Here is a 57,671-nt window from a genome sequence, read left to right as displayed (position 1 = left end):
AGCAATTTATCTTTCCGGCTATGCTGCTTTCCCGGATATACGAGACCGGCGGTTACGGAATAGAAGCTGACCCCGGACAGGCAAAAAAATACCGCTATATGGCCTTTTCACAAATAAGCTCGCTCAGTGAAGAAGATTTTATGCCAAAAGCGTTATCACTCTACGGCTCGGAAACGCCGGATAAAATAACTGCCCGTCTGGCGAAACTGGAAAAAATGGCAGAAAACGGCAATATTCATGCCCGTTACGCTCTCTATGATGTCTATATGCAGGGTATGGGAGTCATCAAAAATAAAGAAAAAGCCCTCTCCTATTTGCTGCCGTTGATTGATAAAAAAGATCCGAAAGCCCTTTACACCTGGTATCTTGATACCAAAACAGAGCCGGATTATCTGAAAGCTTCTGCTGAAGCCGGATATCCTGATGCACTTTATCTGCTTTATCAAATCCACCGCAATATCCGTTATGACGATGCATTCAATTATGACCGGGATCTCTCGGATGAATACCTGAAACGGGCAGCGGATGCCGGTCACCGGGATGCATTAATCGACATAATCCGCAATATTACAAATAGTTACCAATTTCCGGATAATGAAACTAACGCAATAGTATCCGCTTATTTAACGGTATTACTGGAAAAATATCCGAATGATGCTGAAGTGCTGATGCTCGCTTCACAGCGTTACAGTGACAAGGACGGGAATATTTATGATCCGGTTCGTGCCTTTGAGTTAAATAAAAAAGCAGCTGAATTATCAGCGCTGGCAGATTACCGGGATGAACTGGCCTATAAATACGCCATGGGATTTGGTGTTGAGCAGGATATGAAAAAGGCAGTCGGGATCTATAAATCTCTGCTGAAAAATACCGCTTATCAGGATCAGGTTTACCGCCGGTTAACCGCTCTCTATTTTTCTTTTGATACCGGCGGTGAGATTGATGAAAAAGAGATTATCGCATTCCTGAAAAAAGACATTGAAGAGAATGAAAACTACCGTCAGGCACATTTTTACGCAAGTTATCTGCTGCGGGAAGATCCGGTAAAAAACCGTGAACAGGCAATGGCGCTGTATAAACAGGCCCGCGAATATACCCTGAGTTCCGATGTTCATCTGGCCAAAACACTTATTTCCCTTAACAGCGGCGATAATCAGCTGGCGCTGAAGCTGATGATGGATATGCTGAAAAACAGCGATCCCCGTACTCAGCTTCCGCCGGAAGAGTGGAATGATGTAATGCAGGTTTTACTCACGGCCGGAAAAGAAAACGTCCTTGCCAGACAGTATTGGGTGCAGTTCGCATTACATGATAATAATGCCGAGGCGCAAAAACAGATTGAGCCGCTGATTGGTCACGACCCCGATGTTACCTATTACTACGCGCTGCTGAAACTGGAAGAAACAGAGAAAAAACCGGATTTCACTGATGATATGCTGCGCCCGGATATTGAACTGATGCAGAAAGCGGCGGAAGCGGGTAATCAGCACGCCGGTGAATACATCGTGAACCGCCTGCAGAGCGCAGCGGGTTCCGGAACGCAGAGCAACCGGAATCAGGCCTTTTTGCGGATCACCGGACTGACGGAGCGCGATATAGTGCCGCGCCTGAAGCAATGTGCTGACACCGGAAGCCAGGCCTGTATGTATGAACTGGGTGAGATCTATTACGAAGGTAAATATGGCGAAAAAGCCAATATGGATACCTCCATTGCCTGGTATAAAAAGATCCCCGATCGCGATTACCGTTTTACAGAATCACGCCTGAAAAAAGCGGAAAAAAGCAAAAAAACGCTTATTGATCTGAACGCCCTTGTACAGAAAGGGGATGCTGACGCCGCTTACGAATTAGCTTACGCATGGAAGAGCGGCGATTACGGCCTGGTACAGGACCGGGAAAAATGGCGCTATTATCTGAAAATCGCGGCCGATGGTGGTAATGGCAACGCAATTACCACACTGATTGATGACTACAAAAACGCTGACCCGCTCAGTCCGGAAGATAAAAAACGGCTTCTGTCGCTGTATGACAAACTCCCGGGAACCGGTAATAACAGCTATCTGCGCAACCTGGGTACACAGTACCTGGAAGGCAGCAGACTGGTCAGTCCGGATCGTCAGAAAGCCCGTGAATACTTTACCAAAGCCGGTGATTACGCTGAAAATGAGCTGAAGGCGATGGATAAGTTTGAAATGAACGTGAAACTGACGGATGAAAGCCCGAATGCGGCCTATGAAACCGGTTATGCCTATTTGTACGGCAACGGTACCCGGGCAGATCCGCAAAAAGCAATTTTATATCTGCAAAAAGCGTCAGATACCGGCCATGAACGTGCCACGATCCTGCTGGCAGATACGTATGCCAAAGGTGAATTCGATAAAAATACACAGCGCTGGATTATCGAACCTGACTGGGATAAAGCCATTATTCCGATGCGGGCCTACAAAGGGCGGCGTGATGTATCTGATGATATCGCATTCTACGAAGAAACGATAAAACCGGCACAGGCCGGGGACAGTCAAGCCATGCTTGCCACCGGTATGCACTATAAAAATCGCGGTAATTATGATACTGCCCGCTACTGGTTTGCAAAAAGCGCGGAGAGCGACCACCTGCCCGCATTCTGTGTTCTGGCCGATATAACGGACACCCCCGGCGATAAAATGGCTGTATTACGCCGCGGAGCTGAAAAAGGTGACAGTTGTTCGGATATACAGCTGGCTGTCATGCAGCTCAGAGAGAGCAGCCTGATACCTGATTCACCAGAGTGGTCCGGCATTATCACCCGGCTGGAAAACGGGCTGGACAACAGCGACGCCGCCGTTTCCGGTATTGCCTTTGCCACACTGGCTGATCTGTATAACGGCACGCTCCGTGATAACGAAGGTCACTACCGGTATCACGCGGATAACAAAAAATATCTCGCGTTAGCGGAACCGGCAGCAGAGAAACGGGCTGATGCGCAGAGAGCACTGTTCTATTATTACCGGCAGAATAATGACATGGATAAGGCCCTGTCTTATCTGCAAAAAGCACATGACAGCGGTGATTTTTCCGCTACAGAAATACTCGCCGGATATTATATATCGTCAGAATACTGCCGTCGTGACGATGCGGATCCCGCTAAAGCGGAACAGTATCTGAACGAATGGCTGCAAAAATCGGCACTCCCGGAAAATACAAACAACCACACAGTGATGCTGCCGGAAGCCGGGACCAAAGATATGGGTGATGCATGGCTTGAAGGCTTCTGCAACAAAGCACCGGACCCGGATAAAGCCATCGCATGGTATACCCGTTCGCTGGAATATAACGACACTCACGCCCTGAAAGGAATGTATAACGCTTATATCAGAAAAAAAGATGCCGCAGAAGTTTATTACTACGGCTCGCTTGCCGGTACCAGCACCCATGAGGGTGACAAACTGACCGGGACACTGACGGATGCAGAACGTGAAGCGGTATTGCAGCGGATTAAGAAAAAGCAGGAGTATGAACAATACGGCCGCTATGAACAGGAAATTGAAGCAAACCGGCAGAAAGCGGAAAGTGGCGATGCGCTGGCCGCATTCTCACTGGGCGTCAATTATGCCCGTGGTGAACGCGTTCCGGAAGATACAGAAAAAATGCTCTATTACTATGAACTGGCCGGTAAAAACGGCTACGCCAGAGCGTATAACGTACTGGGTAATCTCCACCGCAGACCAAATGAGCGCGGTATTCCGGTGGACGGCAAAAAAGCCCTCGCCTATTTTGATGCGGGTGCAAAACTGGGGGACAGTAATACCGCTCATCTCGCCGGTGATATGCTCTATTTCGGTCAGGCCGGGCTGGAAAAAGATTACCCGCAGGCAGCCCGTTATTATGAAATGACGTCACTCGAACAGGGCAGTCATCATGAACTGGCTAAATACAAAGTCGCATGGATTTATTATCACAAACTGGCAAGCACCGGCAGTGATGATGATCTGCGCAAAGCGCGGGACAACCTGATTCTCTCAGAAAAATACGGTAATAAAGATGCCACGAAAGCGTTAAAAGAATGGGATTTCTCGCGTATCAGCGATAAAAATAAATAAGCGGTTTTATTATCAGCGCCCTCCCGGAATGTGGCCTGTTCCGGGAGGGCGATTGTATTACCTGCCGGATGATTTTTCCTCCCGGAACGCAATAAAAAGGCCGGAAATAATAAACAGCATACCAGCCAGCATACTCAGCGTGACAGATTCACCCAGAAAAAAACAAGAAATAAAAACACTGATAACCGGTGACAATAAAATTGCACAGGATGTCAGTTCTGCTCCGCCCTTCTCAATCATATAAAACCATAAAATATAAACAAAAACACCTCCGGTTATTCCTGTATACAAGACCGGTAACAACACACCAGGCTGACTTATCACAGATAATGGTAACCGGATATCATCAGACATAAATTGCATCGTCAGTACGACCAGCAGCAGTGAAACACAGTTCTGATAGAAAACTCTGAGTAATAAATTTGATTTAACCAGTATTTTTTCTGACAGAACTGTTCCTGTAGCCCAGCAAAAAGCACTGATTAATATAATTAACTCCCCTGTTCCGATTTTATCTACAGCAATGAAAAACAATACCCCTGTAACGCCCATGATCGCTGTCACTACATATTTTATATTTATACTTCTGTTGATAGCCATATAAATTAATGACGTAAAAACCGGCATGGTATAAATCAGCACTGATGATTTTACCGCATCAGTATAAAACAGAGAAATATTGTTCAGTAACGGAACCAAAAATAGATTAAACACCCCCAGAGGGATACATAGCAGAATATCTTTGAACGCTATTTCCTTTCGGAAGAAGAATAAAACAACAATTAGTAAGATAACAACAGAAATAGCATTACAATAAAACCTGAATGGCCACGCACCTATTTGTTCAATTGCGGCTTTAGACACAGGGAAATTACTTCCCCATATCAGGGCAATGACCAATGTTATACCTGGAAGCAACTTTTTTTCAGTCATAGCGGGTAACTAATACCGTATGTTTATCAATATACTCAGTATTTTCATTGCCATTTCTTTGTCAATCGGTAATAAAGATATTCACCGAAAGTGGGAGTCCCGCTGAGTTTTTTACTTTGCCATCTGAATTGAAATGAAAAACAAATCATTCAGAGTCATATATTTGCAAATAATACCACCGGTTTAATATATCAACTCACTTCTCCCTCACGCCCAGAATATCCACCTGAATCATCCGTGAATCTGCCCGGCCGTGGTCATCCACGGCGCGGATGCGGTAACGCCCTGCGGCTTCCGGTTTCCATTCCAGCTGACGGCGGCTGGTACTGTTGCCGAGATAAACATCACCGGCAAACCAGTAAATCACACTGCTGTCATTATCGGCGGTGGCGGTGAAAAACAGGGAGGAGGACTGGTTTTCCGTCCGCCGCAGGGTGTAGGTGGTGTTGCGCAGCGGTGCGGTAATACGCGGTGGCGTACCGCCGATCAGGCTGTTGCCGCCCTTGCAGTGTGCGGCAGACGGCGGGGTTTTCTTCGGCAGCCCGGCCATGGCAAATACCCGTGCCAGGTCAGACGGCCAGTATTCATAGATATCAATGTTGACCCGCGCGGGATCATAAGGCGGACACACCACGTCACCGGTGATTTTATCCGTTGCCACCGGCCGGTAAATGGTATCAACCGCAATCGGGGATTTACCGGGGATAAACCAGGTTTTGCCCCGCCGCTGACACCACTGCGTCGGCAGGTTACCGCTGGCCAGACAAACCTCCACCTGACGGAGATTTTCCGGTTGCGGAAAGTCCGGCTCCCGCAGCGCCGGGTACTCCGCCATAATATTATCGATAATATTAAAAAACAGCGGTGCGGCAGCTTCCGCGCCAATCAGCGCACTGTTCCCCGTACCGTCAAAATTACCGAGCCAGACCACCAGTACATACGGCCCGGTAATGCCGCTGCTCCACGCATCACGGAATCCCCAGGACGTGCCGGTTTTCCAGTACACAGGCAGTGTCATCGGTTTTTGTGCGAGGGTGTTACCGGGACGGCGGTGCTGCCCCAGCATATCCAGGGTGATGAATGCCGCTTCATCACTCAGCAGGCGGATCGGTGCGGCGGGCTGTTCGGATTCGGTCATCCGCAGCGGACGTAAAACGCCCCGGTTTGCGAGGATCGCATAGAGTTTTGCCAGCTCCTGCGCCGTCACTTCACCGCCGCCCAGAACCAGCGACAGCCCGTAGTGTTTTTCCCCCGCCATCCCGGAGAGTCCGGCCAGCCGGAGAAACTGGTAGAGATTCGGTTTGCTGAGTTTTGCTGCAATATCCACCGCCGGAATATTACGGCTGTAATTCAGTGCCTGTGTCGCCGGCAGCGGCCCCATAAAACGCAGATCAAAGTTCTCAGGCGCATAGCTGCCGAACGAAGACGGCACATCTTTAAGAATGGTCAGCGGATGCAGCACGCCCTGTTCCAGCCCGAGCGCGTAAATAAAGGGTTTCAGCGCCGAGCCGGGAGAGCGTTTGGCGTTGGTGCCGTTCACCTGTCCGTGGATCTCCGTATTGTAATAATCCGCCGATCCCACCAGCGCCCGCACGCCCATATCACGGGTATCGACGAGGAGCACTGCCGCATTATGTAATCCCGCCTGCTGACGGCGGGAAATAAACGCAGCGACCTGTTTTTCGGCAATACGCTGAAGATTAATATCCAGCGTGGTGACCACTGTCTGTGATTTTTCAGCACTGAACCGGTTCTGCCGCGCTATCTGTTCAATCAGATGCGGAGCGATGTAAGGCATCTGCTCCGGCTGGCGCAGTATCAGCGGCAGTTCAAACAGCGCGGCCATGTTCTCATCATCAGGATGTTCTTCCCGCCAGCGCTGCCAGAGCCGGTTACGAGCCTGCATCAGCGGCTGGCTGATATCCGCCGCTCCGGGTGTCACACGATATCCCGGCGATTGCGGCAGTACCGCCAGCGTGAGCGCTTCCGGCAGCGTTAAATCCGCCGGTTTTTTATTAAAATAGATAAGCGAGGCCGCGCCGGCACTTTCAATATTCCGGCCATAGGGGGCATAGTTGAGATAGGCTTCCAGGATATCGTGTTTGGAGTAGCTCAGTTCCAGCTGTACCGCCCGCAGGATCTGTTCTGTTTTCCCCCGCAGGGTGCGGGTGTTGAGATGCCAGCGCATCCGCGCCAGTTGCATGGTGATGGTCGAACCGCCCTGAAGCCGTTCCCCGCTGATATAGCTGACAAAAAAACCGCGCGTGAGACTGTACGGATTAAACCCGGGATGCAGATAAAACCAGCGATCCTCATAACGCAGCGTGCCTTGTGTCAGCAGCGGTGACATCTCTTCCAGCGGCGTCCACAGCCGGTAACGGTCGTCATTTGCCAGTGTCAGGCGCAGCAGTGTGCCGTTGCGGTCATAATAAGCGACCGACAACGGCAGTCCCTCCGAGAGCGGCGGATGCGGCCAGAGGCGGAACCCAATCAGAAACAGTGCCAGCAGGATAACCACTGCCGCCAGGTTCTGTATAACGCGCCGGATACCGCTCATTCTGACCTGTACCGCCTGTGCATTCAGGGTTTGTCACCGGCAGGCGGCAGAACCGTAAATACCCCGGCTGCCGCAGACTGCGCCTGAATCTCCCGGTCATACATAGCTTCGCCAAAGGCCGGAGGAATGATAAAGCGCCCTGTATTCACCGGTTTTATCTGATAGATAAATTCCTGTATCTCCGCCGCGGCACTGCCGTAGATCAGCACTCTGTCCTCGCGGGCATCACTGAAGTCCGGCACCCAGCTGCGGCCGGTGCTGAACGGAAGTTGTGACAGTTGCAGACTGTCCGCCGCTTCCGGGTCCTGACGCACCACTTCAAACCCGCCCGGCAGCAGATCCGCCACCACAATATTATTCAGCCCCTGTTTTGCATTGGCGCGGATATACAGGCGGACATAGACTTTTTCGCCCTGTGCGGCACTGTTTATCACCTCACCTTTTTCATTCAGGTAATCGCGGCTGATTTCCAGCCCTTTCGCTACCGCGGCTTCCGGCGGTGTGCGGTCAAAACCGGATTCTGTCACCACATACCAGGCCGGGTTATCCGACGGATTATCAAAGCGGATTTCACTGACACCGTCACTGAATTTTCCGGTAGCAGTGGCATCTTTCATCACCGAAATCACTTCCGGCGGCTCTGTGCCTTTCAGAACACTGACAGAAAGCTCACCGGCATCCGCCCCGCTTTGCTGCATATAGCGGCTGTAATGTTCCATTGCCAGAATGCTCATGGCCGCTGAATAGGTGGTGTAACGTTCCTCTTTAAAGCGCAGCACCATATTTTCCAGCAGTTGCGGCGGGATAGCAGACACTTTTTCCGGGAAATGACGGACAATCAGGTAGAGCCGTGTGCTGTCCTGCACCAGCGGATCGAGATAGCTCCGTGTCCACCATGCTTTGTTATAAGCCGTGTTCAGGGCTTTCCACACCGGCGCCAGCATCATATCCGCCTGTTTATCCATCTTCAGCATTTTGTAGGATGCCGCAAGATACAGCGCGCCCGGATCATCCTGCCACGAATCCGGATAACTGCTCTGCATCCGTGTCTGTACTTCAGCCAGCAGCCCGGTGGTGACTTCTCCCTGACGGGTCAGCAGGTAAACAGCAAAGGCACGCATCCGCAGATCATCCTGCGTATTCAGCATCGGGTTCGCCGCCAGTTTTTTCAGGTAAATATTGGCAGATGCGAGCAGTGATTCCTGTACCGGATAACCGGCCTCCTGTGCTTCCAGCAGGAACTGCACCACATACAGTGTGACAAACGGGTCGGTTTCCGGCCCGGCCTGCCATGCACCGATGCCACCCTGCCCGTTCTGCCGTGTCAGCAGTGTGGTCATGGTTTGTTGCAGTTGCTGACGGATCTCCGCCTGTGACTGCAATGCGCTGAGTTCCGGATGACGCTGGCGGAACAGCAGCGGAACGGCGCGGCTGGTGATCTGTTCCGAGCAGTTGTACGGATAGTTATCCAGATACTGCGACAGTGCGTCACTCATCACCATCGGTGAGTAAGAGACACGGGCATCCCGTTTGGCATAGTTATCAAACATCTGCCGCAGGGCAGTTACGCGCTGCTGTTTACCGTCCATCCGTCCGAGAGACGAGCGGGTACGGTAAGCTGAGGCCGGACGAACCGACAGATTTTGCGTGCGGACAGCTGATTTATCCCCCGATGTGACACGGAAAGTGATATCCGCCGTGCCCGGCAGCGCATTGGCTTTCAGACGGAACGACAGCACCGTCTCTTTCTTCTCACCAAGCGTAATCTGTTCACGGTTGCTGCCGGTAATTTCCAGTGCCGGGCCGGCGCTGACAGTGATATCCAGCGGCATCGCTTCACCGTTCAGTCCGGTCAGGTTATTGGCGATACCGAGTGAGACATCAAACTCATCCCCCGGCGAAACCATAGCCGGAATATTCGGTGTCAGTACAAAGTCATCCCGCACGGTTGTGCTGCTCTGCGTGTGGCCGATACGGTCAGGTGAAACCGATACCGCCATTACACGGATCTTACCGTTAAAGTAATCCGGCACCTGATAATTAAAGACCGCATCACCATCAACGGCGGTGATCCCCGACCAGTACACCACCGGCTCATCCCGCTTGCGTTTGAACGGATTAAGATGCAGATCGATACCCTCTCCGGCATCCCCGCCCGGTGCGGCGGTCAGCGCCATCATCTTGCTGAACTCCGGCAGGATCAGATCGAGGATCTGGGTGCTTTTCACTTCCAGCGCCCGTTTGCGGAAGAAATAATCCAGCGGATCTTTCAGGCGGTAACGCGCAACCTGCAAGATGCCCTCATCGACAGCAAAGACCACCACATTCTGCGGTGAGGCAGTTTTTACATGAACCGCCAGGTTTTCGCCCGGTTTCATGACATCCGGTGATGTCAGCGAGATCCCCGCGTTAAATGCCTCATGGCTGACGCGGAATGGCTGCACGCCGAAACTCAGCGGGCTCATAAAGATTTCATCGGAGTTGATATCACGGACAAACTGCACATTCACATAGCCGTTGCCGGTCAGTTCTGCCGGTACGCGGATTTTCTGCACCGAGTTGGTGGTGTCCGCACGGAACCACACCCACTGATACACTTTGTCGCGCTCAATAGTGATAATGCCGCTGCCGGTGTACGGCGCACTGACGGCGATTTCAATCTCTTCGCCCGGTTTGTATTCTTCTTTATCCAGTGTCAGCTGCAATTCTGCATTGCGATCCAGCGAGCGGGTAATATTTGCGTTACCGGCCACGGTATAGTCTGTTCTGTTCAGCACAACACCGTCCGCGTCTTCCACCTGTAAGATAAAATGACCGGGTTTCGAGGTATTCAGCGTGAGATCCGTTCCGGTACTGCTGATAGTCAGCGGCTGCTCATCAATCCGGGTCTCTTTCAGTTTTGACTGATATTTAAAGATCCCTGACGGCTGACGCATCAGCACCGAAATGTACTTCCGCTCCAGAAGCACCTGTTTCAGATCGGTTTTTTCAATCCGGGTCAGTGACGGATCCACCGCAATCAGATTCAGCATCCGGAGTGCATCTTTACTGATGTAATCCGTATCACCGTCCGCTTTGACGCCCACCAGTGAATCATGCGGAGAAACCAGCACCCGCGCCGCTGCGGTGACCGAACGCCCGCTTCCCGGTTCAAAGGCTTCAGTGAACAACTGTAACTGATAGGTCGCTTCCGCGTAGTTTTCCAGCCCTAATGCCAGCGGTGCAGCGCCATTTTCATCGCTGGTACGCTCTTCAAGCTGCGTTTCGAAGTTATCCGTACTGCGGCTGCCTTCATAGAAACGGTAATCCGGATACTGCGTGAAGGACGGATAAACCGGCCGCATGGTCATTTTTGTGGCGATACGGCGGTTCTGTGCCGGGGTGCCGAACAGGTTCTGCACATCAACCGCTGCCTGCAATTCATCCGGTTTTACCCAACCCTGCTGACGATCCGGTGCCAGTTTCAGTGCCACTTTCATGGTGTCCGGTTCAAACTCTTTCACCACGACTGTCGTAGTGCCGAGCAGGCGCAGATCATTCTCATCTTTGCCCTCCAGGTAGAGATAGATATTCCAGTCGCCGGTCGGGGCGTTTTCCGGTGTGGTATAGCTCAGTTCACTGAAACCGGTGGTATCCAGCGTGATCTTCTGTGAATGCATCAGAGTGTCGCGCGGGTCGCGGATCTCCGCCCGCAGCGGGATACCGGTCAGCGGGGTTTTCCAGTCATAGGTACGGGTGATAAGCCCGGCATGAAAGGTTTCCCCCGGCCGGTAAATACCGCGATCTGAGAAGAGATAGCTGCTGAGAGTGCGCGGATCTTCCGGTGTTTCATCGCCGTACACATCAAAGCGTGAGAAGTCCGGCTGGCGGTCATACCAGGCATTGACCGGCAGGAAGGAGACATCCCCCTCTTTTTCGGCCAGGAACATCACCGCCATCTGCTCATTACGGAAATCATGCAGGGGCGGGAACGCGGCGTGGCCGTCACTGCCGGTGACACGGCTCAGCAGTGTGGTGCCGTTTTTGGCCACCACCGAGATTTTCGCTCCGCTCACCGGTTCGCCGGTATACACGGACTGCACAAAGACATCACGCGAGCCGTCACGGGATGATTTCGCGATAATCCCCATATCGGTGACCACCACAAAGCGCGAGTCGAGAACCGTATCCCCTTCGTACTCCTCATCCCCTTCGTCATACCCTTCCGTTTCCGGGGTTTCCGCCGGTTTAGCCGGGTCCCACGCCCGCAGGCTCAGCAGGAATATACCGCGTTTTGCGGACGGATCAGCAGAGAGGTATTTGCTCAGGTCGATACCTTTGTACTGAATATCGCCGGGAGCGGCGGCAGACAGCGCCGTCTGATAAGTAAAGTGCTCCGTGAAATATTCATCACTCAGGCGGTTAAAATCCGTTGAGGTGAAGTTTTTATCCTTGAAAGAGACGATATGCTGTAACTGGCCGGGGATCACCCGCTTCACATCCAGTTGCAGACCCGGGAAGTTACGTGCCGCGACGGTGATCTGTTTTTCACCTTTCATCGACAACAGCGCCCCGTCTGACATAAAACGCAGTGTTTTCGGGTAATCCGGGACACGCACCGGCAGATAACGTGATGTTTTCAGGTAATAGCCGCCTGCCGAACTCATGCCGCCGGTGATTTCAACCAGAAGCCAGCGGTTGGCCGGTGCCTGATAACTGAAGCTGAATGCCGCCTGGTTTTCCTGCTCATTATCATCCGGGATCAGTGACACCGGCTGTGATAATGCCAGGACTTTGTCGCTGATATCATCTGATTTCCAGTCGTCGTAAATCCCCTCAGAATGATAATCCGGGTGTTTTTCCGGCAGCAACCGGGCGCGGACCGCTTTTCCGGCCTGTTTTTCATTCACCGGGTCAGAGAATGACACAATCAGAACACGGCGATCTTTTCCGTCCTCTGATTCCGCCAGCTGGCTTTCAATACCGGTGACATCCAGGCTGTAGCGGTTTGGTACGATCACCCGGAACGTTTCATCTTTCGCCGTGGTATTGGCCGGAACCGCCGCACCAACACCGGCTCTGACTGTCAGCAGCACTTCACTGTCAGTATCATTGAGAGCCAGCTGACCGGAGTGGATCCAGGCTTTGAGTTTTTTATCATCATAACTGACGGTGTATGGCACCGGCTTTCCGTCACGGGTCAGGGACAGGCGCGATTCCATATTTTTGACATCTGCCGGCGCATTAAATGTCAGGCCGATAATGGCGTGTTTTTTCATCGGATCCTGCGGGTCCTGATAAAATTCCGCCTGACCGCCGCGATAATAGAATTCAGGTGTGGTAAAGGTTTTTTGTTTCTCTGTTAACGCCACCTGCGGTGCCAGCAGGGTTTTGGTATCCATATCGACGGTGTAGGTTTTGCCCATCGGGAAGATTTTTTTCGCCGTGAATACCAGAGTACGATCATTGCGCCAGCGCCATTCTCCGTCCATTGCCGGTGTGAGGGTAATCCCCGTCGTCACCGGCTTGCCGATCAGCGTTACCGGCGCGGCAGAGCGGGAGAATCTCACCGTCACAATCTGCGGTGAATTATCATCACGGTTATAATTGACCGCCGAAGGACGTGTCACCGAGGCGGAAATATCCTGTACCACCAGCGGTGCGACATCCACCGGCTTTGGCTTATTCTGATACCAGTGCCAGGTGTAATAGCTGCCGGCAGCCGCTGCGGCGATCAGCAGTAATAACCCAAAAATGGTTTTCGGATAGCGGTTTGCCCCCTGCTCCAGCCGGGTAAGCTGATTCCCTGCAAACGTCACCCAGCCCGGCACCGCCCAGCGGATACGTCCGGTAAACGGGCGCAGCAGAAAACCCAGCAGTGTAAAGAGAGAAACAAGAACACGTGCCGCCAGACGCAGCACGATAAAAGGTAAGCGGAGGATAAAACGCAAAACGTCCATGACAACATTTTCCTCTGTGTGTTGAACCTGACATCAGTTTGACGCAGCACACAGTGAAATCCGGTCCGGCCGGAAGCTGTCAGTGCCCGATACTCTCATCCTCCATAAAACAGCCCATAAAGCAAATTATTGCATAAGGAATAATCTTAAAGTGCGGCCCCGGCGTGTCCGCTGAGGCCGCAGCACCGGAAAAATTATTCCAGCGCACTCAAAATAGCCTGTGCGGCTTTGACTCTTTCGGTATTCGGGTAGTTTTTATTTGCCAGAATCACAATCGCCACCTGTTTTTCCGGAATAAAGGCCACATAAGCACCGAAACCGGTTGTTGCCCCTGTTTTATGTACCCAGGAAGCGCGGTTATACGGCTGAACCTGATTATCCGTTACCGGATGCGGCTGCAATGCCACTTCATTGGTCACGCCGTTAATGATCATGTCTTTCTGCTGCGGCCAGTCATACATCTCCCAGCCCAGTCCCTGGTTGATTGCCGCCGTTTTATAGTAACGGGTCTGTGCGAGATACATCGCCATTTCCAGATCCGCATTGCCCGCCCGTGACGGCGACATATTGATTTCTGCCCAGCGCAGCATATCTTTTGAGGCGGATTTTACCCCGTAAGACTCCGCATCGAGCGGTCCCCCTGTCACCCGTACCGGCTGATTGTTTTTATAACCGTATGCATACTGACTTTGTGCACTTTCCGGTACAGTAATAAAGGTATGTGATAACCCCAGCGGCGCCAGGATACGTGCGGTCAGCAGCTGCTCATAAGGCATTCCCGCCGCTGTCGCGGTCAGCGCGCCGAACAGGCCGATACTGCTGTTCGCATACAGACGCATCTTTCCCGGTTGCCATGACGGCTGCCACTGCTGATAGAAATGCAGCAGATCCTCACTGCTTTTCACCGCTTCCGGCACCTGTAACGGCAGCCCGCCTGCGGTATAGGTGGCCAGATCCAGTAAGGTGATCCCTTTCCACTGCGGCTGTGTCAATTCAGGCTGGTATTTGACTGCCGGGTCATTCAGCGACGTCTCTTTTTTCGCCACGGAAACCGCACCCAGCACACCTGTGAAAGTTTTACTTACAGATCCGAGTTCAAATAGTGTATTTTCAGTGACCGGCTGTTTTGCCTGCACATCCGCAAAACCATAGTTGAAGTAATACGGTTTTCCCTTTACGGAGACAGCAACTGCCATCCCGGGGATATCCTGCTGTGCCATCAGCGGTTTAATGGTGCTGTCGACGACTGCCGCGACATTATCAGCGGCAGAGAACCCCGGGGCAGAAAAGGCCAGCAGGGCGGAAACCAGTGTTGCAGATAAAGATTTTGTCATCAGAATTAACCTTCCGTGTGTGGGTAACGGCGGCAAGTATCGTCAGATTCGCGGAGCAGAACAAACGGTTAATTATAACAAGAGCCTAAAGAAAAACTTACAGGTGAATTATGGTCAGACGCTATCTCCCTCTTAATCCGCTGCGTGCCTTTGAGGCCGCCGCCCGTCATCTCAGCTTTACCCGTGCGGCCATTGAGCTGAACGTCACCCATGCCGCGGTCAGCCAGCAGGTTAAAGTGCTGGAGGAGCAGCTGGGTTGCGCACTGTTTACCCGCGTATCCCGCGGGCTGGTGCTGACTCATGAGGGCGAGGGATTACTGCCGGTGCTCAATGAGGCATTTGACCGGATTGCGGATACCCTGGAGTGTTTCTCTCACGGACAGTTCCGTGAGCGGGTAAACGTGGGCGTGGTCGGGACATTTGCCGCAGGCTGGCTGCTGCCGCGTCTGGCCGGATTTTATGACAGCCATCCGCATATTGATCTGCATATCTCGACACATAATAACCATGTGGACCCGGCAGCCGAGGGGCATGATTATACTATCCGTTTCGGTAACGGCGCGTGGCATGAATCGGATGCGGAACTGATTTTCAGTGCACCGCACTCTCCGATGTGCTCACCGGCTGTGGCAGAACAGTTACAGCAGCCGGATGATGTCCATCGTTTTACACTGCTGCGCTCGTTCCGCCGGGATGAATGGAGCCGCTGGCTGGCTTGTACGGGCGGTACTCCGCCCTCCCCGTCACAACCGGTGATGGTGTTTGATACCTCACTGGCGATGGCGGAAGCCGCGCAACTGGGGGCCGGGATCGCGATTGCACCGGTAAGTATGTTCAGCCACCTGTTGCAGTCGGGCGCTCTGATTCAGCCGTTTACTGCGGAGATCACCCTCGGCGGCTACTGGCTGACCCGGTTACAGTCCCGCACGGAAACCCCGGCCATGCAGCAGTTTGCCCGCTGGCTGCTGAATGCAGCGGCAGAGTGATACTCACTCTCCTTCCAGGCTTTTTACCCGCAGAGAGTCCCCCTCACTGATGCGCAGCCGTTCGCTGCCGCAGTGCGGACAGCACCCGGCGTGCTGCATGATTTCGGCCTCACGGCTGCAATCCCAGCACCAGGCCTGCGCCGGGATAACATCAATATGCAGTGTGCAGCCCTGAGCCACGGTATCGCGGCAGGCGATATCAAAACTGAAATGCAGTGCGCTCTCTTCCACATCCGCCAGAGCACCGACTTCCAGCCAGACATCCGTCACCCGCGTGATACCGTGCCGCGCGGCCTGTTCGCGGATAATATCCGCCGCACTCATACACAGGGACAACTCATGCATACCGGGGCACCCGTTTACCGGTGAACAGCGCTCTCCGCCCGGCCATTGCCGGTACATCCGGGTCCGTGACCGGCAGCGAGAGCAGCATCCGCGCGCAGTCATCCGCCAGCCGTAATCCCTCCTGCGGTGAGAGCGTATGCGGCAGCGGCGACAACAGCGAGCACGCCAGATACTGAGATACGCCCTCCAGCTCACCGACAGTGAATGTCATGGTGCCGTACGGCAGCCGCAGGCCGATTTTTTCACTGACTTTGCGCTGCGGCCAGAGCTGATCCGGCCCCGGAAAAATCACCGCGCTGCACATCCACGGCGTGATCACACAGCCCGTCCACTGCCCTTCAAACAATGTCAGTTCCGTCACATACACCGGCACCGACGGATGCAGAAAAGGAAGGTCGTGCATGGTATCTGCAGCAATCCGTTCAAACGCAGCGCGGATCTGCTCTGCCGGACTGTGCATAAACCCCTGAATCTCCTCAGACATGCGCGGCCTCCTTTTTCACGGCCTCAACACCCGATTCGCGGAGTATCGCCAGCACCTGCTGTAATGCCGGTTCAACCACCGTTTCCAGCAGCGGGGTCATGCCGATCCCCGGCTCCAGCGACGCCGGAACCACGCCCACCAGCGTCAGTTTAGCGGGAAATTCCCCGGTAAAACGCAGTGCGGACAGGACATCAGACAATCCCAGCTGATGCGGGGAGATTTTATTGGTGAACAGCGCCGGAACCTCTTCATCCCGCAGAATCCGGATCGTGCCCGGCACACTTTTCATTGTCACAATCGCATCAGTGATAATCAGATGATCACACCCGGCCATGCTGCCGAGCAGTTCCATCCCCGCCGTACCACCGTCCATCACATCCACATAGTCCGGCAGGATATAGCGATCCGCCAGCGCTTGCGCGATATGCACGCCGATGGCTTCGTCAGTCAGCAGAATATTGCCGGTACCTAATACCAGTATCCGCATCACAGCACCTTCACTGATACCGTTTCACGGCCATCAATATCAACAATATGAACCGCACATGCCATACACGGGTCAAATGAATGGATAGTGCGCACCACTTCCAGCGGTTTTTCCGGATCGGCAATTTTCAGCCCGACCAGCGACTGCTCATACGGCCCCGCCACATTATCGTGATTGCGCGGCCCGCAGTTCCAGGTGGACGGCACCACTGCCTGATAGTTTTCAATCACACCGTCTTTGATAACCACCCAGTGCGATAACATACCGCGCGGTGCTTCCAGGAAACCCGCGCCTTTTATCACGCCGGTGGCCGGGAATTCCGGCTTCACATACGTGATGTGATCGCCGGTGCCGATATTGGCGATCAGCGCGGCATACTGATGCTGCAACACCGCCTGTAATTCACAGCAGTGCACCGTGCGGCCGATAATCCGGCCGAGCGTGGAATGCAGCTGTCTGACTTCCAGCGGATTACCGGTCAGCGTCTGATAAACCGCGATAATTTCATTCAGTTTTTCAGCTGTACCGGGGTGTTTCGCCGCCAGTTTGCAGAACATATTGGCCAGCGGGCCGACTTCGACGGTTTTGCCGTACAACGTCGGCGATTTCACCCACGAGTATTTGCCGTCAGCATCCCAGCCGGTGTATTTCGGCTCGGTTGTGCCTTCCCACGGTTTCTGCGGCGCTTCATCCTGATACCAGGAGTGCGGCGAGCTTTCCTGAATACCGTCCAGCAGGAAAGCATCGGTCTGAGAATCTATCGGCCGGAACGTCGTTAAATCGGAATCCTCAATGTAGCCGCCCGGAAACAGGAAACTGCCGTTTTTGCCGTCTGTCGGGAATTCCGGGGTGCTCAGGTAGTTCACCGCGCCCTGCCCGGTTTCAAACCACTGCGGATAAAACGCAGCAATAACCGCGGTATCAATCTTATAAACCTGTTCAACAAAATCATTCAGCTTGTCGATAAATGATTTGATATACATCAGGCGTTCCAGATTCAGCACACCAATACCGTCGAGGTTAATCGGGTTCGCAACCCCGCCGACCGCCAGGTTCTGGATATGCGGCGTTTTTCCGCCCAGCAGCGCCACGATACGGTTGGCATCGCGCTGGCATTCAAGCGCCTGCAAATAGTGCGCGACCGCAATCAGGTTCACTTCCGGCGGCAACTGCATCGCCGGATGTCCCCAGTAGCCGTTGGCAAAAATCCCCAGCTGGCCGCTCTCCACCAGTGCTTTGATTTTATCCTGTACTTTGATGAATTCCTGCGTGCTGTTCAGCGGCCAGTCAGACACACCGTTCAGCATGGCAGAGGCTTTTGCCGGGTCCGCGTTCAGCGCGGAGGTAATATCCACCCAGTCCAGCGCGGAAAGCTGATAAAAATGGACGATATGGTCATGGGTGGTGTGCGCCGCCAGAATGATATTGCGGATATACTGCGCATTCACCGGCACATCCAGATTCAGGGCGTTTTCCACGGCACGTACCGATGCCAGGGCATGTGTGGTGGTACAGACGCCGCAGATACGCTGGAGGATCATCCACGCATCGCGCGGGTCCTTACCTTTGACGATTTTTTCCATTCCGCGCCACATCGTGCCTGACGCCCAGGCTTTGGTCACCACACCATCATCAATTTCACAGTCGATGCGTAAATGTCCTTCGATACGGGTAACCGGATCAATCGTAATTCTCTGGCTCATGACTTGCTTGCCTCATGATAAGGGTGAGCTGCGGTTTTATTGACTGCAGGGAGTATCGGTAACAGGCGGATCAGGAAAAGGTAAGCGCAGATCTCAACAGCCACGAAACCAATGGAAATTAACAGTTCTTCCGCTGACGGAAAGTAGTGATAGCCATTGCCGGGATCAAACGCCAGCAATGAATAGGCAAGACGCCAGGCCGCACAGCCGAGCAGCATACTCACCGCACCGGTGTAGAGCAGACGGGAATCGCGGCGGAACGCCGGGATACTGAAGACCGCCAGTGCAAACACCATCAGCAGGATCTCAAACCAGAACAGGACGGCGTAGTAATCCCCGGCGAAAGCAAGCCCGAGCTTGCCGCGGTAAATCAGTTCCCCGAAGCGCAGGATCAGAAACAGCGCCATCAGCACACTGACGGTCAGTGCCAGTTTACCAAACAGGCGTTTTTCATCCGGGCCGTTGCCTTTCAGGCCGCTCTGCACCAGCGAGCCCTCAAAGACCACAATGGAGAATCCCATAATAAAGGCGGTGAGCAGGGAGAACAGCGGCAGCATTTCATAGCTTTGCCACAGCGGATAGACCTTGTGACCGGCTGCAATCATCAGTGACCCCATCGAGGACTGATGCATCGCCGGTAACAGCGCACCGAGCGCTATCACAAAAAACATGATTTTGTTCAGCCGTTTAAGCGAGACTTTCCAGCCCATACGCTCACAGAATGCCGGTGCCAGTTCCAGCGCCATCACGCCGATATAAATCGTCATACAGACCGCCGTTTCCAGCAGAACAGAGTTGACGTTAAAAATCCCCGGAATAAAAAAGTTCGGCATATTCCAGTAACGGCCGAGGTCGATGGTGATGGATAATCCGCCCAGTGAATACCCCAGCAGGCTCGCCAGCAATGCCGGACGTACCAGCGGGTGGTATTCCCCTTTGTTAAATACATACACCGCCCACGCCAGTGCCCAGCCGCCACAGGCAAAACCGGTGCCGATCAGCAGGTCAAAGGCAATCCAGATCCCCCAGGGGTAGCCGCCGTTCAGATCAGAGACAGACCCCAGTCCGAAAATCAGACGTTTGACGATAAGCAGCACACAGAGGATAACAAGCGGTCCGAAAATGATGATCGGCTTACTGAATAATTTTCCGCCGAGGGGTTTGGGATCATGATTCATGATCATCACCTCCGTCGTGAGAGTCATTTTTACTGTTGCGGCGCACCAGCACGGTAAGCCCGGCCAGTACTGCCAGCGGCAGGATCATCCCTTTGTACAAGGTGTGCTGGATATTTTCAGAGCGGGCTCCGGTGGAGAGTTCAGCCAGTTCCGGCAGTTGCAGATTTTGGTACGGCACGCCGGTCAGCACCATCACCTGCGTTCCGCCGCCCTCTTTTTCACCGTACAGATGCGGGTAATAAGACGGTACGGGATGGTTGTAGTTGTCGCCGGTTTTCAGTGTCTGACGCGGATAGGCATATTCCTCTCCGGCTGTCAGCCCGAGGCGTTTTTTTGCCTCACTCATCAGATCTTCGCGGGAGCCGAAAATGATAGCGCCGGTCGGACAAACCTCCACACAGCCGGGCAAACCGCCTTTATCGAGCAGTTCAACGCCTTTCTGGTTACAGAGTTCGCATTTGCTGATCGCACCGAACGGGTTGTTATAGTCATATTTCGGCACGTCATACGGGCAGCCCACCATGCAGTAACGGCAGCCGGTACAGATATCTTTGTCATAATGCACAATACCGGTCACCAGATGCTTTTTCAGCGCACCGACCGGGCAGACAGAGACACAGTTCGGATCAACACAATGCATGCATTGCTTTTTGATATAGGCGTAGCCGTCTTTTTCCTGATCTTTGTGTTCACCGCTGCCGCTCGTCCACACCTGGATAATGTTATTGGTGTACGGGGATAATTTGTCATTGTTGGACCAGGTCTGCGCGCCCTCCGGATTACGGACGGGGAAGTTGATATCCTGACATTTGGTCACACACGCCTGACAGCCGATACACAGAGTGGAGTCATACAGCATGCCCGATGCACCGGGGATCGGCGGACGGTTTTCCGCCGCCGCCCGGCTCACAGATGTATTACCTAACAGCAGTGCCCCGCCGGACGCCGCTTTAATAAAGTCACGCCTGTTCACAGTTACTCTCCCCGCGGATCGCCGTTCCGGTTTTTCTTCTGCTGACGCCCCAGCTCACGGACAGCCATCACACTGACACCGGCCACCAGACCAACCACGCCGCCGAGCAGACCGATAGCGCCGCCCGATACCGAACCGCCCTCTTTCAGATCCACATCCGGTTTTTCGGCGCGTGGTGTCTGGTTCTGCACGCCCGCAAGCTGATGAATGCCTTTATGAAAGCCGACACCGGCCTCATTACAGCCGTAACACGGATGCCCGATCGCCACCGGCCACACACCACCGACATCACAGAACTGCAATGTGGAGCAGTTACCGTACGTTTCCGGTCCTTTGCAGCCGAGATGATAGAGGCACCAGCCCTCACGGTGTCCGTGATCACCAAACGCTTTGGCAAAACGTCCTGCGTCAAAGTGAGCGCGGCGTTCACAGTGTTCGTGGATCAGACGACCGTACGCAAACAGCGGCCGGTTTTTGTTATCCAGCCCCGGCGCTTTGCCGTAAGTAATGATATGTGCCACGGTGGCCAGGAAGTTATGCGGGTTAGGCGGGCAGCCCGGAATATTGATAACGGTTTTACCCGGCAGAACCGTTTCCAGCGACGCCGCACCGGTCGGGTTATCACCTGCGGCAGCCACCCCGCCCCAGGCAGCGCAGGAACCGATAGCAATAATCGCGGCAGCACCCTCCGCCGCACGGCGGATATGATCCGCAATCGGCTCACCGGCGATCATGCAGTAAATACCGTTATCCTTCAGCGGTACGGAGCCGTCCACCACCAGCACATATTTGCCTTTGTATTTCTCAATCGCATTGTGCTTGTTGGCTTCCGCCTGATGACCGAATGCCGCCGAGAGTACCTCGTGGTACTCCAGTGAGATCATATCAAGGATGAGATTTTCGATGGTCGGGTGCGTCGCCCGGAGCAGGGACTCAGTGCAACCGGTACACTCCTGTGCAGATATCCAGATAACGGGGGGACAATCCTTACGGCTGACGGACGCCGCGATTTCGGCAGATGCATTTGCACTGAGACCCATGGTGGCCGCTAAGGCCGCGCAGAGTTTCAGAAAGCTTCGCCGGTCAATACCCTCAGAAGTCATATCAGAAGTAATTAACGTATTATCGTCGATCATTCTCTGTAATTCCGTTGTGTTAATTTAATATTAACATAATACGATTATTATTAAATTACTGAGACACGGAACATAATTAATAAACAAAAAGATAATAACAAAAATATTATTTTACAGATAATGAGAATTTTTTCTATTTTTAACATTTAATCTATTTATCGGTTTTATTAATTTATATCAATTTAAAATATAACTCACCGACGACCTGCAATAAGAATAGCGGAATTTTCCACTGCCGTCAGGAAAACGGACAACATTTACCATCTGCATTTTACTGGCTTTTCAGATACAACCCCGGGTGTTTTCAGAATTAACTGAGCCAACAAAAATAATAAATTTCACACCCACTTGTTGTTAAAAACAAAAATGAAATACATTCTCATCCGGTATTATTTAATCGGTTAAGCACAAATAAATACCGTTTTTAATAAAATTATCTGCCTGTTTGTCACGTAAAAATCAATTACTATAATATGGTAAATTATTTATTTTGATTTAAATCAATTAATATTAAGTTTCTTATTTTCCTTCCGGAATAAATCAAATCCAACGAACCAGCTGCTATCACCACATAAAGGAGTTAAAATAGTGAATAACACCAGAAAATTCATAATAAGACGATTATCCCTATAAAATAGTCAACTATTTATACGTAGGCGGACAATTTATATTCTGTTTATTATTCGTTTTAATAGTGATGATCACCTGAAACAATCATTTCATTTTCATCCTTCTTACTCTTTTTTGTGCAAAAAAGCAGCATCGCAGACATTCTTAAATTTCCCGAAATCCCCTGCATTGACTCATCTTATCTAAAATCCTAGGATCACGTTATTCTCTTTCCGCCCCCGCATAAATTTTTTTTCTTTTATTTATTAAATAAATAACACGAATTTTGACGTCTTATTACAAAATCACCACGGGCAAAAAAATGAAACTCAATAAACTCTCCTTTCTGATACTTTCCGCAATGGGGATATCGTATGCCTCTGCCGGTTATGCTGTAACACCTGAGCCGATTCCTGAATTTACCTTCAGCGATGAATCAACGCGTATTAATGACATTAAAAAAAGCGGTAACTATACCAATGCGGATGCTGATGTACTGGCGGACGTCAGTGCCGGAGCCGGATTCACGGTTGAAGGTTATAAATACCTGACCGGAATAGATATCAATTACTCAGCAGCAAAAAAGCCGAATGTTATATTTAAGGATGACACCCACCTGATCGGCACAACCATCGGGCACTCAACGACCGAACTGGGTGATTCGCTCAGAAGAACTCCCTTTGATAACAGCAGTGTTATCGGTATTACGCTGAAAGGCATTGATGCAAAACACGTCGCTAACCTGCAAATGTATAACGGCACAACTTCCTATAACACTACCGTGGATGCTTTCGGTGTGATGGAGTTGCGCACTGCCTCTGACACCAAACAGCGGGTATCCGCTTATAATACCCGTGTAAATAAAGACGGTAAGCTGACTGTCGGCTATAACGCTTATGCTGAAAATACCCTGATCGATGGCGGTGAGCTTTATATCCCTGTCGGTGAGCAGTATGCAGAAACCCAAAATACCATTATTCAGAATGGCGGTACCTATACACAGGACAGCGGCACTGCCACCAATAACTATATTACCGGTGCAGGAAGCTATCACGCGGTTTCCGGGCTGGCACTGAATAACTATATCTATGACGGCGGCTATCAGTCTGTCTATGTCAATGACCGTACCGGCGCCAAAAACACCACAATCTATGCAGGCGGCACACAGCGGGTACGCTCCGGGACGGTTGAGGATACCGTGGTGTATGGTCAGCAACTGGTAACAAACCACAGCGGGGACTGGGAAAACGGTCAGTGGGTTGAGAACAGCAATCCTGATGCAAAATGGGGCGATGATCCGACAGCTGTTAATACACAGGTTATGGCAGGCGGTATTCAGAATGTCGGGCTGAACGGTAAAGCCTCTGATACCACGATTTATAAAGACGGGCTTCAGCTTGTCGGCAAATATGCAGAAGCGGCCACCACTCTGGTTGACGGCGGTATTCAGCATGTTCTGGCTTACGGCGGCACAGAAGGCACCACCATCCGCAACGGCGGACAAACCATCCTCGATTACGGTGCTTACTCCTTCTATAACCTGGATGTGGAAGACGGCTCTCTGGTGATGGAAGGCGGGGATCAGCATCCGTGGCTCGGCAACTTCGGCAAAGGCTCGTATGCTCAGAAGGTGAATCTGACCGGTGATAATGCCTATCTCTATATCCGCCATAACGGTGATACCAGTGAATCCGTTGTCACTATCGATAACCTGGTGAACAACGGTGTCGCCGTCTTCGGTGAGCCCGGCAGCAGCAATACCGGCCGTAACAGCCAGCTCAGTATCAAAGAACTCTCCGGTAACGGCCTGTTTGTGATGAATACCAGCCTGGCGGACGGCAGCGGGGATTTCCTCAGTGTCTCGGATAAAACAGACGGTAAGTTTGGTGTCCGTGTGATGGATTCCGGTAAAGCGCTGGTCAGTAATACCACCGATCCGGATCGCTATCATCTGATCCACGCCGCGGGCAGTCAGAACGACACCTTTACCATGACCAATAAGAGTGTGGATCTCGGGGCGTATAAATATTATCTGGTGCAGGATAAAGATTCAGCTGATGAATGGTATCTGTCACCTACCAAAGAGACTCCGCCGGTAGACCCTGTAGATCCGGTTGACCCTGTAGATCCGGTTGACCCGGTGGATCCGGTTGACCCCGTTAATCCCGTGGATCCGAAACCTGAGCCCAAACCAGAACCTGAACTGCCGGATCTCTCTGAGCCAAGTAAAACCGCAATGATGATTGCCAACGCCCTGCCGCAGATCTGGCGGAGTGAACTGAGCACACTGCGCGCCCGTCTCGGTGAGCTGCGCAATAATCCGCAGGTAAATCTCGGTGTCTGGTCAAAGGTCACCGGCGGGCGTCACAATATCAGTAACAATGAAGTCGCTTACCGTCATGATATCAGCGGGATTGTTGCCGGTGGTGACAAAATGACGGAGCTGGAAAACGGCGATCTCTGGAGCGGGATTGTCGCGGGATATTCTCATTCTTCGCTGAAGATGGATAAAAACGACGGTACGATCAACAGCTACAGCCTCGGGGTTTACACCACCTGGCAGCACAAATCCGGCATCTATGTGGATGGCGTGGTGAAAGCCAACCATTTCCGCAGTGATTATGACGCCAGTTTTAATGAAGGAAAAACCTCCGCCAGCAGTAACACCAACGGCATCGGCTTCTCGGTTGAAACCGGTAAGTACTTCGAAAAAGAGAATTACTTTATCGAACCGTATGCCATGGTTGCCGCCTTCCGCGGCCAGGGCGCGGATTACCGCTACAGTAATGAGATGAGCATCAAAGCCGATGCCGCCCGGTCATTCAGCGGTGAGCTGGGTGCCACTTTCGGGAAAAATTTTGTTCTGGAAAACGGCGCACAACTCAAACCGTATCTCCGTGTGGCAGTGAATCATGAATTCCTGAAAAACGGGGATGTGGAGCTGAACAAGCAGGGAAAACGGACCAATGATATGTCCGGCACGACCGGGAAGTACGGTATTGGTGTTGATGCAAAACTGAATAATAACTGGGCTGTCTACGGTGAATTCAACTACGCCAACGGCAGTAAACAGGAAACACCGTACAGCGGCTTCCTGGGTGTAAATTACCGGTTCTGATAAAACGGAAAGCAAAACGGCCTGCATATGCAGGCCGGTTTTTTATCTGTTATTAACTGATCAGCCCGTGTACCAGAATCACACCGATACAGATAGGTCCCACATAACGCCAGACCAGCAATAAACTCTGACGCTTCAGTCCGGTAATGTTTTCCGGGATCAGGGCGTTCGCTTTGCGCGACCAGCCGAAAATCAGGCAGACCGCAATACCGAACAACGGCATCAGGATATTGGACGTCAGGTAATCGAGGATATCAAAAATCGTTTTTCCGCCGAACGTCACATCACTTAACGGCCCGAAAGATAAGGATACCGGAATACCCATCAGCATAATTGACGCAGTCACCACCAGCCCCGCCCTGCGGCGTGTCCACTGAAAACGCATCTGAACATAAGCCACAATATGCTCCAGCAGGGAGATAGCGGATGTCAGAGCCGCCATCAGCAACAGCACAAAGAACGTCACCGCCAGCACCGCGCCGCCCGGCAAATGGGCAAAATACACCGGCATGGTCATAAAGGTCAGACCCGGCCCCGCATTCGCTTCCAGACCCGCTGCCGATAATGCAGGGAAAATCATCAGACCGGCCAGCACACACACCATACAGGAGAGGATCACCACCCACATGCTGGAATTGGCAATACTTTTGTTATCGGTTAAATACGCACTGTACGTAATGTGGATACCCAGCCCGATAGAGAGGGAGAAGAACGCCAGACCCAGCGCATCCAGCACGCCTTTGCCGGTCAGTTTACTGAAATCCGGATACAGGAACATTTTCAGTCCCGCTGATGATCCCGGTAAACTTATCCCGACGATAATCAGCACGATCATAATAATAAACAGTAACGGCATCATCACTTTCACGGATTTTTCCAGCCCGCGCTGAACCCCGGCCAGGACCACAAAACAGGTTATCCCGGCAAACACCAGATGAGCAATCACCGGCCACCACGGGTTACTGATAAAGCGGGTGAAAATGCCGGTCAGCTGGCTGCTGTCGGTAATATTCAGCTCACCGGCAGCGGCCATCACCGTATAACCGATAGTCCAGCCGCCGACCACGCTGTAAAAACTGTAAATACACCAGGAACTGAATACACCGATCACCCCGATCCACGCCCAGTGACGTCCCATCATTTTTTTGAAGGCACTGACGGCTTCGGAACGGGTGCTGCTGCCGAGGATATTTTCAGCCAGTAATACCGCGAGACCGATAATAAAGCTGAATAAGAGGAAAACCACCAGGAAGGCACCACCGCCGTTATTGGCGGCAACATACGAAAATTTCCAGATAGCGCCGATACCGATAGCCGATCCGGCTGCTGCCAGGATATGACCGAAGCGGGATGTCCATTGCTGACTCATACGGCCTCCTGCGGTGTCATCTGAGAGACAGAAGCGGCGTCAGAACAGCAGACCGATCGTGAAATTACGCTGATATTAATCCTTGCGGTAAAACCTGACATCATAGGAACTCTCCCGAAAATAAAACAGTTCCACCAGCAGGTTTATACACACAAAAAAGCCACCTTACTGGTGGCTTATGAAGAAAAACAGATAAACGAAGCCACCTAACTGAGTAGTAGGTTTAGGCTTAGCTGACGGTTCATCATGCAGTTCATCGGTTTACTCTTCTCTGAAAATCGTTAATTTTTGCCTCACTGACAGTGCCGGTATAAGACACTGCCGTGACGCTCTTTTTCTCTTATACCACAAACAGAAAAGAAAAAAACATCCTTTTTTTATTCTGCACTCATGGTTTTAAGCATTTTTGCAAATGCATCGATGTGGTGACGCTGCGTAACCGGGTTCATAAAGACCGCTTTTTCCCCGGGGATATAGGCAAACCGGTTATGTTCTGCATAGGCCGAACAGGCGATAGAGTCCACCCAGTTGGTAAACAGACCCGCTTTGCCGCGTTTCAGGAATAATTCGCGGTGCCAGCGGCTGTTACGCACCATCATGTCATAGGCTGTTTTATCCCCGGCACAGGTCAGTTCATGCTCAAACATGGCCTGCGGATCATTCACCAGTTTCGGTGAATAGAGACGGAAACCGACACTCGGCCCCTGATTTTCCGGCGCCATCACACAGGCATTTCCCATGGACAACAGCTGGTTGCGCATGTAGTTCGCATTTTGCAGACAGTGCGCAATGATGGTCTGATAACCTTCAATCCCCAGATAATGTAACCCTGCATACGCACCGAATACGCCGACACCACTGCGGCTGCATTCAATGGTGGATTGCAGGTGAGTCTGCCCTTCCAGCGCATGCTCAAAATAGGTGAAGTTTTCGGGATCATTTTCCAGTGCTTTGAAATCATCACCGTCACGCACCATCACAAGACTGGAGGTATACGGTACATAACCCCATTTGTGGAAATCGATAGTAATGGAATCCGCATATTTCAGCTGCTTGAATTTAGCCACATTATGGCGCAGACCGGCCAGGGTGGCATCGTTAATCGCCAGCGGGTTAGCGGCAAAATCATAATCAATAAAGAAAATAATCGGCCAGCCGACCGCCGCATCCACATGAATATGCGGTTTTTCGGTGATTTCAAATTCTTCGCACAGACGGTTGCGCAGATCATAAACCTGTTTGATTTCATCCACACCAAAGGTATCTGTTGTCCCCGCAGTCAGCAGGATCACCGGAATCTTACAGTGAACGGTATAGCAGGCGCGGATTTGCTGCTCCAGATCTGCAAGATCAATAGTATTATCCGATGCAACACGGATACGGATTGTTTTATTGGTAATATCCACCCCTAACAGGGACAGGTTAGTCATATTGGAGTAGTGACCGCCCTGCGAGTTGATGATCCGGAAATCCTGATCAACGGACATACCAAGGTGTTTTGACTGCTTCAGTGATTTTCGTATCCCGAACAGATAGCCGTACAGGTTACACATTGTCCCACCCTGGGTGAACAGACCTGAGGCTTTGTCCGCATCATAACCAATCAGATTGGCGACTTTCCGGATAACAGTTTTTTCCATGTTATCCGCCACGCCGGAGTACTCGCAGTACACCATATTCGGGTTACCCAGTAATCCCAGCATCGAACCATAAACCGCCGGGTCTGACGGCATGGCGATAACGTTTTCCACCGCCAGCGGGTTTTCCCAGTTTTTACACAGCGCGGAAGCAAACACCAGCAAATTATCCTGCCCTTCCCCCGGACGGATCACGTTCTGACGCACATGAGACTCACCGGCCAGCTGAGCAAAAAGATCCTTACCCTGCGGGTAGCGGTTTATCTGCTGCATATCGGCTTCGGTAGTCTGACGAAACTGAGTAATCGCCTGAATTTGCGGATGATTAAAAATCGGCCATTTACCGGGGTCCCGGCTGAAGAAATCACTGATGACGTTTTGGTATTTAACGTCGAAATCTTTATTTAACGCATTCGCGGACGCGAGCGTGATAAGTTCTGACTGATTCACAATGAGCTCCAAAATAGTAAATTACACTGAGGTAATGTCATTATTTTGCGCTAAAATCATTGCTATTTAAATGATTGCCTAACTATAAATCACAGTAACAAATATATAATAAAATAAATAAAATCAATTAATTACAAAAACAACCATCCTTTTTGAATCACTAAATTTTTTTGAAAAATGACGCCGCGATCACAAATTTTTACTCTGCAAAATAAATAAAAATCAGTTTTTAAGTTTACTTACAACGCAAATATCCAGTTTTTTATTCCGTAAAATAATGTAAAACACAATTTATTAACAACACTGAGGTGATGGCTAATGACTTATTGTTTAATTTTATTACTCAATCATATTCTGCTGTTATTTTCCTTCTGCTGAAAAATTACGGCTATTTTGCTGTTTTTTGCGTTTTCCGTAGTCGTTCACTTCTCCCGCCAAATAAAATACTGCCGGATAATAAAAACACCCTGAATATAACTAATGAATGCTGACGAACGATTTTCTGTCCGTGGCATGAAATATATCACTAACAGATTGATTTTAAATATTAATATTATTTTTATATAATTAATTGACTATTGTTTCGCCGGTTGTTGTGATTTTGTGACTGCTGGTTTTCTCCCTGAAATCCTTACATTTAGCTAAGCCCGCGGTCAGGCGATAAGCTTTCTTTAATTTTTATCTTTATTCTGCCGTTAAACTGAGTGGATTGTTTCAATGTGTAATAATTTCATTTATCAAAGGCACCACTATGTCCGGCCTCCAATTATTTAAACAACTACTCACCAAAGAATGCTGTCCCGGTATGCACTGGGATTCCGCCCGTAACCGCTTTAAATTCGCGGCACGCAGCCTGTTTATGCCGCTGTCCACCGTGAAATACCTGTCCGGCCTGACAGATACTGCCTGCTGTGACGCGATTCTGAAAAAGCAGCCGCTGCTGCCGACCAAATTACAGCGTCCGTATCTGAGTATTAATTTTCACCGGAAAAACAAATCAGCGGCGATTTGTGACCACTACCGGATCACCAAAGCCGTTCTGCCGCCGGAAATATTCAGCCAAATCTACAGTAATGAGCGTTTTTATCTCTGCCCGGTTGAAGGAAAAGAGGGTCTTTCCCACCTCTGGCTGGATGTGCAGGATGCTTTTAACAAAGAGGGTGAACTGACGCTGGAGATGCGGGATGACGCCGGTGAGATCCTGGCCCGCAGTGCATTTACCCTGCTGAACCTGGATGAAAAGCGGACGCTGTTTATCGGCGCACTCCAGGGCGGTGTCAGTGAGCAGGCTCACGGTGCTATCCGCTCGGCCACCAAAAACTGCCACGGCGTATTCCCCAAACGTATTCTGACGGAAGTAATGTGTCTTATCGCGTCACTGTTTCAGTGTCAGCAAATTATTGCTTCCAGCAACGAGACGCATATTTACCGCAGCCGCCGCTACCGCCATAAAAAACTGACACAATGGGTGGCCGATTATAATGCGTTCTGGGAATCTGTCGGCGGCACCGCCAATCCGCAGCAGGAATATATATTACCGCTGACTCTGCCGCGTAAGCCTGTTGATGAAATAGCCAGTAAAAAACGCGCCGAATACCGGCGCCGTTATCAGTTACTGGATGATGTGGCACAAAGCGTCAGTGAACGCCTGCAACTGCCGCAGACGGAAAATAAAACAGATGTTCAACATCATATTATTTAAGAAAAGTCGTTCATTTACAGCAGGTTTGACCGGCAATTGACATTTCATTACAGAACTTATTGATTTTCCGTAAAATATAATCTGCAAAAGACTGAATTTAATCTTAATATTGTTTCAGGGAACCGGAAAAAATTCACTGTCTCCGCTACCTCTAATTTGCTAAAGTGGCCGGATTTACCGATGTATATATCAGGGGTTCCGGCTATATCCGCAAAAATGCCCCATAACATGAAATAAGCTTACTTCAGATCCGGGAATAATTGATGGAAACAATGCAGCAACTTTTTTTTGCCCTCTGGCACCAGGACTATGAAACCCTGTCAAACCCGTCCCTGCTGTGGGCGATTTACATTATGCTGTTTGCCATTCTCTTCCTGGAAAACGGCCTGCTTCCTGCTGCATTTTTACCCGGTGACAGTCTCCTGATTCTTGTCGGGGTTCTGATTGCCAAAGATACACTGGATTTCCCGACAACCCTGATTGTTCTCACCGCCGGTGCCAGTCTCGGCTGCTGGGTGGGGTATCTTCAGGGACGCTGGCTCAGTAATACCAAAGTTGTAAAGGGCTGGCTGTCTCATCTGCCGCCGCATTATCATCAGCGGGCGCACAGTTTATTTCACCGCCACGGCCTTGCGGCACTGTTAGTCGGTCGTTTTCTGGCCTTTGTCCGCACTCTGCTGCCGATGCTGGCAGGGATAGCCGGTCTGAATTCCCGCCGTTTTCAGTTTTTCAACTGGCTGAGCGGCTTCCTGTGGGTCGGTATTTTAACCTCCCTTGGTTACTGCCTCGGTATCAGCCCGATTTTCCGCAAATATGAGCATCATCTGATGAATATTCTGATGCTTATCCCGGTCGTTCTGCTGGTCTGCGGTCTGATCGCCAGCCTGTGGGTGGTGTGGAAACGCAAGCGGACAAAACCGGCTGACGATACTCACGCACAATAACTTCTCAGACTATTTTTCCGGCCGGTGCAATTACAGCAGCCGGCCGGGACACTTTCTCTTCCCGCCCGCCATTTCAGCGTCATTTCCTCTGAATTCCGCCACCGGCACCCGTAATGTGCAGAAAGATACCGGAAAATAAACTATAATTTACCTTTAATCACCGGTAAAAAGCAGTTACTTTAACTTGTTACGGTATAACCACCACGAGGAGTTCCTATGTCACATCATACAAATGAAGATTTACGTGCAGAACTGAAATCATTAGCTGACACCCTGGAATCTGTGCTGAACACAGCAGAAAGCAAATCCAAAGAAGAAGTGGATTCGCTGAAGAAAAAAGCACAGGCCGCGCTGGAAAACTCCCGTTCCCGCCTGGCGGAAGGTAAAGAGCAGGTTGTGCAGCAGACAAAAGAAATCGCCGGAAAAGCCGATAATTATGTACGGGAAAATCCGTGGACCGGTATCGGTATCGGTGCGGCTGTCGGTGTGGTGTTAGGCGTTTTACTGGCCCGCCGCTGAGTTATGGCAGACCAGGAGCGTCCGCAGGGGCCCGGTAAAGGGCTCCTCGATACACTGACACGTATCGCCGCCATTGTGATCAGTATGGCTGAAACCCGGCTCAGGCTTGTTGCCACCGAGCTGGAGGAAGAGAAGTCTACTCTGATCCAATTGATTCTGCTGGCCGGTACGGCCCTTCTGCTGACCGCGTTCGGGCTGATGAGCCTGATGATTCTGGTCATGTGGGCGGTTGATCCTGTGTACCGTCTGACTGCGATGATTATCATGACCGCTGTTCTGCTCGGCGGAGCGCTGATTTTTGCGCTGTGGGCCGTCCGTAAAGCCCGCCGTTCATCACTGCTCGGGGCGACCCGCGAACAGCTGGCTATCGACAGGCAGCAGCTGGAAAGAAAAAAGCAGGAACAGGATCATGAATAAACACCGCCGTGCTGAGCGCGCCCGCAACAAACAAGCGCTGATTGACACCATCGCTGCCCAGCGCAGCGATTTATCACAGGCCGCTGATCAGTGGCTGAAAAAAACCGAATCGTTCGATCGCACATGGCAGACATTATCACAGCTGCGCCCGCTGGTTGTTGCCGGCGTCAGTCTGATTTCTGTTTTATCTGTCCGTCACCCGAAAAAGCTCGTACGCTGGGGGCAGCGCGCCCTTGGGCTGTGGGGCGTTTTCCGCACACTTCAGAATAGTTTTCCCCGTAATAAGCAGCATTGATCCCGCCGGGTACCCGAATTCAAAATTTTTGACGTTGTTTATGAAGAATTCTTGCTAACAATCTTTCTCATTCGCCTTTACTATTATCTCAACGAAACAGATTGGCATATCGTGCCATTCAGACAAAAGAATATGTGACTCAGTCTTCATATTTACTACTCAGTATTGTTGAGCTAATAAGGATCTCACAATGAACAACTACGCTATTTTAGTCGCACGTATCATGATGCCTGTCTTATTTATTGTGGCCGGATACGGCAAACTGGGAGATGCTTATGCAGGAACTCAGCAATATATGCTGGCAATGGGTGTTCCGGGGGCATTACTGCCGTTAACCATTCTGCTGGAACTGGGTGGCGGTCTGGCTGTCCTGTTCGGTTTCTTAACCCGGACAACCGCAATTTTCACCTTTGGTTTTACCGCACTGACCGCCCTGCTGTTCCACAGTAATTTTGCGGAAGGTGCCAACCAGTTAATGTTTATGAAAAACTTTACCATTGCAGGCGGTTATCTGCTGCTGGCTGTAACCGGCCCGGGTAAATTCAGTATCGATTATTTACTGAAAAAGAAATGGTAATATCATTCAGGCAAAGCCACACAGCAATATAATAATAATTTTATTAAACATCCGCTCCGGCGGATGTTTCTTTTTGTGTTTCCTGTTCTGTTACTCTGGGTTTCATCCTGCCGTCGCGGGTAAAAAATGTCAGGTCTGACAGCGGTTTATTAAATAAGAATTCATAATCCATCGGCCCGCCACGAATATCAGAAAATCCTTTTGTCTGATAAGCGATACACGGATACAAACCAAACCAGTTATCTTTTTCCATCAGGTCATGCCAGATAACATCAATACTTTTTGATTCATCCGGTTCGCCGTTTGCAGTAATCAGGTGAACTGATTTCTCAAAGACATGCATCATTTTTTCCGCATAACCACGATTAACAATATAAGTGTTGGCACAAAAGGCATATTTCAGACTGAGTAAACAGTTTTCCGGTTCGTGTTCAAAAGCACTGAAATAATTTCCGCCCAATAATGCGACATCCCACTCTCTTTTATGAAGCGCGGATAAAAAGAGATTAGCCTGCCGGATATGTTCATCATCACAATAAAAATCACTGTCATCCTCGATAACCAATACCGGCCCCCAACCATTTTCAGCGATCATCTTCATCACCGCTGCATGAGAAAGCGCACATCCCAGAAATCCCGGAGTCTTTTCAATAGCATCGAAGCGGATAATTTTGCGGTAAGGAATTTCTATTTTCTCCAGAACACCGAGAATATCGTCATCACGGTCAGGTCTGGATTTCAGGTTAATATAAATCACTTTTTCAATAAAGCCATGATCGAATGCAAAATCCGCATCCGACATAAACCGCTTCAGATCCACGTTGCCTCCTGCAAATACACTGATAAACGCCGGTTAATATCCGGTAAAGGGTAACGGATGAATAGTTTCCGTCAATCGCTGTTGTTCCTATTATCAATATACGTATTTTACGGCAAATACCGCAACAAGCCTCCGGCACAAAAAAATACCCGCCATAGATAACAGAGCGGGTATCAGATAATAATTCAGGGATATCAGCGTTTTATTTTCCGCTGAATAATTTCGGAATTTCCCGCAGACACCAGGCTTTGGCTTCCCCCATGCTGTCGCGGCGCCACGCCATAATAACATTGGTTTCGTGACTGTATTCAGAGCCGATCACTTTCAGGCGGCCTTCCAGGATATCTTTTTCCACCAGCGGGTACGGCATACTCGCCACTCCCAGCCCCGCCAGCAGAGCACGCCGTTTATCATCAATGGAACTGACCGTCAGGCGCTGCTGTTTATCCAGCAGTAATACCGTGAGTACCGGCCGTTCACGGGCGGTATCCGCCACGGCAATTCCGCGGTATTTCACACGGGTGGTATCGGATAATGGTTCAGGCTCTTTGTGGATCGGATGATCAGGCGCTGCCACGTATACGTTCACCACGGAATAAAGCGGGCGGGAGTTGATTTCAGAGGAGGTACGGAAATGCATATCCGGCGCAATCACAATATCAGCACGTCCGGTTTCCAGCCGTTCCCAGGCACCGGCAAGCACTTCAGTGGCCAGTGTCAGCTGAGTGGTGGATTTCTGCGCCAGTTTATCCACCAGCGGGAACAGAGAGGCCGTCGGGATCAGTGCTTCACAGACAATCGTCAGATGCGGCTCCCAGCCTCTTGCCAGCGCTTCCGCATCACTGGTCAGTTTATCCGCCGCTTCCAGCAGCAGGCGGCCGCGTTCCAGCAGCATCCGCCCGACATTGGTGAATTTTGTCCGGTGACCCGAGCGGTCAAACAGAACAACATCCAGCTCTTCTTCCAGTTTCTGCATGGTATAGCTCAGTGCGGACGGTACACGTCCCAGTTCTTCCGCCGCCGCCGCGAAGCTCCCGCGGCGGTCGATGGCATCCATCACGCGCAATGATTCCAGCGTTAACGCTTTGTCTTTACTCATCATTATCTCAGTCAGAAATTTTGAATGTCGCCACCAGATTAACTGGCTAACAATTCAGCGTCCAGCCCTTTATTATTTCACTATGTTTAACAACAGGCAGACCATTATGATTATACACAGAACCGCCGGACAGGCCGGGTCCGCCGACTATGGCTGGTTACAGGCGAAATACGCATTCTCTTTCGGGCATTACTTTGACCCTGCATTTCTGGGGTACGGCCCGCTGAAAGCACTGAATCAGGAAGTGCTGGCTCCCGGTGCCGGTTTCCAGCCCAAATCCTATCCCGATGTGGATATTGTAAACCTGATCCTCAGAGGGAAGCACGATATTCATGATAATGACGGACTTTATCTGGAGAGCAGGCAGGATGAATGTCTGTTTTTCTCGCCGCGTAAAGATATCAGCTACACGGAAACCAATCCCTGTGAGCAGTCACCGCTGACCCGGATTCAGATCTGGCTGAAAGCCGCACGCGGCAGCCTGCGCGGCAGTTCACAAAAACTGGTGCTGACACAACAACCGGCGCAGCTGATTGCCTCACCGGACGGTGAAAACGGCAGTATTGATTTGCAGCAGGGCGTGAGAATTTCTCATCTGATGCTCTCCGCCGGAGAATCCCTGACACTGCCGCTGTACGGCAAGCGGGCTTTTTATCAGTCGGTTCACGGCACCGTGACGGCGGATGACGGGCAAAAACAGGGGGTAATTGAGTGCGGGGACGGCGCGTTTATTCAGGAAAGCCGGGAAGTGACCTTTCAGGCAAAAACGCCGTGCCGGGCACTGCTTATCGATATTCTGACCTGATATACCGCTCTGAAATGAAACAACCCCGCGTCAGACGCGGGGTTGTGATAGTGAGGAGTCAGCCGTTAAGCCGGGTTCTGTCGTGGACAATCATTCCTCTGGGCCAGCACTCACGCACTGGCTCAAGCAGCCTACCCGGGTTCAGTGCGGGCCGCACCATGTGAACCCCTATTTGGCCTTGCTCCGGGTGGAGTTTACCGTGCCACGGACTGTTACCAGCCGCGCGGTGCGCTCTTACCGCACCCTTTCACCCTTACCTGTGCCCTTGCGGGCCATCGGCGGTTTGCTCTCTGTTGCACTGGTCGTAGGCTCGCGCCTCCCAGACGTTATCTGGCACCCTGCCCTGCGGAGCCCGGACTTTCCTCCCCTTTACCCGTCTCCCGAAGGGACAACGATAAAGCAGCGATTGCCTGGCTGACTCCGCTGCGGATTATAAGCAGCTTTCCTGCGGATGTACAGAATAACTCCGCCCCGGAAGGCCGGATGGCGGGAAATGCATCACTCTGCGGCGGAATTCCCGTCCAGAGTGTAACGGTAAAGGGCGTTTTTCTTCACGCCGTATAACTCGGCCACTACCGCAGCCGCTTTTTTCGGCGGCAGTTCTTTCTGCACAATCGCCAGCGCACGCAGAATTTCCGGGCTGAATTCCTCATCCTGAACCGGTTTTGCACCCTCCGCAATCAGCACCATCTCCCCTTTGCGGCGGTTTTCGTCTTCCAGAACCCAGGCCAGCAGTTCCCCGACCGGTTTCCCCTGAATCGACTCCCAGGTTTTGGTCAGTTCCCGCGCCAGAACCACATAGCGATCTTCACCCCAGACGGTGACCATATCGGCCAGTGTATCCAGAACCCGGTGCGTGGATTCATAGAAAATCAGGGTCCGCGGCTCATCGGCCAGCGCCCGCAGTGTATCCTGACGGCTTTTACTTTTGGCCGGCAGAAACCCTTCGTAACAAAAACGGTCAGACGGCAGACCGGCCGCACTGAGCGCCGTGACGGCGGCACAGGCACCGGGCAGCGGGATCACGGTAATCCCCGCATCACGGGCACGCCGGACCAGATGGTAACCGGGATCGTTAATTAAAGGTGTACCTGCATCGGACACTAATGCGATACTGACCCCGGACTGTAATTTGGTAATTAATTGATCTGCTTTATACTGTTCATTATGATCATGCAGCGCAAACAGCCGGTTATTAATACCGAAGTGAGAAAGTAACAAGCCGGTATGCCGGGTATCTTCCGCTGCAATCAGATCGACATTCGTCAGCACGTCGAGAGCGCGTGCTGTGATGTCATTCAGATTACCGATCGGTGTCGGCACAACATAAAGTGTCGCTGCCGCAACCACAGCTTGATTAGGTTGATTCATTGTTTCGTCCAGATGATCACATTAGAATTGAGCTTTCAGAAAACTATAACCGGGTACAGTATGTTTTCCTTAACTTTATCGCGTTACCGCAGACAATTACTTTGTGCCGCACTCTTTTCCGCACTGATGATCTCAGGATGTACACTCAATAATCAGCATGCGGGCACAGCCGGCAAAGGCCAGCCGGAAACACTGGTTCAGCAATATCAGAAGGTGATTGATGCGGCCGCCGGAAAACCGTCTGCGGACGCTATCCGTACTTACATCGCTCAGGAGCCGCTGCTCTCTGATCCGGATGCACATCAGCAGAATATTGATGAAACCTGGCTGATGCTAACACGTTTTACCCCTGAAGAGCGCAATAACATTCAGGTTAACGCTGATGAGAGCGTATTACAGGGCTGGATTGACCTGCTGATTCTGTATCAGAACAACCTGCAGGATCTGAAAGCACTTTCCGCCGCCCTCGGCGACTGGCAAATCCGCTATCCGGATAACCCGGCGGCCAAATCCCTGCCGCAGGATCTTGTCCAGACCCTGAGCAGTACCTATGGTCAGACCGGTAAAAACGCCCGTGTGGCGCTGTTCCTGCCGCTGAGTGGTCAGGCGAAACTGATGGGTGATGCTATCCGTCAGGGCTTTACCGATGCACAGAACGGTGCGGTATACAGCTCCGGTTACCCGGCGGCTGATATTTCCGCCGCACCGCAGGACGATACCGGCCCGGTTCCGGTACAGACCACCCTCAGCCCGGCAGATCCGGATAAAGACATCACCACCCCGGATACGGTCAACGGCGCACCGTCAAATGACAGCAGCACTGACGGCATGACCGCCGCAAGCCCGGTCACAGCCCCTCAGGCACGGCCGTACAGCGCTGAATCCCGCACAGTCACCGATGTGAAAGTCTACGATACCGACAGCAAGCCGCTGGCAACTCTGCTGGCACAGGCACAGGCTGACGGTATGGATCTGATTGTCGGACCGCTGCTCAAAGGGGATGTGGCGACACTGGCCGCTGCCAATACGCCGCTGAACATTCTGGCGCTCAATGAATTAGATACACCAATTGCCCGTCCTAATGTGTGCTACTTCTCGCTTTCACCGGAAGATGAAGCCCGCAACGCCGCGCAGTTTATCCGCCAGGATAATAAAACCGCGCCGCTGGTACTGACACCGGACAACAACTTCGGCCGCCGGATCGCACAAAGCTTTGCCGATGAGTGGCAGAAAAACGGCGGCGGTGTGGTGCTTCACCAGACTTTCTCCGGCAATCCGGGCAGCTCACTGTCACTGACCGGCGTACCGGTGCAGCCATCCTCTCCGCAGGCATCGCAGCCTGAAGACGCGCTGATACAGCCGGAAGGTTCTGTAACGCAGCCGCAGCCTGTCAGCGGCGGTGTGGATTCCGTCTATATTATCGCAACCTCTGATCAGCTGATTTATATCAAACCGACGCTGGAGTTCGCCACCAGTGCCCGCGGACGTCCGGCGTTTTATGCCAGCTCACGCAGCAATAAGGCAGGCACAGGCAAAGATTTTCAGTTTGAGATGGAAGGTCTGAAACTGACGGACATTCCGCTGATCGCGGGCGGAAATCCGCAGTTACTGAATCAGGCCGCCGGAAAATTCGGCAATGACTATACCCGTGTCCGCCTCTATGCGATGGGAATGGACGCATGGCGTCTGGCGAATCAGTTCGGCGATATGCAGCGGCATACTCTGCGTATGAATGGTGCCAGCGGTGATATCACTGTCACTGATAACTGCACCGTTTACCGTCATCTGCCGTGGCTGGTCTTTAAGCAGGGGAATCTCACCCCGCTGAATGCCGCGAACTAAGCTTTGTCTGATTTTTAAAGGTGACAGGATGTCACCTTTGTTTCCTTTGGCATAATTAACATACAGGGACATGTATTTATGCTTACATGGCTGACAGGCCGCCGTCATGAACAGTTTGCCCGGCGCTGGCTGGAACAGCAGGGACTGACATTTGTTGCACGGAATGTCCGTTTCCGCCGGGGCGAAATCGATTTAATTATGCGGGATCACGGTACCTGGGTATTTACCGAAGTCCGTTACCGCCGTAATGCACACTATGGCAGCGCAGCAGAAAGCGTCACCAGAGCCAAGCAGCGCCGCTTACTTTATGCGGCTTCCTGCTGGTTATCTCAGCAGCAACTGAGTATGCTGACCTGTGACTGCCGTTTTGACATTTGTGCAATAACCGGTGACCATATCGACTGGCTGAAAAATGCCTTTGGTCACACCGATTTTTGTTAATACAGCCATCCGTTGCTGATAGCAGGACTTAACGTGTTAGACAGAATTAAACAGTGTTTTACTGAAAGTATTCAGACGCAGATTGCAGCCGCAGAAGCACTGCCGGATGCCATTTCCCGGGCAGCTCTGATGATGGTTCAGTCGTTACTTAACGGCAATAAAATCCTCTGCTGCGGGAACGGAGGATCAGCGGCAACAGCCTCGCGCTTCGCCACCAGTATGATCCACCGGTTTGAAACCGAACGCCCGAGCCTGCCGGCACTGGCACTGAATACCGATAATGTGGTGATGACCGCTATCGCCGCCAACCGGCAGCAGGATGAAATTTATGCCAAACAGGTCCGCGCCATCGGCCAGACCGGTGATGTGCTGCTGGCAATATCCACCCACGGCAACAGCCGCAATATCATCAAAGCGGTTGAGGCAGCGGTAACCCGCGATATGACCATTGTGGCCCTGACCGGCTACGACGGCGGGGAGCTGGCCGGTCTGCTGGGTCCGCGTGATGCGGAAATCCGCGTACCATCACAGCACAGTGTCCGCATACAGGAAGTACATATGCTGACGGTGAATTGTTTATGTGATTTAATCGACAATACCCTTTTCCCCCACCAGGAAGACTAAGGAGATATTATGAGAATTGTGCCAGTGGCAGCACTTATCTGCAGCGCACTACTGTTACAGGGATGTATCGGTGCAGCACTTGTCGGGTCTGCGGCTGTGGCAACCAAAGCCGCCACAGACCCCCGTTCTGTCGGCACACAGGTCGATGACGGTACACTCGAAGCACGTGTCAGCGGCCAGCTCAATAAGGATAAAGATATCAAACAGCAGCGGATTGTTCCGGTGGCTTATCAGGGAAAAGTTCTGCTGATTGGTCAGTCTGCGGATCTCTCTCTGGCACGGCGGGCAAAAGAGATTGCCGCTAAAGTGGATGGTACTGAACTGGTGTATAACGAAGTACGTCAGGGCGAGCCGATTGATTTGGGTACCGCATCGAAAGATGCCTGGATCACCACCAAAGTCCGCTCCAAACTGCTGACCAGTGATGCGGTAAAATCCGCCAATATCAAAGTGATCACTGAAAACGGCGAGATTTTCCTGTTAGGGGTGGTTACCCGCCAGGAAGGGGCAGCGGCGGCAAAAGTTGCCAGTGAAACGGATGGTGCCAAAAAAGTCACCACAGCCTTTACCTGGCTGAATTAATTCCGCCTGCTTTCGGAAACCGATAAGAAACCTGACTTAATGTCAGGTTTTTTTATGGCCTCTCAGGCCGCCCGGTATCCGCTCACCCGCCCGGATGGCGGATAAAATTCAGTATATATCAATAAATAACAAATCATCAGAATAATATAGCGAAAAACCAGGGCGATACTCATAATCATAATTACTTATGATTTTTATAAAAACAAATCAATAAGATAAATTCATTATACCCGGATTAATTATCATCCAGGTTATTTTTCTTCAGGAACTCTGTTCCCCCCAGTAACTGCATCTGATGCAGTATCCATTGCTGGCGCTGACGAAGATATGCCGAGGGTTTATCCGCATGCAGGCGGTGAGGATTCGGCAGCACAGCAGCCAGTAATGCAGCTTCCGCAGCCGTCAGATTTTTGGCGCTTTTACCGAAAAAGTGCTGTGCCGCCGCTTCCGCACCGAAAATGCCCGGCCCGAATTCCGCAATATTAAGATAGACCGTCAGAATACGTGACTTTGACCAGACCAGCTCAACACCGGGCGTCAGCAGCGTTTCCAGCCCTTTACGCACCCAGCTGCGCCCGTCCCACAGGAACAGATTCTTAACCGTCTGCTGGGTCAGTGTGGATGCTCCGCGTGCAGCATGGCCTTTCTTACTGCTTTTTGAGAGTGCATCGGAGATGGCGCCGAAATCAAAACCATGATGAACAGGGAAATTCTGATCCTCGGACGCAATCACCGCCAGCTTCATCCGCGGTGAAATATCGTCTCCGCTGACCCATGTACTGCGGGCGACATAAGAAAAATTGAATGTTGACCATGCCGAAAGCTGTCTTTCCAGCATTACCATGGAATAAGGAACAGGGAGGAATGCGAACAAAATTATCATTGTTACCCATAACAACATAACAAAAACAACTATTTTCCGCAGAAATCGTAATATCCTCCCCATCATTTCCCTCATTCTTTATCAGGCCATTTCAAGTACTTTCTTCACCAGTTTATCAATTCCGATCTGCGCCTGTGCAATATTCTCAGCCAGCATATAAGCAGGGGTCGTCACGATTTTATGCGTTTCATCTACGACGATATTATCCACTGTGCAGTTGACATGCACCCCGCCCATTTCCGCAATTGCTGCCGCCGTATCAGAATCATTACCAATCGTAAGCTGAACTGATGAATTAACGATTTTCGGGATCATTACCGGTGCAATGCATATAAATCCCATCGGTTTGCCCTGAGACAACATTTCACGTGATAATGATAAAAAATACTTATTAATCTCACAAGCGGCGCCTTTCTCTGCAAAATCACACAGATTTTTTGCCGCACCAAAACCGCCCGGAACAATCAGCGCATCCAGCTGTGATGCATCAGCTTCTGACAGCGGACGGATTTGCCCGCGGGAAATCCGCGCCGACTCTTCCAGCATATTGCGTTTCTCTGATTTTTCCTCACCGGAAAGGTGATTGATAACAGTGCGTTGAGGTTCATCAGGTGCAAAAAAATACACCTGTGCACCGGATTGGGTTAAACTGAGCAGCGAAAGAACGGATTCATGGATTTCACTGCCGTCGAAAACACCGCATCCGCTTAAAACGATACCAACAGATTTCATATCTGACTCCTTTTGTAGTAGGTTAATGCTTAACCCTTTAGAGGTGCAAACACCAATCTTCATCACAGTTTTTAATGAATCTTGTAACAAAAATACTTATCTTTGCTATGTTGAAGCCTGTATGATGTAAGAGCCTATTTCATCACTCGCCTAAATAACGATAAATAGTTGTCGCGGGTGAACCAGTTTCCCTGGTGTTGGCGCAGTATTCGCGCACCCCAACCTCGGTTGGGGTTATTTTTTACCTGCGGTTTGCCAGCCAGTTTCTTAAAATCCCCACCTGACTTTCCCAATCGTGATTCAGTTCATCGACCCATTCCTGCACGTTGTCATCCCATGCCGGTAAATCCGGTGACTGAATCTGCTGCGCAACCTGCCGAAGATGGATAAGCCCGACAGACCCGGCCGCACCTTTGATTTTGTGTCCTTCTTCCGCGATGCCTTTGCGATCTTTTGCCACCATATTGGAATTCAGGATCGCCAGATAGCCCGGCATCATTTTTTCAAACACATCCAGGCTGTCTTCAATCAGTTTCGGTCCCACCAGTTCGATATACTGATTCAGCATCTCCAGATCCAGTGACTGCGTATACACGTCCTCAGACGCCGCTGTGCTGTTTTCCTCCGCAGGCAATGACTCACTGCCATCACCCCAGAATTTCGCTATCATCTGCGTCAGAGCGCCCACAGCGAGCGGTTTGCTCAGCACATCGTTCATACCTGCGTCCAGATACTCTTTTTTATCCTTCAGCACGTTAGCAGTCAGTGCCACCAGCGGCGGCAAATCATCCGGCTGATAGCGCTGATGCAGCTCACGGGCGATATCCAGCCCGCTCATGTCCGGCAGCTGAATATCCAGCAGCACAAGGTCGTATTCTTCCGGCGAGAACATCGCAAGCGCATCACGGCCGTTCATCGCGACATCCACCGTATTACCCAGTTTTTCCAGAACAGAACGCGCCACCACCACATTCAGCTCAATATCCTCCACCAGCAGGATATTCAGGGCAGGCAGCAGCAGGCCGTCATCTTCTTCCTCTTCCGGTGCATCCTGCGCAGGCGCGCAGACCGACAGCGTGAAGCAGGAGCCTTTACCCGGCTCACTGGTTACAACAATATCGCCGCCCATCGCCTGTGCCAGACGGCGGGAGACAGCCAGACCGATACCGGTGCCGGTGGCCGGGCGCCCGCCCGCACTGTCTGTCACCTGGTAATACATGGCAAAGATTTTCTCCAGCTCATCTTTCGGAATTCCGATACCGGAGTCCCGTACCTCAAAGCAGAGCATATCGTTGGCTTCACGCCACACTTTCACCGTAATGCCGCCCTCACGGGTAAATTTCACGCCGTTGCCGATAAGATTCCACAGAATCTGGCGCAGGCGGGTGCCGTCAGTCATAATAACCGACGGTACCGGCTGGATCAGATCGAGGGTAAACTGCAGTCCCTTCGGCTGCACCAGCAGGCCGGACAGGTTTTCCAGATCAGAGATAAATTCGGTGAAATTAACCGGCTGGGTATCGAGGCGGACATTGCGCCGCTCCAGTTTATCCATCTCAATGACGTCGTTGAAGATATTGCCGAGCGTTACGGCGCTGACGTGAATGGTTTTCAGGTAATTTTCCTGTTCCGGATTGAGATCGGTATCCAGCAGAATACGACTCAGCCCGACAATCCCGTTCAGCGGCGTGCGCAGTTCATGGCTGATGGTAGAGATAAAGGTGGTTTTCTCACGGCTGGCGTTTTCAATCGCCTCCTGATAGCGCTTACGCTCGGTGATATCCCGGCCGAAGCCCATCAGACCGTGGCGTTTGCCGACACTGTCATAAAACGGCACTTTACGCAGTTCAAAGCAGGCTTTGCGCCCGTCCGGGTATACCAGCCACTGCTCATAGGTGAGAGAAACATTATGGCGGAATACTTTTTCGTCGGTTTCCATTACCTTATCAGCGATTTCCGGCTCATAAATATCACGCGGGGTCAGGCCGCGCAGCAGTTTTTCACTGCGGCCGGTGAGCAGCTCCATCGCGCGGTTACAACCGGAAAATTCATTTTTTTCATTGCGGTAATAGACCAGATCCGGTGATGCATCGAGGAAGGAGCGCAGCAGGACAGATTGCTGCTCAAATTCAAGCTGGGTTTGTTCGCGGCGGCTGATCTCTTTCTTCAGTTTTTCCAGCAGAATGACCTGCTCATCCTCCACTTTCTCGCGCTCGCTGATTTCCTGATTCAGCTGGGTAATATTCTCTTTCAGCTGTTCGTTGAGCTCCAGGTCCCGTTTACGCATCACTTCCAGTTTACTGACCAGTCCGGACAGACGCTGGCGGGATTCTTCCAGCTGCTCAACCACAACAGACATAAAATAGACCGCCCACGGCGTGATCAGCAGACCGAAGAAAACGGAACGGACCAGGTCGATACTCTGCACTTCCCCCTGAAGCAGCATGGTGACAGCAATCTGTACCACCATCGCCAGCACCACCAGTCCCGATGCCAGTAATAACGAAAACCGGACCAGTCCCAGTTTCATCAGTAAATCAACATAATATTGTGCTAAACCGCGTAGCAATTTCATACCTGCTCCACCCGCTGAATAAGGGTTAGTATCATAACGTAAATTTGGCGGATCACCGCGTTTCCGCGATGATTGTTTCCTGCACTCATCATAGCGGATTAATTAAAAAATCAAATTAACCGGAGCTATATGTATCCTCTGCCGGATAATATGGCCGGATAACACCCCGTTGCTGTTTTTTTATCTGAATAAAATTTAAAACACGACATTTATCTGCAAATTAGCAGAAACAAAGCAGATAAAATCAGGTTATAAATAAAAATGCCCGCACTGCGCGGTAATAACCCGCAAAAAACAGTGATGTACATCACACAAAAAATTGACTGTCCCGCTGCGCAAACAGCGGTTTAAAATCCTGAAAATAGTTTTTTTTCATTAAATTATCGCAAAAAACCCGCCCGCATACTGCCAATCCCTGATATTTGACCGCCATAGTATTTCCCGGTAAGTTGAAAAATGACGTTCCGGATCACCTGTGGTCAGCACCGATATAATAATTATACGCTCGCCGGTCGCGGCACAAACATAACATCACAATACCCTTTGCTGAGATATCTGTCGTCAGCAGGGCTGACTGAGGCCCGGAAACAGCTTTGCCGCAGAAATGCGGCGTAATGTGAGACATGCAAAAGGGGCCACATATGCTTTATAACCCGTCACAGGATAAGGACAACTGCGGTTTCGGCCTGATTGCCCACCTCGAAGGACAACCCAGCCATAAAGTCGTGCGTACCGCTATCAGCGGACTGGCGCGGATGCAGCATCGCGGTGCGATTCTCGCCGACGGCAAAACCGGCGACGGCTGCGGTTTATTATTACAAAAACCCGATCGTTTCTTTCAGATGATTGCTGAAGAGAATGAATGGCGGCTTGCGCGCAATTATGCGGTCGGCATGCTGTTTCTCAGTCAGGACCCGGCAATTGCACAAAGCTGCCGCGCTATCATTGAAGAAGAGCTGGCTGACGAAACGCTGTTTATCGCCGGATGGCGCAAAGTGCCGGTCAGACCGGAAATTCTCGGTGAAATCGCCCTCGCCGGTATGCCGCAGATTGAACAGGTTTTTATCAATGCACCGGCCGGGTGGCGGGCGCGGGATCTGGAACGCCGTCTGTTTATGGCACGCCGCCGCATTGAAAAACGCATCAGCGACCCGGATTTTTATGTCTGCAGTCTGTCCAACCTGGTGACGATTTATAAAGGTCTGTGTATGGCCGCCGATCTGCCGCGCTTTTATCCGGATCTGGCCGATTTAAGAATGGAATCCGCCATTTGTCTGTTCCACCAGCGTTTTTCCACCAATACCGTTCCGCGCTGGCCGCTGGCACAGCCGTTTCGCTATCTCGCCCACAACGGCGAAATCAATACCATCACCGGTAACCGCGAATGGGCTCGTGCACGCGCTTATAAATTCCGCACGCCGCTGATCCCGGATCTTATCACCGCCGCCCCGTTTGTTAATGAAACCGGCTCTGACTCCAGTTCGCTGGATAATATGCTGGAACTGTTCCTCAACGGCGGGATGGATCTGGTGCGTGCCATGCGTCTGCTGGTACCGCCTGCCTGGCAGAATCATCCGGATATGGATGACGATCTGCGCGCCTTTTTTGATTTTAACTCTATGCATATGGAGCCGTGGGACGGTCCGGCCGGGATTGTTATCTCTGACGGCCGCTATGCCGCCTGTAACCTTGACCGCAACGGCCTGCGCCCTGCCCGCTATGTTATCACCACGGATAAACTGATCACCTGTGCCTCCGAAATCGGTATCTGGGATTATCAGCCGGATGAGGTCACAGAAAAAGGCCGTGTCGGCCCGGGTGAGCTGCTGGTGATTGATACACAGGAAGGCCGCATTCTTCATACCCGCGAGACAGATAACGATCTCAAAACCCGTCATCCCTATAAAGCCTGGCTGGAAAAAAATGTTGTACGGCTCACGCCGTATCAGGATCTGATGAATGAAACACCGCCGCAGCGTGCGCTGGATGATGCACAACTGGCGGTGTATCAGAAACAATTCGGTTATACCCTCGAAGAGCTGGAGCAGGTCTTGCGGGTGCTGGGAGAAAACGGCCAGGAAGCGGTGGGATCGATGGGAGATGATACCCCGTTTGCGGTACTCTCCGCCCGCCCGCGTCTGATTTATGATTATTTCCGTCAGCAGTTTGCCCAGGTAACCAATCCGCCTGTCGATCCGCTGCGTGAAGCCCATGTCATGTCGCTCGCCACCAGTATCGGCCGGGAGATGAATGTCTTCTGCGAAGCGGAAGGTCAGGCGCACCGGCTGAGTATGGCTTCCCCGGTGCTGATGCACACGGATTTTGAACAACTGCTGAGCCGCGATCCGGATTATTACCGTGCGGAACATCTGTCACTCTGTTTTGATCCGCGGGAAACCACGCTGGAACAGGCGATCCGCACTCTGTGCGATAACGCGGAAGCTGCCGTCCGCGGCGGCGCGGTTCTGGTGGTACTGAGTGACCGGCAGATTTCCCCTGACACACTGCCGATCCCGGCGCCGATGGCGGTGGGTGCGGTACAGCAGCGACTGGTCAGCCGCAGCCTGCGCTGTGACGCCAATATTATTGCCGAAACCGCCGGTGCCCGTGACCCGCACCATTTTGCTGTGCTGCTCGGGTTCGGTGCTACCGCCATCTATCCTTATCTCGCCTGTGAATCCCTGCTGAAACTGTGCAGCGATAACGTCCTTACCCATTCACCGGCACAGGTGTTACTCAACTACCGCAACGGCATCAACAAAGGGCTGTATAAAATCATGTCCAAAATGGGGATTTCTGCTGTCTCCTCATACCGCTGCGCCAAGCTATTTGAAGCTGTCGGCCTGAGTGATGCCGTGGCGGAACTCTGTTTCCGGGGTGTGCCGAACCGGATCGGCGGCGCGGATTTCAGTGATTTCCAGCAGGATCTGCATAACCTGTCACGCCTTGCCTGGCTGCCGCGCAAACCGCTCGATGCGGGCGGTCTGCTGAAATACATTCATAACAGTGAATATCACGCCTATAATCCGGATGTGATCGCCACATTGCAGAAAGCAGTTCACAGCGGCAATTATGCGGATTATCAGCACTATGCTGCGCTGGTAAACGGCCGTCCGGCCGCCATGCTGCGCGATTTGCTGGCCCTGCGCACAGATACACAGGCAATCAGTATTGATGAGACAGAATCTGCCGAATCCCTGTTTTCACGCTTTGATACCGCCGCCATGTCGATCGGCGCACTCAGCCCGGAAGCCCATGAAGCACTGGCTATCGCCATGAACCGGCTCGGCGGCAGTTCTAATTCCGGCGAAGGCGGCGAAGATCCGGCACGCTTCGGCACAGAAAAAAACTCCAAAATCAAACAGGTCGCCTCCGGGCGTTTTGGTGTCACGCCTGGTTATCTGCGCAGTGCGCGGGTTATCCAGATCAAGGTGGCACAAGGCGCGAAACCCGGTGAAGGCGGCCAGCTGCCGGGGGATAAAGTCACGCCGTATATCGCCTCACTGCGCTATTCCGTGCCCGGCGTCACCCTGATCTCCCCGCCTCCGCACCACGATATTTACTCTATCGAAGATCTGGCTCAGCTGATTTTCGATCTCAAACAGGTAAATCCGGACGCACTGATTTCCGTCAAACTGGTTTCTGAGCCGGGCGTCGGCACGATTGCCACCGGGGTGGCCAAGGCCTACGCCGACTTTATCACCATTTCAGGGTATGACGGCGGTACCGGTGCCAGTCCGCTTACCTCGGTCAAATATGCAGGTACACCGTGGGAACTGGGGCTGGCAGAAGCTCAGCAGGCACTGGTCAACAATGGTCTGCGCCATAAAATCCGCTTGCAGACAGACGGCGGGCTGAAAACCGGGCTGGATATCATCAAAGCCGCTATCCTCGGGGCGGAAAGCTTTGGTTTCGGCACCGGACCGATGGTTGCACTCGGCTGTAAATATCTGCGCATCTGTCATCTGAATAACTGTGCCACCGGCGTGGCAACCCAGGATGAAACGCTGCGCCGCGATCACTATCACGGCCTGCCGGAGCGGGTGATGAATTATTTCCGCTTTATTGCGCAGGAAACGCGTGAGCTGATGGCACAGCTCGGGGTGCGGAAACTGACCGATCTTATCGGCCGCACGGATTTACTGGTCAGAATTGAAGGCACTACCGCACGACAGCAGAAACTGGATCTGTCCGATCTTCTGGTATCACCGGTGCCCCATGAAGGTGCGGCGCTGTTCTGCTCTCAAACCAACCCGCCGTTTGATAAGGGGGAACTGAACCGCCGCATTCTGGATGATACCCGCACCTGCGTGCAGACACAGCAATCCCGCGCATTTTATTATGATATCCGCAATACCGACCGTTCGGTGGGTGCCGCCCTGTCAGGGTTTGTGGCGGAACTGTACGGCAACAGCGGGATCGCCGCTTCTCCGCTGAAACTGTATTTCACCGGCACCGCCGGGCAGAGTTTCGGCGTCTGGAATGCCGCCGGGATTGAACTGACCCTGACGGGAGATGCCAATGACTACGTCGGTAAAGGTATGGCGGGCGGGCAGATTGTTCTGCATCCGCATCCGGGTTCTGCGTTTGCTGCTCACGATACAACCATTGCGGGCAATACCTGTCTGTATGGTGCCACCGGTGGTAAATTCTATGCCGCAGGCCGCGCCGGAGAGCGCTTTGCTGTCCGTAACTCCGGTGCACTGGCCGTTGCCGAAGGTGTCGGTGATAACGGCTGTGAATATATGACCGGCGGGATTGTCTGTGTGCTCGGCAAAACCGGTATCAACTTCGCTGCCGGTATGACCGGCGGATTTGCTTATCTCTATGATGAGGATGGCACCGCCGCCGGACGTGTCAACCCGGAAATGGCGGAAACCCGTGATATCAGCGGGCTGCCGGTTCTGCAGGAACATCTGCGCGGTATGCTGGAAGATCACCGCCGCCTGACCGGTTCCGCCAGAGCAGAAGCACTTCTCAGAGAATGGACAGAACAGGCCGGGCGGTTTATCCTCGTCAAGCCTAAATCTGCGGATATTCATGCACTTGCCGGGATAAACAACCGGTCAGACAGTGAATTACGGGTCCGGGCACAGTAAGGGGAATCAAGATGAGCCGCAATGTTTATCAGTTTATTGAATTACAGCGTACAGATCCGCAAAAGCTGCCGCTGGCACTCCGTAAAACCGAATTTATCGAGATTTATGAGCCTTTTTCACCACCTCAGGTGAAAGAGCAGGCCACCCGCTGTCTCGGCTGCGGTAATCCGTACTGTGAATGGAAATGCCCGGTACATAACTATATTCCCAACTGGCTGCGGCTGGCGGAGGAAGGCCGGATTATCGAGGCCGCAGAGCTGTCACACCAGACCAACAGCCTGCCGGAAGTGTGCGGCCGGGTGTGTCCGCAGGACCGGTTATGTGAAGGTGCCTGTACACTGCATGATGAGTTCGGCGCCGTCACTATCGGCAATATTGAGCGTTACATCACGGATAAAGCCTTTGAAATGGGCTGGAGACCGGATCTCTCTGCTGTCCGCCCGACAGGAAAAAAAGTAGCCGTGATCGGTGCCGGTCCTGCCGGTCTGGCCTGCGCGGATGTTCTGATCCGTAACGGCGTAACCCCGGTGGTGTTTGATAAGCACCCGGAAATCGGCGGGCTTCTCACGTTCGGCATTCCGTCGTTCAAACTGGAAAAATCCATTATGCAGCGCCGCCGTGAACTGTTCACCGAAATGGGCGTGGAATTTCAGCTGAATACCGAGATCGGAAAAAATATCGCCCTCAGTGAATTGCAGCAGCAATATGACGCCATATTTATTGGTGCGGGCACTTATCAGCCAATGAGCGGCGGACTGAAAAATGAAGACGCTGCGGGCGTATACAGCGCCCTGCCGTATCTGATCGGTAATACCCGCAAGGTCATGGAACTGCCCGATGATGATTCAGCTCCGTTTATTGATCTGAAGAATAAACGCGTTGTGGTGCTCGGCGGCGGAGATACCGCAATGGACTGTCTGCGGACCGCTGTTCGCCAGGGCGCTTCGGAAGTGACCTGTGTGTACCGCCGTGATGAGGAAAATATGCCGGGCTCGCGCCGTGAGGTGAAAAATGCGAAAGAAGAAGGCGTGAATTTCCGTTTTAACTGTCAGCCATCCGCCATTGAAACCGATGCATCCGGCACTGCATGTGGTGTCCGCGTATTCACCACACGGTTAGGTGATGCAGACAGCAGCGGCCGCCGTCAGATTGAAACGGATGATGACTCCGCTTTTGTTATTGATGCTGATGCGGTCATTATCGCTTTCGGTTTCCGGCCGCACGCCATGCCGTGGCTGGATGCCCTCAGTGTCACACGGGATCAGCAAGGCCGGATCAGCGCCCCGGCACAGGCAACTTATCCGTTTGAAACGTCTGTCAGCGGTATTTTTGCCGGGGGTGATGTGGTACGCGGCTCAGATCTGGTGGTTACCGCCATTGCCGAAGGCCGCCGGGCGGCAGAAAGTATTCTGGATTATCTGCATGTATAAAAACGGATTCACACTTATATAAAACCCGGTAACGGGAAGGCTGAAAATTCCCCTTCCCGTTATTGTCTGTCCCCTGAAATCCGGTTTTGTGCTTCAGATTTGACGACACCGTTTTATTGTCTGTCAGACAAATATCAGATATCTAATTATTACTACTCATATATTTTTAATTACCGGCTGTTAGTATTATCTGAATTTCGGATCATAAGGAAATATCCAATGGCAGATTTACGCTATATTACAGGCGGTGCAGATGGCTGGCTTAATGTCAAAAGAGAACCCGCACAAAACATTATCGCACTCCCCGGAACATTAAAAGTTGATGTAACCAGTAATAAGAATGGTCGCGACTATTTTACAGCGTCAGAAGGTGTGGAAAAAGGGAAAAACTTTTCTGTTAAAGAGGGGTATTTATCAAGAGTCAGCCCGAATTACCGATCAGCAGCGTCACTCAGTTTTTCTGTTTCAAATGAAATACTGGAATATCCTTACGGGAAAATACATGCTTTCACCGATGATATCAACCCAATCCCTGTTGGTATTCACAATATTCAAATACCTGATTTCCCGCATGATGGCGGTTTAGGATATACCGTACAGTCACCGTTTGCCAAAAATTGGTTTTATTTGGGAACAGGAAATGCAGTCCCGGGTAATAATGACCGGTATTTACATCCCGGAAGAGGTACTTTAGGCTGTATTACTGTTGACCCTACCAAATGGACAGAATTATACGAATATCTTATTCGTTGCAGGAGCGGAGATGGAAAAACTGTCGGTCGTGTTACTGTTACTCGTTAATAGTCTTTTTATTGCACCTGCCAGTGCCGGTATTGATACGCTTGTTTTAAAAAATACGGCTGATGCCCGGCAGCCCGGCCTGGTTCTTGATGGCCTGAAAAATGCGGCAATATCACCTGATGATACCGTGCTTTCACGATTTAATACGCCGGCTGTCAACGCAATGGCAAAGAAAAACTGGTCAGCTGCCGGAAAAATGTATGGCGAAAAGATGCTGCGTTATCCTTCACCCGACACTATCGTACACTATGCTGATGCCCGGTTATTAATGCTTAAAGAAGTAAAAATCAGGAACAATGCCTTAACTGAGTTTAATACGGTGGTTGTACCGGATACGCTTCTCTATTATCGCTCGGCTGAAACCGTGGATAATCAGATTAATCAATTATCCGCAGATGAAAAACAACACCTTCGCACGAAAATAGCCTGCATTGAGACGTTTATTGCAGACAAAGAAGCAAAAACATTTACCTGCCCGATACTCCGGTAATCCCGGCTGAATTTCAGTAAAAAGACCGCTTTCGCGGTCTTTTTGTTTATCGGTCTGTTACTTCACGACACGCAGGTTCGGACGGCCCCGCGGTGGTTTCGGCGGTTCCGGGTCATCCCCGTCAGTGCCTTCTTCCGCCGGTTTTTCCGGTTCGTCGTGGATCAGGGTGATGTTATCCGCTGCCGGTGTCAGAATTTCGTCTTCTTCCGTAGCTTCATACGCGGCTTCCGGCTCAAACATCATGCCCGCCCCGTTTTCACGGGCGTAGACAGCGATGATCGCGGCCATCGGTACATCCACCTGACGCGGAACACCACCGAAACGGGCATTAAAGCCGACCCACTCGTTGGTCATTTCCAGATTACCCACAGCACGTGGCGCAATATTCAGGACAATCTGACCATCCTGAGCATACTCCATCGGTACATTCACACCGGGGATATTCACATCCACCACCAGATGAGGTGTCAGTTCATTATCCAGTAACCACTCATAGTGTGCCCGTAACAGATAAGGCCGGCGTGGTGTTAATTCCTGAATATCCATCCGTGATTAACCCCGTGACTGTAAACGCATCTCACGCTCAGCTTCTGTCAGTGAAGCCAGGAAAGAGTCACGTTCAAACACACGCTGCATATAAAACTGCAGGTGTTTGGTATCAGAAGACGGACGTGCGGACAGGTCGATACCCAGTACCGGCAGACGCCATAACAGCGGTGACAGATAGCAGTCCACCAGGCTGAATTCTTCATTCATGAAATACGCATATTCTTTGAATACCGGCGATACAGCAACCAGCTCTTCAGTTAACTGTTTGCGGGCCTGATTCGCTTCCTGGGCTGAACCCTTTTCAATTTTATTCATCAGCGAGTACCAGTCCTGCTCGATGCGGTGCATCATCACACGGCTCTGCGCACGCATCACCGGATAAACAGGCATCAGTGGCGGATGCGGGAAACGCTCATCAAGGTATTCCATGATAATACGTGAATCATATAAGGTCAGCTCGCGATCCACGAGTGTCGGTACCGTCTGGTATGGGTTCAGATCGATCAGGTCTTGTGGCAGGTTGCCTGCTTCGACATGCTCAATTTCAAAACTTACCCCTTTTTCCGCCAGTACAATCCGTACCTGATGGCTGAAAATATCGGTCGGGCCGGAGAACAGAGTCATTACCGAACGTTTGTTGGCAGCGACAGCCATGAAAACCTCCAAGTTTATCAAAATAAAGGAATGAACAGCGCAATACGCCATTCCTACCTGTAATCTCTCACTGAATCCGGGAAAGAAAACCACAGCGAACCAATCCGGGCGCGCGGCAGTGTGTTCAGGGGCGAGAAAATGTTTGTGCCAGTTTACCAGATTTTGCTCAACTTAGGGTGAGTCCGGACAAAAAATCATTCAAAAACACTAAAAATGAAGTTTAATCGGGAGAGATTCGTAAAATAAATACGAAATTACAGGTTATGACGGGATAATTGACGGCAGTTATGCGGTTATAAAAAAACCCGCCGGTGGCGGGTTTTTTGTATTCCAACGAAACCAGTGATTAACGTTTGGAGAACTGTGGACGGCGACGTGCTTTGCGCAGACCCACTTTTTTACGTTCAACTTCACGTGCATCACGCGTTACGAAGCCTGCTTTACGCAGCTCAGAACGCAGAGATTCGTCGTACGCCATCAGAGCACGGGTGATACCGTGACGGATTGCGCCTGCCTGACCAGAAATACCACCACCTTTAACAGTGATGTACAGATCCAGTTTTTCTAACATTTCAACCAGTTCCAGCGGCTGGCGAACTACCATGCGTGCTGTTTCGCGGCCGAAATAGTTTTCGAGGCTGCGTTGGTTGATGACGATGTTACCACTACCCGGCTTAATAAAGACACGAGCGGATGAACTTTTGCGGCGACCAGTGCCGTAGTATTGATTTTCAGCCATTGCCTATAATCCCGATTAAATGTCCAGAACTTGCGGTTGCTGTGCCGCGTGATTGTGCTCGTTACCTGCGTAAACTTTCAGTTTACGGTACATTGCACGACCCAGAGGGCCTTTCGGCAACATGCCTTTCACAGCGATTTCAATAACGCGCTCAGGATGGCGTGCGATCATCTCTTCGAAGGTCGCTTGCTTAATACCACCAACGTAGCCAGTGTGGCGATAGTACACTTTGTCTGTACGCTTGTTGCCGGTTACAGCAACTTTTTCTGCGTTCAGAACAATGATGTAATCACCAGTGTCAACGTGAGGAGTATATTCCGCTTTGTGCTTACCGCGCAGACGGCGGGCTAATTCAGTTGCAAGACGGCCTAAAGTTTTGCCGGTTGCATCAACAACGAACCAGTCGCGTTGTACGCTTTCTGGTTTAGCTGTAAAAGTTTTCATTAAAGCTTACCCAATAAATAAGTTACATGTTGGTGAACCAATGTTCAGAAACTGAGGCTCACACGACGCTTGTCCAGTAAACCTACCCCTTCGAGCAGAATCATCTGGCGCTAGTTGCAGTCTTCTTTGGGAAATAAAGAAAACCGCTGTAACGTGGGGTCGCAAGATTATAGAGAAGTCCCTGCAAAAAATCGACCCCAAATTAAAAATAATTCCCCGAAACCCTTTTCAGGGGCGCGCATTATACCAGATGCGGCAGTTTCAGGTACTCCTCACTTTGCATTTCCTGCAACCGGGAGAGGCATCTGGCGAACTCAAAGGACAATAATTGCCCCTGATAGAGAGAATCCATCGCGTTCTGCGCCTGAATAACCAGTTTTACTTTCCGCTCATAAAACTCATCAACCAGCGCCAGAAAACGCCGTGCGGCATTCTCATTTTCCGTGGTCAGCACCGGAACATCATATAAAAGTACGGTGTGATAGATTTTTGACAGCGCGATATAGTCGAGCTGGCTGCGTGCATCCTCACACAGTGTCCGGAATGTCACCGCCAGCACACCGTCCGTTTCCCGGACGACCGCCAGCGGACGATGATTGATGGTCAGTGCCGCCTGTCCGGCTTTCTGCCCGCCGGTCAGCCGGGAGAACATGCTGTCCATTGCCGCTGACGTTTCCGCATCCGCAGGCGTCAGCCACAGATGCGCCTGTGTCAGAGTGCGCAGACGGTAATCGATCCCCGCATCCACATTCAGCACATCACAATATTTTTTAATCTGCTCAATCGCCGGCAGGAACCGGGCACGCTGCAGCCCGTTACGGTACAGATCATCCGGCGGAATGTTGGAGGTCGCCACCAGCGCGATACCACGGCGGAACAGCGCTTCCAGCAGTGTGCCGAGGATCATGGCATCGGTGATATCGGAGACGAAAAACTCATCAAAACAAAGCACATCAGTTTCCTGAGCAAAGCCGTCAGCGATACTCTCCAGCGGATTTTCATGTCCCTGAAGCGCCGTCAGCTCCTCATGCACCCGCAGCATAAAGCGGTGGAAATGTAGCCGCAGTTTACGTGGTCCGGGAAGGCTGTCATAAAACAGATCCATCAGCCAGGTTTTACCGCGCCCGACCCCGCCCCACATATAAATCCCCTGCACCGGCGGACAACTCACCGGTTCCGGCGCTTTTTTCAGCCAGCGGCTCAGGGTGCCGCGCAGCCCTTTTTCCGGTTCAGGAAGACAGGGAACGCGCATCAGGAGCGCCTGATGCATCTCAGTCAGCCGGTCAACAGTACGCCGCTGCACCTCGTCCGGCGCAAATCCGCTGCCGTTCAGTGCCTGCTGATACAACTCACGCGGTGTTGTGCTCATAAACAGTAATCCCTTAATATTAACAGAGGTTTTTATTGAGATTTTTATGATATAGCGGCAGGTATTATACCCGGAAATCCGGGATAATGCCGGAAAGCCTTACCTTCACTATTCCCCCCGGACGGCAAATCCGGTTATAGTGACAACAGATTCTAACGCGCATGATGCACATAAAGGAGTAGCCATGATTTGGGTATATGCACTCATCGGATTAGCAGTTGGTTTAATCATTGGTGCGCTGGCCGTTCGTCTGGGCAGTTCTAAGTTCAGAGAGCAGGAAGCAATGAAACGTGACCTGGAAAAGAACAAGGCCGAACTGGAAGAGTACCGCAAAGAGCTGGTCAGTCACTTTGCCCGCAGTGCAGAACTGCTGGATAATATGGCAAAAGATTACCGCCAGTTATATCAGCACATGGCGAAAAGTTCCTCAGAGCTGATGCCGGAACTGTCCGCACAGGATAATCCGTTCAGCTACCGCCTGACGGAAGCTGAGGCCGATAATGATCAGGCACCGGTAAAAATGCCGCCGCGTGATTATTCAGACGGCTCAT

The 57,671-nt window shown here is 51.5% G+C and carries 43 protein-coding genes and 1 other RNA gene (2 of these 44 cut by a window edge); 19 read left to right on the top strand and 25 right to left on the bottom strand.

Annotated elements, in window-relative coordinates; all coding sequences use genetic code 11:
- Window positions 1-4,079 carry the 3' portion of a tetratricopeptide repeat protein gene (locus AAZR23_RS11040; protein WP_434692593.1) on the top strand. The gene continues 604 nt to the left of window position 1, outside the view, so the window shows 4,079 of its 4,683 coding nt (coding positions 605-4,683); the start codon falls outside the window, past its left edge; the stop codon is at window positions 4,077-4,079.
- 57 nt (window positions 4,080-4,136) lie between these two features.
- Here AAZR23_RS11040 and AAZR23_RS11035 read toward each other — a convergent pair whose 3' ends face one another.
- From AAZR23_RS11035 to blaDHA, 4 genes are all read right to left on the bottom strand, one after another.
- Complete coding sequence (locus AAZR23_RS11035) at window positions 4,137-5,012, bottom strand: DMT family transporter (protein ID WP_434692591.1); 876 nt, start codon at window positions 5,010-5,012, stop codon at window positions 4,137-4,139.
- A gap of 196 nt (window positions 5,013-5,208) precedes the next feature.
- Window positions 5,209-7,569, bottom strand: coding sequence for a penicillin-binding protein 1C (pbpC, locus tag AAZR23_RS11030; protein WP_434692588.1), 2,361 nt, complete (start codon window positions 7,567-7,569; stop codon window positions 5,209-5,211).
- Window positions 7,570-7,592: 23 nt separating this feature from the next.
- Window positions 7,593-13,508 (bottom strand): alpha-2-macroglobulin, encoded by a 5,916-nt coding sequence (locus tag AAZR23_RS11025; protein WP_434692585.1) that lies wholly within the window; start codon window positions 13,506-13,508, stop codon window positions 7,593-7,595.
- Between the two features lie 194 nt (window positions 13,509-13,702).
- Window positions 13,703-14,842, bottom strand: coding sequence for a DHA family class C beta-lactamase (blaDHA, locus tag AAZR23_RS11020; RefSeq protein WP_046892959.1), 1,140 nt, complete (start codon window positions 14,840-14,842; stop codon window positions 13,703-13,705).
- 110 nt (window positions 14,843-14,952) lie between these two features.
- Here blaDHA and ampR point away from each other — a divergent pair, with 110 nt between their 5' ends.
- The gene (ampR, locus tag AAZR23_RS11015) at window positions 14,953-15,828 is read left to right on the top strand and encodes a LysR family transcriptional regulator AmpR (RefSeq protein WP_434692581.1); all 876 of its coding nucleotides are present in this window, start codon (window positions 14,953-14,955) and stop codon (window positions 15,826-15,828) included.
- Between the two features lie 3 nt (window positions 15,829-15,831).
- On the opposite strand, the gene hypA is transcribed toward ampR, so the two are convergent.
- The 7 genes from hypA to hybO are packed head-to-tail and all read right to left on the bottom strand — an operon-like array spanning window position 15,832 to window position 22,134.
- Window positions 15,832-16,173, bottom strand: coding sequence for a hydrogenase maturation nickel metallochaperone HypA (gene hypA, locus AAZR23_RS11010; RefSeq protein ID WP_046892961.1), 342 nt, complete (start codon window positions 16,171-16,173; stop codon window positions 15,832-15,834).
- Window positions 16,166-16,657 carry a hydrogenase-2 assembly chaperone gene (gene hybE, locus AAZR23_RS11005; protein ID WP_434692578.1) on the bottom strand — a complete coding sequence of 164 codons (492 nt, stop codon included), beginning with the start codon at window positions 16,655-16,657 and terminating at the stop codon, window positions 16,166-16,168. Before hybE ends, hypA begins: the two co-directional genes overlap by 8 nt.
- Entirely contained in the window at window positions 16,650-17,144 is a 495-nt protein-coding gene (locus AAZR23_RS11000) for a HyaD/HybD family hydrogenase maturation endopeptidase (RefSeq protein WP_434692576.1), read from the bottom strand. The genes hybE and AAZR23_RS11000 overlap by 8 nt, the downstream gene beginning before the upstream one ends.
- Entirely contained in the window at window positions 17,144-18,847 is a 1,704-nt protein-coding gene (hybC, locus tag AAZR23_RS10995; protein ID WP_434692573.1) for a hydrogenase 2 large subunit, read from the bottom strand. Before hybC ends, AAZR23_RS11000 begins: the two co-directional genes overlap by 1 nt.
- Window positions 18,844-20,025 carry a Ni/Fe-hydrogenase cytochrome b subunit gene (gene hybB / locus AAZR23_RS10990; RefSeq protein WP_434692570.1) on the bottom strand — a complete coding sequence of 394 codons (1,182 nt, stop codon included), beginning with the start codon at window positions 20,023-20,025 and terminating at the stop codon, window positions 18,844-18,846. The genes hybC and hybB overlap by 4 nt, the downstream gene beginning before the upstream one ends.
- Window positions 20,015-20,998, bottom strand: coding sequence for a hydrogenase 2 operon protein HybA (gene hybA, locus AAZR23_RS10985; protein ID WP_434692567.1), 984 nt, complete (start codon window positions 20,996-20,998; stop codon window positions 20,015-20,017). The genes hybB and hybA overlap by 11 nt, the downstream gene beginning before the upstream one ends.
- Window positions 20,999-21,000: 2 nt before the next feature.
- Window positions 21,001-22,134, bottom strand: coding sequence for a hydrogenase 2 small subunit (gene hybO / locus AAZR23_RS10980; protein ID WP_434692565.1), 1,134 nt, complete (start codon window positions 22,132-22,134; stop codon window positions 21,001-21,003).
- 931 nt (window positions 22,135-23,065) lie between these two features.
- Between hybO and AAZR23_RS10975 the strand changes: the two genes are divergently transcribed.
- Window positions 23,066-25,861, top strand: a complete 2,796-nt coding sequence (locus tag AAZR23_RS10975; RefSeq protein WP_434692562.1) for an autotransporter outer membrane beta-barrel domain-containing protein — start codon at window positions 23,066-23,068, stop codon at window positions 25,859-25,861.
- Between the two features lie 52 nt (window positions 25,862-25,913).
- Here the strand turns inward: AAZR23_RS10975 and AAZR23_RS10970 are convergent, their stop codons facing one another.
- The gene (locus tag AAZR23_RS10970) at window positions 25,914-27,230 is read right to left on the bottom strand and encodes a sodium-dependent transporter (protein ID WP_166708519.1); all 1,317 of its coding nucleotides are present in this window, start codon (window positions 27,228-27,230) and stop codon (window positions 25,914-25,916) included.
- A gap of 377 nt (window positions 27,231-27,607) precedes the next feature.
- Window positions 27,608-29,317: a pyridoxal phosphate-dependent decarboxylase family protein gene (locus AAZR23_RS10965; RefSeq protein ID WP_107678661.1), complete on the bottom strand. Its 1,710-nt coding sequence runs from the start codon at window positions 29,315-29,317 to the stop codon at window positions 27,608-27,610.
- Window positions 29,318-30,068: 751 nt separating this feature from the next.
- Between AAZR23_RS10965 and AAZR23_RS10960 the strand changes: the two genes are divergently transcribed.
- The 6 genes from AAZR23_RS10960 to AAZR23_RS10935 all read left to right on the top strand — a co-directional run bounded on the left by AAZR23_RS10960 (window position 30,069) and on the right by AAZR23_RS10935 (window position 33,771).
- A complete protein-coding gene (locus tag AAZR23_RS10960; RefSeq protein WP_434692559.1) occupies window positions 30,069-31,019 on the top strand; it encodes a VirK/YbjX family protein in 951 nt (316 codons plus the stop codon).
- Between the two features lie 263 nt (window positions 31,020-31,282).
- On the top strand, window positions 31,283-31,963 hold the full coding sequence (locus tag AAZR23_RS10955; protein WP_046892970.1) for a DedA family protein: 681 nt from the start codon (window positions 31,283-31,285) through the stop codon (window positions 31,961-31,963).
- A gap of 216 nt (window positions 31,964-32,179) precedes the next feature.
- A complete protein-coding gene (locus AAZR23_RS10950) occupies window positions 32,180-32,482 on the top strand; it encodes a DUF883 family protein (protein ID WP_046892971.1) in 303 nt (100 codons plus the stop codon).
- A gap of 3 nt (window positions 32,483-32,485) precedes the next feature.
- A complete protein-coding gene (locus AAZR23_RS10945; RefSeq protein ID WP_166708522.1) occupies window positions 32,486-32,899 on the top strand; it encodes a phage holin family protein in 414 nt (137 codons plus the stop codon).
- The gene (locus AAZR23_RS10940; RefSeq protein ID WP_046892973.1) at window positions 32,892-33,194 is read left to right on the top strand and encodes a YqjK-like family protein; all 303 of its coding nucleotides are present in this window, start codon (window positions 32,892-32,894) and stop codon (window positions 33,192-33,194) included. The genes AAZR23_RS10945 and AAZR23_RS10940 overlap by 8 nt, the downstream gene beginning before the upstream one ends.
- Window positions 33,195-33,384: 190 nt before the next feature.
- Window positions 33,385-33,771, top strand: a complete 387-nt coding sequence (locus AAZR23_RS10935; protein ID WP_166708524.1) for a DoxX family protein — start codon at window positions 33,385-33,387, stop codon at window positions 33,769-33,771.
- Between the two features lie 43 nt (window positions 33,772-33,814).
- On the opposite strand, the gene AAZR23_RS10930 is transcribed toward AAZR23_RS10935, so the two are convergent.
- Window positions 33,815-34,591, bottom strand: coding sequence for a glycosyltransferase (locus tag AAZR23_RS10930; RefSeq protein ID WP_218426647.1), 777 nt, complete (start codon window positions 34,589-34,591; stop codon window positions 33,815-33,817).
- 202 nt (window positions 34,592-34,793) lie between these two features.
- Window positions 34,794-35,690: a LysR family transcriptional regulator gene (locus AAZR23_RS10925; RefSeq protein ID WP_046892975.1), complete on the bottom strand. Its 897-nt coding sequence runs from the start codon at window positions 35,688-35,690 to the stop codon at window positions 34,794-34,796.
- A gap of 106 nt (window positions 35,691-35,796) precedes the next feature.
- On the opposite strand from AAZR23_RS10925, the gene AAZR23_RS10920 reads away from it, so the two are divergent.
- Window positions 35,797-36,495 (top strand): pirin family protein, encoded by a 699-nt coding sequence (locus AAZR23_RS10920; protein WP_218426649.1) that lies wholly within the window; start codon window positions 35,797-35,799, stop codon window positions 36,493-36,495.
- A 50-nt stretch (window positions 36,496-36,545) separates the two neighbouring features.
- Here AAZR23_RS10920 and rnpB read toward each other — a convergent pair.
- Window positions 36,546-36,917, bottom strand: an RNA gene (gene rnpB / locus AAZR23_RS10915) — RNase P RNA component class A.
- Window positions 36,918-36,993: 76 nt separating this feature from the next.
- Window positions 36,994-37,866 carry a 16S rRNA (cytidine(1402)-2'-O)-methyltransferase gene (gene rsmI / locus AAZR23_RS10910; protein WP_046892977.1) on the bottom strand — a complete coding sequence of 291 codons (873 nt, stop codon included), beginning with the start codon at window positions 37,864-37,866 and terminating at the stop codon, window positions 36,994-36,996.
- 60 nt (window positions 37,867-37,926) lie between these two features.
- Here rsmI and AAZR23_RS10905 point away from each other — a divergent pair, with 60 nt between their 5' ends.
- The 4 genes from AAZR23_RS10905 to dolP all read left to right on the top strand — a co-directional run bounded on the left by AAZR23_RS10905 (window position 37,927) and on the right by dolP (window position 41,355).
- Window positions 37,927-39,708, top strand: a complete 1,782-nt coding sequence (locus AAZR23_RS10905; protein WP_434692554.1) for a penicillin-binding protein activator — start codon at window positions 37,927-37,929, stop codon at window positions 39,706-39,708.
- 78 nt (window positions 39,709-39,786) lie between these two features.
- Window positions 39,787-40,149 carry a YraN family protein gene (locus AAZR23_RS10900; protein ID WP_218426653.1) on the top strand — a complete coding sequence of 121 codons (363 nt, stop codon included), beginning with the start codon at window positions 39,787-39,789 and terminating at the stop codon, window positions 40,147-40,149.
- Between the two features lie 33 nt (window positions 40,150-40,182).
- Window positions 40,183-40,773 carry a DnaA initiator-associating protein DiaA gene (gene diaA, locus AAZR23_RS10895; protein ID WP_025151814.1) on the top strand — a complete coding sequence of 197 codons (591 nt, stop codon included), beginning with the start codon at window positions 40,183-40,185 and terminating at the stop codon, window positions 40,771-40,773.
- 9 nt (window positions 40,774-40,782) lie between these two features.
- Window positions 40,783-41,355 (top strand): division/outer membrane stress-associated lipid-binding lipoprotein, encoded by a 573-nt coding sequence (dolP, locus tag AAZR23_RS10890; protein ID WP_046892981.1) that lies wholly within the window; start codon window positions 40,783-40,785, stop codon window positions 41,353-41,355.
- Window positions 41,356-41,590: 235 nt separating this feature from the next.
- Here dolP and mtgA read toward each other — a convergent pair whose 3' ends face one another.
- From mtgA to arcB, 3 genes are all read right to left on the bottom strand, one after another.
- Window positions 41,591-42,313 carry a monofunctional biosynthetic peptidoglycan transglycosylase gene (mtgA, locus tag AAZR23_RS10885; protein ID WP_052926611.1) on the bottom strand — a complete coding sequence of 241 codons (723 nt, stop codon included), beginning with the start codon at window positions 42,311-42,313 and terminating at the stop codon, window positions 41,591-41,593.
- Between the two features lie 6 nt (window positions 42,314-42,319).
- A complete protein-coding gene (gene elbB, locus AAZR23_RS10880; RefSeq protein WP_046892983.1) occupies window positions 42,320-42,970 on the bottom strand; it encodes an isoprenoid biosynthesis glyoxalase ElbB in 651 nt (216 codons plus the stop codon).
- 241 nt (window positions 42,971-43,211) lie between these two features.
- The gene (gene arcB, locus AAZR23_RS10875; protein WP_046893111.1) at window positions 43,212-45,545 is read right to left on the bottom strand and encodes an aerobic respiration two-component sensor histidine kinase ArcB; all 2,334 of its coding nucleotides are present in this window, start codon (window positions 45,543-45,545) and stop codon (window positions 43,212-43,214) included.
- A gap of 641 nt (window positions 45,546-46,186) precedes the next feature.
- Between arcB and gltB the strand changes: the two genes are divergently transcribed.
- The 4 genes from gltB to AAZR23_RS10855 all read left to right on the top strand — a co-directional run bounded on the left by gltB (window position 46,187) and on the right by AAZR23_RS10855 (window position 53,365).
- Window positions 46,187-50,644: a glutamate synthase large subunit gene (gltB, locus tag AAZR23_RS10870; protein WP_434692548.1), complete on the top strand. Its 4,458-nt coding sequence runs from the start codon at window positions 46,187-46,189 to the stop codon at window positions 50,642-50,644.
- 11 nt (window positions 50,645-50,655) lie between these two features.
- Window positions 50,656-52,074 carry an FAD-dependent oxidoreductase gene (locus tag AAZR23_RS10865; protein WP_434692545.1) on the top strand — a complete coding sequence of 473 codons (1,419 nt, stop codon included), beginning with the start codon at window positions 50,656-50,658 and terminating at the stop codon, window positions 52,072-52,074.
- Window positions 52,075-52,293: 219 nt separating this feature from the next.
- A complete protein-coding gene (locus AAZR23_RS10860; protein ID WP_166708532.1) occupies window positions 52,294-52,875 on the top strand; it encodes a hypothetical protein in 582 nt (193 codons plus the stop codon).
- Window positions 52,838-53,365: a hypothetical protein gene (locus tag AAZR23_RS10855; RefSeq protein ID WP_434692543.1), complete on the top strand. Its 528-nt coding sequence runs from the start codon at window positions 52,838-52,840 to the stop codon at window positions 53,363-53,365. Before AAZR23_RS10860 ends, AAZR23_RS10855 begins: the two co-directional genes overlap by 38 nt.
- Before the next feature lie 57 nt (window positions 53,366-53,422).
- Here the strand turns inward: AAZR23_RS10855 and sspB are convergent, their stop codons facing one another.
- From sspB to zapE, 5 genes are all read right to left on the bottom strand, one after another.
- The gene (gene sspB / locus AAZR23_RS10850) at window positions 53,423-53,911 is read right to left on the bottom strand and encodes a ClpXP protease specificity-enhancing factor (RefSeq protein ID WP_046892986.1); all 489 of its coding nucleotides are present in this window, start codon (window positions 53,909-53,911) and stop codon (window positions 53,423-53,425) included.
- Window positions 53,912-53,917: 6 nt separating this feature from the next.
- Window positions 53,918-54,568, bottom strand: coding sequence for a stringent starvation protein SspA (sspA, locus tag AAZR23_RS10845; protein WP_004236347.1), 651 nt, complete (start codon window positions 54,566-54,568; stop codon window positions 53,918-53,920).
- A 346-nt stretch (window positions 54,569-54,914) separates the two neighbouring features.
- Window positions 54,915-55,307 carry a 30S ribosomal protein S9 gene (gene rpsI, locus AAZR23_RS10840; RefSeq protein ID WP_015422974.1) on the bottom strand — a complete coding sequence of 131 codons (393 nt, stop codon included), beginning with the start codon at window positions 55,305-55,307 and terminating at the stop codon, window positions 54,915-54,917.
- Between the two features lie 15 nt (window positions 55,308-55,322).
- Window positions 55,323-55,751 (bottom strand): 50S ribosomal protein L13, encoded by a 429-nt coding sequence (gene rplM / locus AAZR23_RS10835; protein WP_004236344.1) that lies wholly within the window; start codon window positions 55,749-55,751, stop codon window positions 55,323-55,325.
- 241 nt (window positions 55,752-55,992) lie between these two features.
- Window positions 55,993-57,120 carry a cell division protein ZapE gene (gene zapE, locus AAZR23_RS10830; protein ID WP_046892987.1) on the bottom strand — a complete coding sequence of 376 codons (1,128 nt, stop codon included), beginning with the start codon at window positions 57,118-57,120 and terminating at the stop codon, window positions 55,993-55,995.
- A 184-nt stretch (window positions 57,121-57,304) separates the two neighbouring features.
- On the opposite strand from zapE, the gene zapG reads away from it, so the two are divergent.
- On the top strand, window positions 57,305-57,671 hold the 5' portion of the coding sequence (gene zapG / locus AAZR23_RS10825) for a Z-ring associated protein ZapG (protein ID WP_046892988.1). Its footprint extends 38 nt past the window's final position; the window shows 367 of its 405 coding nt (coding positions 1-367); its start codon is at window positions 57,305-57,307; its stop codon lies beyond the right edge, outside the window.

The organism is Morganella sp. Je.2.23 (assembly GCF_051129855.1).
In the GTDB taxonomy this organism is placed as follows: domain Bacteria; phylum Pseudomonadota; class Gammaproteobacteria; order Enterobacterales; family Enterobacteriaceae; genus Morganella; species Morganella sibonii.
This window is presented reverse-complemented; position numbering and strand designations above follow the sequence as displayed.

Coding starts and splice junctions, on each gene's coding strand:
- AAZR23_RS11035 (WP_434692591.1), bottom strand. CDS start 5,012: ATGACTGAAAAAAAGTTGCTTCCAGGTATAACATTGGTCATTGCCCTG.
- pbpC (WP_434692588.1), bottom strand. CDS start 7,569: ATGAGCGGTATCCGGCGCGTTATACAGAACCTGGCGGCAGTGGTTATC.
- AAZR23_RS11025 (WP_434692585.1), bottom strand. CDS start 13,508: ATGGACGTTTTGCGTTTTATCCTCCGCTTACCTTTTATCGTGCTGCGT.
- blaDHA (WP_046892959.1), bottom strand. CDS start 14,842: ATGACAAAATCTTTATCTGCAACACTGGTTTCCGCCCTGCTGGCCTTT.
- ampR (WP_434692581.1), top strand. CDS start 14,953: ATGGTCAGACGCTATCTCCCTCTTAATCCGCTGCGTGCCTTTGAGGCC.
- hypA (WP_046892961.1), bottom strand. CDS start 16,173: ATGCATGAGTTGTCCCTGTGTATGAGTGCGGCGGATATTATCCGCGAA.
- hybE (WP_434692578.1), bottom strand. CDS start 16,657: ATGTCTGAGGAGATTCAGGGGTTTATGCACAGTCCGGCAGAGCAGATC.
- AAZR23_RS11000 (WP_434692576.1), bottom strand. CDS start 17,144: ATGCGGATACTGGTATTAGGTACCGGCAATATTCTGCTGACTGACGAA.
- hybC (WP_434692573.1), bottom strand. CDS start 18,847: ATGAGCCAGAGAATTACGATTGATCCGGTTACCCGTATCGAAGGACAT.
- hybB (WP_434692570.1), bottom strand. CDS start 20,025: ATGAATCATGATCCCAAACCCCTCGGCGGAAAATTATTCAGTAAGCCG.
- hybO (WP_434692565.1), bottom strand. CDS start 22,134: ATGATCGACGATAATACGTTAATTACTTCTGATATGACTTCTGAGGGT.
- AAZR23_RS10975 (WP_434692562.1), top strand. CDS start 23,066: ATGAAACTCAATAAACTCTCCTTTCTGATACTTTCCGCAATGGGGATA.
- AAZR23_RS10970 (WP_166708519.1), bottom strand. CDS start 27,230: ATGAGTCAGCAATGGACATCCCGCTTCGGTCATATCCTGGCAGCAGCC.
- AAZR23_RS10960 (WP_434692559.1), top strand. CDS start 30,069: ATGTCCGGCCTCCAATTATTTAAACAACTACTCACCAAAGAATGCTGT.
- AAZR23_RS10955 (WP_046892970.1), top strand. CDS start 31,283: ATGGAAACAATGCAGCAACTTTTTTTTGCCCTCTGGCACCAGGACTAT.
- AAZR23_RS10950 (WP_046892971.1), top strand. CDS start 32,180: ATGTCACATCATACAAATGAAGATTTACGTGCAGAACTGAAATCATTA.
- AAZR23_RS10945 (WP_166708522.1), top strand. CDS start 32,486: ATGGCAGACCAGGAGCGTCCGCAGGGGCCCGGTAAAGGGCTCCTCGAT.
- AAZR23_RS10940 (WP_046892973.1), top strand. CDS start 32,892: ATGAATAAACACCGCCGTGCTGAGCGCGCCCGCAACAAACAAGCGCTG.
- AAZR23_RS10935 (WP_166708524.1), top strand. CDS start 33,385: ATGAACAACTACGCTATTTTAGTCGCACGTATCATGATGCCTGTCTTA.
- AAZR23_RS10925 (WP_046892975.1), bottom strand. CDS start 35,690: ATGAGTAAAGACAAAGCGTTAACGCTGGAATCATTGCGCGTGATGGAT.
- AAZR23_RS10920 (WP_218426649.1), top strand. CDS start 35,797: ATGATTATACACAGAACCGCCGGACAGGCCGGGTCCGCCGACTATGGC.
- rsmI (WP_046892977.1), bottom strand. CDS start 37,866: ATGAATCAACCTAATCAAGCTGTGGTTGCGGCAGCGACACTTTATGTT.
- AAZR23_RS10905 (WP_434692554.1), top strand. CDS start 37,927: ATGTTTTCCTTAACTTTATCGCGTTACCGCAGACAATTACTTTGTGCC.
- AAZR23_RS10900 (WP_218426653.1), top strand. CDS start 39,787: ATGCTTACATGGCTGACAGGCCGCCGTCATGAACAGTTTGCCCGGCGC.
- dolP (WP_046892981.1), top strand. CDS start 40,783: ATGAGAATTGTGCCAGTGGCAGCACTTATCTGCAGCGCACTACTGTTA.
- mtgA (WP_052926611.1), bottom strand. CDS start 42,313: ATGAGGGAAATGATGGGGAGGATATTACGATTTCTGCGGAAAATAGTT.
- elbB (WP_046892983.1), bottom strand. CDS start 42,970: ATGAAATCTGTTGGTATCGTTTTAAGCGGATGCGGTGTTTTCGACGGC.
- arcB (WP_046893111.1), bottom strand. CDS start 45,545: ATGAAATTGCTACGCGGTTTAGCACAATATTATGTTGATTTACTGATG.
- gltB (WP_434692548.1), top strand. CDS start 46,187: ATGCTTTATAACCCGTCACAGGATAAGGACAACTGCGGTTTCGGCCTG.
- AAZR23_RS10865 (WP_434692545.1), top strand. CDS start 50,656: ATGAGCCGCAATGTTTATCAGTTTATTGAATTACAGCGTACAGATCCG.
- AAZR23_RS10860 (WP_166708532.1), top strand. CDS start 52,294: ATGGCAGATTTACGCTATATTACAGGCGGTGCAGATGGCTGGCTTAAT.
- AAZR23_RS10855 (WP_434692543.1), top strand. CDS start 52,838: ATGGAAAAACTGTCGGTCGTGTTACTGTTACTCGTTAATAGTCTTTTT.
- sspB (WP_046892986.1), bottom strand. CDS start 53,911: ATGGATATTCAGGAATTAACACCACGCCGGCCTTATCTGTTACGGGCA.
- sspA (WP_004236347.1), bottom strand. CDS start 54,568: ATGGCTGTCGCTGCCAACAAACGTTCGGTAATGACTCTGTTCTCCGGC.
- rpsI (WP_015422974.1), bottom strand. CDS start 55,307: ATGGCTGAAAATCAATACTACGGCACTGGTCGCCGCAAAAGTTCATCC.
- rplM (WP_004236344.1), bottom strand. CDS start 55,751: ATGAAAACTTTTACAGCTAAACCAGAAAGCGTACAACGCGACTGGTTC.
- zapE (WP_046892987.1), bottom strand. CDS start 57,120: ATGAGCACAACACCGCGTGAGTTGTATCAGCAGGCACTGAACGGCAGC.